The 54,990-nt window shown below is 64.0% G+C and carries 49 protein-coding genes and 2 tRNA genes; 19 read left to right on the top strand and 32 right to left on the bottom strand.

What is annotated here, in order from left to right; translation table 11 throughout:
* Positions 1-539: 539 nt before the first annotated feature.
* On the bottom strand, positions 540-1,382 hold the full coding sequence (locus VK804_RS26590; protein ID WP_325375769.1) for an SAM-dependent methyltransferase: 843 nt from the start codon (positions 1,380-1,382) through the stop codon (positions 540-542).
* A gap of 289 nt (positions 1,383-1,671) precedes the next feature.
* Here VK804_RS26590 and VK804_RS26585 point away from each other — a divergent pair, with 289 nt between their 5' ends.
* Entirely contained in the window at positions 1,672-2,520 is an 849-nt protein-coding gene (locus VK804_RS26585) for an outer membrane protein (protein WP_325375767.1), read from the top strand.
* 75 nt (positions 2,521-2,595) lie between these two features.
* Here the strand turns inward: VK804_RS26585 and VK804_RS26580 are convergent, their stop codons facing one another.
* The 5 genes from VK804_RS26580 to VK804_RS26560 form a co-directional block, all read right to left on the bottom strand.
* Positions 2,596-5,463, bottom strand: coding sequence for a valine--tRNA ligase (locus tag VK804_RS26580; RefSeq protein WP_325375765.1), 2,868 nt, complete (start codon positions 5,461-5,463; stop codon positions 2,596-2,598).
* A 138-nt stretch (positions 5,464-5,601) separates the two neighbouring features.
* Complete coding sequence (locus tag VK804_RS26575) at positions 5,602-6,339, bottom strand: DUF2497 domain-containing protein (RefSeq protein WP_325375763.1); 738 nt, start codon at positions 6,337-6,339, stop codon at positions 5,602-5,604.
* A 283-nt stretch (positions 6,340-6,622) separates the two neighbouring features.
* Complete coding sequence (locus VK804_RS26570) at positions 6,623-8,029, bottom strand: TolC family outer membrane protein (RefSeq protein ID WP_325375762.1); 1,407 nt, start codon at positions 8,027-8,029, stop codon at positions 6,623-6,625.
* Between the two features lie 204 nt (positions 8,030-8,233).
* Complete coding sequence (locus VK804_RS26565) at positions 8,234-8,899, bottom strand: protein-L-isoaspartate O-methyltransferase (protein WP_325375760.1); 666 nt, start codon at positions 8,897-8,899, stop codon at positions 8,234-8,236.
* A gap of 162 nt (positions 8,900-9,061) precedes the next feature.
* On the bottom strand, positions 9,062-9,241 hold the full coding sequence (locus VK804_RS26560; RefSeq protein WP_325375758.1) for a hypothetical protein: 180 nt from the start codon (positions 9,239-9,241) through the stop codon (positions 9,062-9,064).
* A gap of 265 nt (positions 9,242-9,506) precedes the next feature.
* Here VK804_RS26560 and VK804_RS26555 point away from each other — a divergent pair.
* A tRNA-Asn gene (locus tag VK804_RS26555) sits at positions 9,507-9,581 on the top strand.
* A gap of 115 nt (positions 9,582-9,696) precedes the next feature.
* On the opposite strand, the gene VK804_RS26550 is transcribed toward VK804_RS26555, so the two are convergent.
* Entirely contained in the window at positions 9,697-11,289 is a 1,593-nt protein-coding gene (locus tag VK804_RS26550) for a gamma-glutamyltransferase family protein (RefSeq protein WP_325375757.1), read from the bottom strand.
* Positions 11,290-11,623: 334 nt separating this feature from the next.
* On the opposite strand from VK804_RS26550, the gene VK804_RS26545 reads away from it, so the two are divergent.
* The gene (locus tag VK804_RS26545; RefSeq protein ID WP_325375755.1) at positions 11,624-12,961 is read left to right on the top strand and encodes an MFS transporter; all 1,338 of its coding nucleotides are present in this window, start codon (positions 11,624-11,626) and stop codon (positions 12,959-12,961) included.
* A gap of 88 nt (positions 12,962-13,049) precedes the next feature.
* On the opposite strand, the gene VK804_RS26540 is transcribed toward VK804_RS26545, so the two are convergent.
* Genes VK804_RS26540 through VK804_RS26500 form a run of 9 tightly spaced genes read right to left on the bottom strand, consistent with a single transcriptional unit; the run spans position 13,050 to position 21,659 of the window.
* Positions 13,050-13,883 (bottom strand): N-acyl homoserine lactonase family protein, encoded by an 834-nt coding sequence (locus tag VK804_RS26540; protein ID WP_325375753.1) that lies wholly within the window; start codon positions 13,881-13,883, stop codon positions 13,050-13,052.
* A 34-nt stretch (positions 13,884-13,917) separates the two neighbouring features.
* Entirely contained in the window at positions 13,918-14,637 is a 720-nt protein-coding gene (locus VK804_RS26535; RefSeq protein ID WP_325375751.1) for an ABC transporter ATP-binding protein, read from the bottom strand.
* A complete protein-coding gene (locus VK804_RS26530) occupies positions 14,621-15,409 on the bottom strand; it encodes an ABC transporter ATP-binding protein (RefSeq protein WP_325375749.1) in 789 nt (262 codons plus the stop codon). The genes VK804_RS26535 and VK804_RS26530 overlap by 17 nt, the downstream gene beginning before the upstream one ends.
* On the bottom strand, positions 15,406-16,311 hold the full coding sequence (locus VK804_RS26525) for a branched-chain amino acid ABC transporter permease (protein ID WP_325375747.1): 906 nt from the start codon (positions 16,309-16,311) through the stop codon (positions 15,406-15,408). Before VK804_RS26525 ends, VK804_RS26530 begins: the two co-directional genes overlap by 4 nt.
* A complete protein-coding gene (locus tag VK804_RS26520) occupies positions 16,304-17,164 on the bottom strand; it encodes a branched-chain amino acid ABC transporter permease (protein ID WP_325375745.1) in 861 nt (286 codons plus the stop codon). Before VK804_RS26520 ends, VK804_RS26525 begins: the two co-directional genes overlap by 8 nt.
* Before the next feature lies 1 nt (position 17,165).
* Positions 17,166-18,323, bottom strand: coding sequence for an ABC transporter substrate-binding protein (locus VK804_RS26515; RefSeq protein ID WP_325375743.1), 1,158 nt, complete (start codon positions 18,321-18,323; stop codon positions 17,166-17,168).
* A 26-nt stretch (positions 18,324-18,349) separates the two neighbouring features.
* Positions 18,350-20,377, bottom strand: coding sequence for an FAD-dependent oxidoreductase (locus tag VK804_RS26510; RefSeq protein ID WP_325375741.1), 2,028 nt, complete (start codon positions 20,375-20,377; stop codon positions 18,350-18,352).
* The gene (locus tag VK804_RS26505) at positions 20,377-21,324 is read right to left on the bottom strand and encodes an NAD(P)-dependent oxidoreductase (protein WP_325375739.1); all 948 of its coding nucleotides are present in this window, start codon (positions 21,322-21,324) and stop codon (positions 20,377-20,379) included. Before VK804_RS26505 ends, VK804_RS26510 begins: the two co-directional genes overlap by 1 nt.
* A gap of 2 nt (positions 21,325-21,326) precedes the next feature.
* Entirely contained in the window at positions 21,327-21,659 is a 333-nt protein-coding gene (locus tag VK804_RS26500; protein WP_325375737.1) for a carboxymuconolactone decarboxylase family protein, read from the bottom strand.
* Between the two features lie 226 nt (positions 21,660-21,885).
* On the opposite strand from VK804_RS26500, the gene VK804_RS26495 reads away from it, so the two are divergent.
* Positions 21,886-22,122: a hypothetical protein gene (locus tag VK804_RS26495; protein WP_325375735.1), complete on the top strand. Its 237-nt coding sequence runs from the start codon at positions 21,886-21,888 to the stop codon at positions 22,120-22,122.
* A gap of 81 nt (positions 22,123-22,203) precedes the next feature.
* Here VK804_RS26495 and VK804_RS26490 read toward each other — a convergent pair whose 3' ends face one another.
* Positions 22,204-22,431 (bottom strand): hypothetical protein, encoded by a 228-nt coding sequence (locus VK804_RS26490; protein WP_325375732.1) that lies wholly within the window; start codon positions 22,429-22,431, stop codon positions 22,204-22,206.
* A 256-nt stretch (positions 22,432-22,687) separates the two neighbouring features.
* Between VK804_RS26490 and VK804_RS26485 the strand changes: the two genes are divergently transcribed.
* A complete protein-coding gene (locus VK804_RS26485; protein ID WP_325375730.1) occupies positions 22,688-22,870 on the top strand; it encodes a hypothetical protein in 183 nt (60 codons plus the stop codon).
* A 61-nt stretch (positions 22,871-22,931) separates the two neighbouring features.
* Here VK804_RS26485 and VK804_RS26480 read toward each other — a convergent pair.
* The 6 genes from VK804_RS26480 to VK804_RS26455 form a co-directional block, all read right to left on the bottom strand.
* Positions 22,932-23,005: transfer RNA gene (locus tag VK804_RS26480), tRNA-Cys, on the bottom strand.
* A gap of 54 nt (positions 23,006-23,059) precedes the next feature.
* On the bottom strand, positions 23,060-23,794 hold the full coding sequence (locus VK804_RS26475) for a tRNA-uridine aminocarboxypropyltransferase (RefSeq protein WP_325375728.1): 735 nt from the start codon (positions 23,792-23,794) through the stop codon (positions 23,060-23,062).
* Between the two features lie 37 nt (positions 23,795-23,831).
* A complete protein-coding gene (locus tag VK804_RS26470) occupies positions 23,832-26,921 on the bottom strand; it encodes an efflux RND transporter permease subunit (protein ID WP_325375726.1) in 3,090 nt (1,029 codons plus the stop codon).
* Positions 26,921-30,049 (bottom strand): efflux RND transporter permease subunit, encoded by a 3,129-nt coding sequence (locus VK804_RS26465; RefSeq protein WP_325375724.1) that lies wholly within the window; start codon positions 30,047-30,049, stop codon positions 26,921-26,923. Before VK804_RS26465 ends, VK804_RS26470 begins: the two co-directional genes overlap by 1 nt.
* A 52-nt stretch (positions 30,050-30,101) precedes the next feature.
* Positions 30,102-31,496 (bottom strand): efflux RND transporter periplasmic adaptor subunit, encoded by a 1,395-nt coding sequence (locus VK804_RS26460; RefSeq protein WP_325375722.1) that lies wholly within the window; start codon positions 31,494-31,496, stop codon positions 30,102-30,104.
* The gene (locus VK804_RS26455; protein WP_414642850.1) at positions 31,486-32,985 is read right to left on the bottom strand and encodes an efflux transporter outer membrane subunit; all 1,500 of its coding nucleotides are present in this window, start codon (positions 32,983-32,985) and stop codon (positions 31,486-31,488) included. Before VK804_RS26455 ends, VK804_RS26460 begins: the two co-directional genes overlap by 11 nt.
* Before the next feature lie 410 nt (positions 32,986-33,395).
* Between VK804_RS26455 and VK804_RS26450 the strand changes: the two genes are divergently transcribed.
* The 4 genes from VK804_RS26450 (at position 33,396) to VK804_RS26435 (ending at position 37,989) form a co-directional block, all read left to right on the top strand.
* Entirely contained in the window at positions 33,396-34,709 is a 1,314-nt protein-coding gene (locus tag VK804_RS26450; protein WP_325375720.1) for an NAD(P)/FAD-dependent oxidoreductase, read from the top strand.
* A gap of 2 nt (positions 34,710-34,711) precedes the next feature.
* Entirely contained in the window at positions 34,712-35,560 is an 849-nt protein-coding gene (locus VK804_RS26445) for a DUF1365 domain-containing protein (RefSeq protein ID WP_325375718.1), read from the top strand.
* A 59-nt stretch (positions 35,561-35,619) separates the two neighbouring features.
* Positions 35,620-36,849, top strand: coding sequence for a cyclopropane-fatty-acyl-phospholipid synthase family protein (locus VK804_RS26440; protein WP_325375717.1), 1,230 nt, complete (start codon positions 35,620-35,622; stop codon positions 36,847-36,849).
* Positions 36,850-36,948: 99 nt separating this feature from the next.
* On the top strand, positions 36,949-37,989 hold the full coding sequence (locus VK804_RS26435) for a cysteine synthase A (RefSeq protein ID WP_325375715.1): 1,041 nt from the start codon (positions 36,949-36,951) through the stop codon (positions 37,987-37,989).
* 21 nt (positions 37,990-38,010) lie between these two features.
* Here VK804_RS26435 and VK804_RS26430 read toward each other — a convergent pair whose 3' ends face one another.
* The 5 genes from VK804_RS26430 to VK804_RS26410 form a co-directional block, all read right to left on the bottom strand.
* Positions 38,011-38,556: a DUF805 domain-containing protein gene (locus VK804_RS26430; protein WP_325375713.1), complete on the bottom strand. Its 546-nt coding sequence runs from the start codon at positions 38,554-38,556 to the stop codon at positions 38,011-38,013.
* A 121-nt stretch (positions 38,557-38,677) separates the two neighbouring features.
* Complete coding sequence (locus tag VK804_RS26425; protein ID WP_325375711.1) at positions 38,678-39,418, bottom strand: amino acid ABC transporter ATP-binding protein; 741 nt, start codon at positions 39,416-39,418, stop codon at positions 38,678-38,680.
* 10 nt (positions 39,419-39,428) lie between these two features.
* The gene (locus VK804_RS26420; protein WP_325375709.1) at positions 39,429-40,958 is read right to left on the bottom strand and encodes an amino acid ABC transporter permease; all 1,530 of its coding nucleotides are present in this window, start codon (positions 40,956-40,958) and stop codon (positions 39,429-39,431) included.
* Positions 40,955-42,160 (bottom strand): amino acid ABC transporter permease, encoded by a 1,206-nt coding sequence (locus VK804_RS26415; RefSeq protein ID WP_325375707.1) that lies wholly within the window; start codon positions 42,158-42,160, stop codon positions 40,955-40,957. Before VK804_RS26415 ends, VK804_RS26420 begins: the two co-directional genes overlap by 4 nt.
* Positions 42,161-42,184: 24 nt before the next feature.
* A complete protein-coding gene (locus VK804_RS26410) occupies positions 42,185-43,201 on the bottom strand; it encodes an amino acid ABC transporter substrate-binding protein (protein ID WP_325375705.1) in 1,017 nt (338 codons plus the stop codon).
* A 323-nt stretch (positions 43,202-43,524) separates the two neighbouring features.
* On the opposite strand from VK804_RS26410, the gene metC reads away from it, so the two are divergent.
* From metC to VK804_RS26360, 10 genes are all read left to right on the top strand, one after another.
* A complete protein-coding gene (gene metC, locus VK804_RS26405) occupies positions 43,525-44,718 on the top strand; it encodes a cystathionine beta-lyase (RefSeq protein ID WP_325375703.1) in 1,194 nt (397 codons plus the stop codon).
* Positions 44,719-44,765: 47 nt separating this feature from the next.
* Positions 44,766-45,257, top strand: a complete 492-nt coding sequence (locus VK804_RS26400; protein ID WP_325375701.1) for a DUF6644 family protein — start codon at positions 44,766-44,768, stop codon at positions 45,255-45,257.
* A gap of 52 nt (positions 45,258-45,309) precedes the next feature.
* Positions 45,310-45,804, top strand: a complete 495-nt coding sequence (locus tag VK804_RS26395; RefSeq protein ID WP_325375699.1) for a DUF6644 family protein — start codon at positions 45,310-45,312, stop codon at positions 45,802-45,804.
* Between the two features lie 57 nt (positions 45,805-45,861).
* Positions 45,862-46,707, top strand: coding sequence for a hypothetical protein (locus tag VK804_RS26390; protein WP_325375697.1), 846 nt, complete (start codon positions 45,862-45,864; stop codon positions 46,705-46,707).
* A 30-nt stretch (positions 46,708-46,737) separates the two neighbouring features.
* On the top strand, positions 46,738-47,163 hold the full coding sequence (locus VK804_RS26385) for a DUF6152 family protein (RefSeq protein ID WP_325375695.1): 426 nt from the start codon (positions 46,738-46,740) through the stop codon (positions 47,161-47,163).
* A gap of 18 nt (positions 47,164-47,181) precedes the next feature.
* Positions 47,182-47,682, top strand: a complete 501-nt coding sequence (locus VK804_RS26380) for a cytochrome c (RefSeq protein ID WP_325375693.1) — start codon at positions 47,182-47,184, stop codon at positions 47,680-47,682.
* 476 nt (positions 47,683-48,158) lie between these two features.
* Entirely contained in the window at positions 48,159-48,956 is a 798-nt protein-coding gene (gene cpaB, locus VK804_RS26375; protein WP_325375691.1) for a Flp pilus assembly protein CpaB, read from the top strand.
* A gap of 17 nt (positions 48,957-48,973) precedes the next feature.
* A complete protein-coding gene (locus VK804_RS26370) occupies positions 48,974-50,524 on the top strand; it encodes a type II and III secretion system protein family protein (protein ID WP_325375689.1) in 1,551 nt (516 codons plus the stop codon).
* Positions 50,525-50,563: 39 nt separating this feature from the next.
* Positions 50,564-51,304, top strand: coding sequence for a CpaD family pilus assembly protein (locus VK804_RS26365; RefSeq protein ID WP_325375687.1), 741 nt, complete (start codon positions 50,564-50,566; stop codon positions 51,302-51,304).
* Entirely contained in the window at positions 51,301-52,566 is a 1,266-nt protein-coding gene (locus VK804_RS26360; RefSeq protein WP_325375685.1) for an AAA family ATPase, read from the top strand. Before VK804_RS26365 ends, VK804_RS26360 begins: the two co-directional genes overlap by 4 nt.
* A gap of 240 nt (positions 52,567-52,806) precedes the next feature.
* Here the strand turns inward: VK804_RS26360 and VK804_RS26355 are convergent, their stop codons facing one another.
* The 4 genes from VK804_RS26355 to VK804_RS26340 form a co-directional block, all read right to left on the bottom strand.
* The gene (locus VK804_RS26355) at positions 52,807-53,052 is read right to left on the bottom strand and encodes a PilZ domain-containing protein (protein WP_325375773.1); all 246 of its coding nucleotides are present in this window, start codon (positions 53,050-53,052) and stop codon (positions 52,807-52,809) included.
* A gap of 190 nt (positions 53,053-53,242) precedes the next feature.
* Entirely contained in the window at positions 53,243-53,581 is a 339-nt protein-coding gene (locus VK804_RS26350) for a lipid-A-disaccharide synthase N-terminal domain-containing protein (RefSeq protein WP_325375771.1), read from the bottom strand.
* Positions 53,581-54,336: a glycosyltransferase family 2 protein gene (locus tag VK804_RS26345; RefSeq protein ID WP_325375683.1), complete on the bottom strand. Its 756-nt coding sequence runs from the start codon at positions 54,334-54,336 to the stop codon at positions 53,581-53,583. The genes VK804_RS26350 and VK804_RS26345 overlap by 1 nt, the downstream gene beginning before the upstream one ends.
* Positions 54,337-54,394: 58 nt before the next feature.
* Positions 54,395-54,990: phosphatase PAP2 family protein (locus tag VK804_RS26340; protein ID WP_325375681.1), on the bottom strand; the 596-nt coding region annotated here is incomplete at its 5' end.

The following is a 54,990-nucleotide window of genomic DNA, read 5'->3' as shown; positions in this document are numbered from 1 at the left end:
AGTCACCACAGGTCACACCGGTATCACCCGGCATTCCCCACGCAATGGTTTTAACGGCTGCTACGTGCTCGCCCCGGTGCTTCGGGCTTGTTGGCCACCGTCGCCCGCGTGCCTTAACGCGAACTTGACACCAGCGTCGAGGTGCCAGGCCCACACGTCTTTGCCGTCCGCCTCAAGTGCCCCCGTCAGGAGCATCGTCGGCGTCCACCGCATCCCGCCCCGCGTTGTTGACGTTGCGCAACGCCCCTTTGGTGGGGCGGGACAGCGCGGAATATAGAAGTGATTTGGGTGGGGTGCAAGCTCTATTTCTGTCTTTCATAATCTTTTTTGAGATATTTCGAACTTGGTCAGGCATCCTGCCCCTTGCGTCATTCCGGGGCGATGCCAGCGGGTCCGGCCTCCGCCGATGACGTCGAACTGCGATGTGCAATCGCAGATCGGAGAATCTCGAGCTTCCGGGTTCGGTCATTTCATTCACGTCCCGGAATGACGACAACGCCGCCGCCCGATCACGCCGGTCGCGCCCGCGAGGAAAATCCTCATGCGGCCCGCCTGCTCGCCCTGATCACGTGGCCGCCGGGCCCGAGGTTGAGGCCCTTCTTCAAATCCCCGTAGAAGCGGTTCGCCAGGTCAGCCACGCCAAGATCCTCGACCGTCTCAAAGCCCTTTTCGCGCAGCAGTTCGGAAATTTCACCGGGATCGAACATGCTGAGCCACGGCTCGCCTCTTGACGCTGCCGACGCCGCCATGGCCATGATCTTTTCGCGGCGGCCTTCAGAATAGTTTGCAAACGGTTCGGCATAGTCGAACACGACTTCCGAGTCCGGCACGGCGGCAATGTAATCGAGCGTCGTCGCGATCGCCTCACGGGTCAAATACGGCACGACACCGAGCCATTGGAAGAACGCGGGCAAATCGGCCCGAAAGCCGGGGGCATCAAGCCCATCGGTCAGGCTCTGACGCTCGAAATCGACGGGCGCAAATGTGAGGGAGCCTGGAACCGCCAACCCTGCCTGCGTCAGGCGTTCGCGTTTCCAGGCTTGAGTGGCCGGATAATCGACCTCGAAGACGCGGACACCGGCATGGGGATTGCGCAGCGAAAACGTATCCAGCCCAGCGCCCAGCACCACGACCTGACGAATGCCGCGCGCCACGCTAGCCGCCAGCGCCTCCTCGGAGAAGCGGCTGCGCGCGGCGATGAACAGGCGCATCGGCCGGCGCGCCGGATCGGCCGCGCTCTCCTCGAGGCCGGCGCGGGTCTCATCATCGAGAATTCTGATGGCGAAGGGATCGCTGAAGATGGAGCCGGCCTCCAGCGTCTGATGGATAGCGCGATAGGCGGCCGCGCCGCGCGCGGTTTTACTGGGCTCGCCTGGCTGCATCTGACTTCCCCGCAGCGGATCATGGCGACTACCCCGATCCGGCCGCCATCACCCCTAAAGCAATCGCGTCATGCTGGCGATATCGGTCGAAAGCCTCGACATTACCGGCCGGCCGGTGGCGCGATACCGCGGTGATTGTGTCAAAATATTTCAACTGTTGCGCGTGCACGACAGCCTTCGAGCACGGCCGCCCATAGACTAGCGGCGATTCTGGCGCCGGGGGGTGCGCCGACACAGCCGGGGGGCCAATATGCGCATGCTGGCAATTGCTGCAGTAACGGGAAGCGTCATGTTGGGCGGCATCGTGGCGGCGACTGCCGCCGACATGCCGATAAAGGCGCCACCGCCGATAGTGGCGGCTCCAGCTTCCGACTGGACCGGCTTTTATGTGGGCCTCAACGCCGGCGGCGGCTGGAGCCCGAGCAGTTCAGACCCCTACAACGGACTACTGTGGCCGGGCTTTATCGTCTTTCCGCCGCAGGCCCCCATCATCACGGTTATCCCGGCGCAGATCGGCACGCTTGCCTCGGCGGGCGGCAACCGCAGCGGGTTCGTCGGCGGCGGCCAGATCGGATACAATTGGCAGGTCAGGCAATTTCTCTTCGGTCTCGAGGCGGACGCGACCGGCACCAGTCTGAACGGCTCGAGCGCCAGCGCCACGCGCACCTTCGGCCCTCCAGTCCTCAACGTTCCCGTCAGCCAGACCGTGACGGCCAATTTCGGCCGTGTGGACTGGATGGCCTCGATCCGGGGGCGCATCGGCTTTACCGCGGATCGAGCGCTGTTCTACGTCACCGGCGGCGGCGCCGCCGCCGGCGTCGGCGGGACCTCGGTCACGGTCATCAACGGACCCGGCATTGGCCTTCCCGCAGGAACGTTCTCCTCGCCCGGCAGCGGCTCGACCACGCGCTGGGGCTGGACGCTGGGCGGCGGTATCGAGTGGGCGTTCAACAGGAACTGGAGCGTAGCCGGCGAGTATCGCCACTCGGACTTCGGCTCGCAGGGCGTCACGCTTGTCATCCCCGATGGGCTCGGCGGCATATTGGCGACGGGCGCGACCAATGCGCGGCTGACGGTCGACCAGGTGACCGCGCGCCTCAACTACCGCTTCGGCGGACCGGTGGTCGCGCGCTATTGATCAGACTGCTTGATGGCAGACGCGGTCGGGACAAGCCGGCCGCGACCGCTCGCGGTCGAGCATCGATCCGTCCCGCTATACGGCTTTCTTGAGCCGCTCCAGCGCTTCCAGGATTTTTTCTTTCCGTGCCACCGCCGCCTCGCGCTTTTCCTTTTCCTCCTCGACGATTTCCTCCGGCGCATTGGCGACGAATTTCTCGTTGCCGAGCTTGGCATCGACGCGCTTGATGTCGGCTTCGGCCTTCGTCAGCTCCTTGTCGAGCCGGGTTTTTTCCGCCGAAAGATCGATCACGCCCTTCAGCGGCAACGCCGCGACCTCGCCGCGCACCAATAGCTGCACCGCGCCCTCCGGCGCACGATCGGCGAAGGAAATGTCCGATAGTCGCGCCATGCGCTTGACGACGTCGCTCCAGCGCGGCGCGCGTTCCCTGGTCTCGGCGGAGCCGCCCGCCAGCACCAGCGGCGTCAAGGTCGAAGGCGGAATGTTCATTTCCGCGCGCACCGAGCGGATCGCCGTGACGAGATCGACCACCCAGCCGATCTCGGCTTCGGCAGCGGGGTCGCTGAAGTCGGCGGCGTCGAATGCCAGCAGAACAGGCGGGATCAGCGGATCGGTCGGGCTCGCGGTCGCCAGCAGCGCCAGTTCTTCCGCCGTCACTGCGCTCTCTTTCAGCGACCACGGCGCCAGCGCCAGCAGGCCGTCGCGTTTCGCCGTCACCTCCCACAGCTCTTCGGTAATGAAGGGCATGAACGGGTGCAGCAGTTTCAGGATTTCGTCGCGCGCCCAGGCCACCATGGCCCGCGTCTCGGCCTTGGCGTCGCTCTCCTCGCCGAGCAGCACGGGCTTTGCGAGTTCGAGATACCAGTCGCAATAGACGTTCCAGACGAAGCGATAGATCGCATTCGCGGCGTCGTTGAAACGGTAGGCTTCGATCGCCTCGGTGACTTCGCGCGTGGCGTGCGCGGTCTCGTGCGCGATCCAGCGGTTCAGCGTCTGCTTCGCCCTGGTCGGATCGAAACCGTCCGGCAGCGCGCAGGCATTCATCTCGGCAAAACGGCAGGCATTCCACAGTTTGGTTGCAAAATTCCTGTTGGTTTCAACCAGTTGCGGCGAGAGTTTGATGTCGTGGCTGTGCGCGGCCCCGCGCGCCAGTGCAAAGCGCAGTGCGTCGGCGCCATAGTCGTCGATGACGCCGAGGGGGTCGATGACGTTGCCTTTCGACTTCGACATCTTCGCGCCCTTCTCGTCGCGAACCAGGCGGTGGATGTAGACGGTCGAAAACGGCGCGTCCTTCATGAAGTGCAGGCCCATCATCATCATCCGCGCGACCCAGAAGAAGATGATGTCCCAGCCCGTCACCAGCACGTCGGTCGGATAATAGCGCTTCACCTCAGGCGTATCGCCGGGCCAGCCGAGCGTCGAGAACGGCCACAGTGCGGAAGAGAACCAGGTGTCGAGCACGTCCTCGTCGCGCATGATGAAGTCCGCGCGCTTGTTGCGGTCGAGCGCCATCTCGCGCCCCTGCTCTTGCGTGATGACTTCCTGCTCGACGTAATAGCCGAGCGCATTGCCGACCGCTTCCTCCTCGGTTTCCGCGACGAACACTTTGCCGTCCGGCCCGTACCAGGCGGGAATCTGGTGGCCCCACCAGAGCTGGCGCGAGATGCACCAGGGCTGGATGTTTTCCATCCACTCGAAATAGGTCTTTTCCCAGTTCTTCGGCACGAAACTGGTGGCGCCCGAGCGCACCGCAGATATTGCCGGCTGCGCCAGCGTTTTGGCGTCGACGTACCACTGGTCGGTCAGATAGGGCTCGATGACGACGCCGGAGCGATCGCCGTGCGGCACCATGTGCGTGTTCGGCTCGACCCGCTCCAGGAAACCGAAATCCTCCAGCCGCGCCAGGATCTGCTTGCGCGCAGCAAAACGGTCGAGGCCGTGCAATTCCTCGGCAAGCTGGGAGGCGCCTTCCGGCAAGCCGCGCAGATAATCCTCGTTGCCGACGAGGTTGAGGGCTGCTTCCTGATCGAACACGTTGATCTGCGGCAGATTGTGCCGGCGGCCGATCTCGAAATCGTTGAAATCGTGCGCCGGCGTCACCTTGACCGCGCCCGAGCCTTTTTCGGGATCGGAATAATCGTCGGCGACGATTAGAATCCGTCTGCCGACCAGCGGCAGGATGACGTGTGTGCCGACCAAATGCGCATAGCGCTCGTCGTCGGGATGCACCGCGACCGCGGTATCGCCGAGCATGGTTTCGGGGCGCGTGGTGGCGACCACGATGAAGCTCCTGGGATCGTCGGGATTGAAGCTCTTGCCTTCCAGCGGATAGCGCAGATACCACAAGCTGCCCTTGACCTCGACCTGCTGCACCTCGAGATCGGAAATCGCGGTCAGCAGTTTCGGATCCCAATTGACCAGGCGCTTGTCCTTGTAGATCAGCCCCTCGCGGTGCAGTTCGACGAACACTTTTATCACCGCGCGCGACAGCCCCTCGTCCATGGTGAAACGTTCGCGCGACCAGTCGCAGGAGGCGCCAAGGCGCTTGAGCTGGTTGATGATGACGTCGCCGCTCTCGGCCTTCCATTGCCAGACGCGTTCGAGGAATTTGGCGCGCCCCATCTCGCGACGGCCCGGCTGCTGCCGCTCCATCAATTGCCGCTCGACCACCATCTGGGTGGCGATCCCTGCGTGATCGGTGCCGGGCTGCCACAGCACGTCGCGGCCGCGCATGCGCTGGAAGCGGCAGAGGATGTCCTGAATGGTGTTGTTGAGCGCGTGCCCCATATGCAGCGAGCCCGTCACGTTCGGCGGCGGGATCACCATCGTGAACGGCCTGGCATCGCGCCGATCGGGGCGGCCGGCGCGGAACGCGCGGCTGTCCTCCCAGATCACGGACATGCGGGCTTCGATATCGGCAGGCTGGTAGTTCTTCTCGATCATGGCGGTGCAATCATGGGGAATGGAGGCGCTAGAAAGCCGCAGCCGCGCGCCAAGTCAACACGACGGGAAGGCTGAAAGCTCCGATAAAGGGCGATGTAGTGGCTGAACAACGGCCGTTAAAGCCTTGTAGCGGCCGGCCTATTGGCGTCCGCGCGAAACCCGCTCGATTTCGGCCTTGACGATCCGCTCCACCAGCCCCGGCAGATTGTCGTCGAGCCACGACTTCAGCATCGGCCGCAGCATTTCCTTGACCAGGTCTTCCAGGGTCCGCGCATTGTTGCTGAGCACGGTATGGGCCAGCGTATTGAAGGCGGATTCGACCGCCGACACCGTCGAGCGCGACAGGATCGGCGGCGGTGGCGAGCTGCTTTCGAGCGGCGGCGGTTCGAACACCGGCGGCCGGTGCAGCGCCCTCGCCGCAGTGGCTTCGGCAAATTCGATGTCGTCGTGGGGCTCGACCTTGTGAAACGCCGGCTGCGGCGGTTCCGGCGGCGCCACCGCCATGTCGTCGGTGAGTTCGAACACCTCGCCGTCGGGCAGAGGGGGTCGGATCTCCTCGGGCGTGGTGGCTTCATCGAGGCCGTTGAGAAGTGCGTCGATGTCGTCCTGGCTGTTCGACACGGCGGCCGCGGGCGCAGCCGGAGCTGGTTTCGCGGGCGGCGGCGCCGGCTTCGCGGCCGGGGCTATCGCCGACGGCGGAATGTCTTTCATTGCCGGCTTGGCGGCCGGCGCGGCAGGTTTCGCAGGCTGTTCGGCGGCGGTCGCCGGCGGTTTCTCGCCGGCCGGCGGCTTGGCCTCGTCGTCGGCGATGATACGCCGGATCGACGCCAGAATCTCCTCCATCGAGGGCTCTTGGACCTTTGCAGGCTGCGTCATCTCCGACTCCAAATCATCCGCACGTTTTACACCAAGCCAAGGGTGATTTGCCGGTTCCGGATATGCGGTGCGGGAATTTCATCGCACAAGCCTGACTTGTCCCCAGATCAAGCGCCGCGCGACCGATCAGGCGCAGCCCGCCCCTGCACGGGGCACCGTGGCGCGCGGCCTGTCCCACAGAGCATGCGGCGCGAATCGCTCTGCTGCCTATATCAAAGGTATGTCACGGCAATATTTGATTGCAAGCAACGCGCCGGCAAACGCCGGCGGTGTCCTACGGCGATCAGCGTCCGTCGGGCGTGCGAACGCCGAACCAGCTGTCGCGGACCTGATGATAATGCACGCTCGGGTCATAGACGTCGGTCGGCAGGTTCATCACCTGCGGCGACAGCCGCCCGATCGCGTTCAGCACCGCATAGGACGCCACCACGCGATCATGCTGCGCGGTGACCAGCGCGACGCGCGCATTGACCAGCGCCTGCTGGGCATTCAACACGTCCAGCGTGGTGCGCTGACCGGCCTTGGCCTCCTCGCGCACGCCGTTGAGCGCGATCTCGGACGCCGTCACCTGGGATTGCGCGGAAGCCACCTGCGCCTTGCCCGCCACCAGCTGCCCCCAGGCGGTCACGGTGTTGGCGCGGGTCTGGTCGCGGGTCTGCTCCAGGACGAGGCGCTGCTGCGCCAGGTTTTCCTTGGACTGGCGGATCAGCGCATATTCGGCGCCGCCCTGATAGATCGGCGCCGAAATCTGCGCCACCGCGGAGGCGCCGAAGGAGCGGAAGATGGTCATGGATTGTTCGTAGGATTGCGAGACCGCAGCCTGCAGACTGATCGTGGGCAACAGCGCGCCTTCGTTGACCTTGACCGTGAGGTAGTTGACGTCGATGCCGAACATCGCCGCCGTCACGTTCGGATTCTCGATCAGGCTGAGATCGACCGCGCCAGGCAGCGTGGCGGGCAGGTAGCGATCGACCGGCGAGCCCGGCGCCAAGGCCTCCGGTTCGTTGCCGATGATGCGGCGGAAATTCGCCTTGGTCGTGACCAGGGTTGCTTCGGCGGCGAGCAGCTGGGTCTTGCCGGCGGCGAGCTGTGCTTCCGATTGCGCGACGTCGGTGCGCGTCACCTCGCCGACATTGAAGCGATCGCGGGTCTGCTTCAGCGTCTGATCGAGCACACGCACGTTGCTCTTCTGGACCTCGACGATCGCGGCGTCGCGCAGATAGTCCATGTAGATGGTGGCGGCCGACAGCAGCACCGTCTGTTCGAGCACCCGGAGCGCCTCGCGCGAGCCGGAAACCTGGCTCTCCGCCACGCGGGTCTTGTTGGCGGTTTGCTGGCCGTTGAAGAGCGTCTGGGTGACGGTCAGGCCGGCGCTGCGCGGCGCGTCGACGCCGTGAAACTCGGACCGCACGATGCCGTTCGGCGAGCCGCCCGAGGTGGTGTTGGTGTCGGTATATTGCTCGCCGGCGCTGGCCGTGAGCGCGACTTTCGGGCGATATCCGGAAAGCGCCTGCGGCACGTTCTCGTCGGTGGATCGGACCTGGGCGCGTTGCGAATTGAGCTGCGGATTGTTCTGGTAGGCACGCACCAGCGCGGCCTCGATGGTGTCGGCCAGGGCGGGCATCGGGCCCATACACGCCATCAGGAGGACCGCAGCCGCAGCTCCGGTCACCAACTTTACCCCACGCATCCCTGGTAATCCATTCTTGTCGCTGGCCGATTCGCGCGCGCTTGAACCGGGTTACGCTTCATTCCGAGTCAGTATCCCGCCCTACCTTATGCCCCGCACAGGCGCGGCGGAACCCCGCGCCGGGGTACGCCGGTGGAAACTCTCCACCTGCAGCTTCCGGGCCACACTTCTGATTCAGAACGGGATTTTAACAGCGCCAGGCGGCTAGAAAACGAACGCCGGGCGGCGCTCCAGGCCGGGCAATACCGGCGCCACCGCGTCGAAAAGAGCCCGATGGCCGAAATCGCCGTGGGAATGGGTCACGATCATGGCCCGGGGCGGCTTGGAGATCCCGAAAACCCCGACCAGCCGGCCACCTTCCCTGAGCTGTTGATAAAGCCCTTCGGGTGTGATCTCGGTCGAGCCATCCAGCACGATCACGTCATAGGGCGCATCCGCCGGATCCCCGGCAGCGGCCTCGGCAGGGCGAAAGGTCACGTTGCCGAGCCCGAGCCCGGCCAGGATTTCCCCGGCCTTGGCGGCATGGCCCGGGTCGGTTTCGGTTGCGATCACCTGCCCGGCGAGCATAGCGACCAGCGCCGCCGCATATCCGGTCGCGCAACCTGCGACCAGTACCTTGTCGGCGGACCCGATCTCGGCGGCCTGCAGCATCTTCGCAATGACCGCCGGCTTGATCAGGAACCGCTTCACCGGGCCCCCATCGCTGACATCGAGATCGAGGTCGAGATAGGCGAGCGCCCGCAGGTTCTCCGGAACGAACGCCTCGCGCGGCACCGTCAGCATGGCATCGATGATCCGGAGGTCGGTGACGTCGCTGGGACGCACCTGGCCGTCGACCATTTTCTGGCGCGCGGTGGCAAATCCGGACATGGGCGGACCCTCAGGGATAACGCGGGCAAAGCCCCTCGCTTGCGGGAGCTGGAAGCGGCCACATCTCTGGTACAAACTTCACTAAAACGCAACGCCGATCGCGAGGCGAAGCCCGCGATCCGCTCTTGTCGGTTGGGCCGCTTTTGATCCGCGGCAATCGCCCTATTCGATCGTCACCGCGAGCCGCGCGATCAGGCGCGCCACCTCGTCCAGATCTGCCGCATCGTGCTCCCTGACGGCCTGCGCGAGCCGGACCAGGCATTCATCGTCACTCATCGCGGGGACGTCGCACGGAACGATCGAGGGCATCGGTCGTTCGAGAGCGCTCTGGATGTCTGACATCGAATCACCTTCCGTGACGAAAACCCCGGCACCATCGAGGCTCGTCACGGAATAAGTCGATTTGGCGGCATTTCGCAGCACGGAAACGTGAGCGGTCAGGCGCCTCGAAGCCATTTGCGGAGGCGCGACCGGACCGACAAATCCTTGTGGTCCAGATAGTTCCGGCCCGATATTGACACCGCGCCCGAGCCTGCGATTTCGTCCTTTGCAAGCCGTAACGGCTTTGTTATACGCTGCCCGCGTGCGAACGCCTGTTTCGCCCTATTCCTCGGTAGCTCAGCGGTAGAGCATTCGACTGTTAATCGAATGGTCGCTGGTTCGAATCCAGCCCGGGGAGCCAGTTGGCCGTTTGGCCCCGTTCAGGACCGTTGGCGAACCTCCCATAAGCGCAAAGTTAGCCCTGTAAAATAACGGCTTCCCCGTAACCGTCCCGGTTGGGGCCGTACGCTTCCTAGCTAAACCTCGGCCACCGCGTCACCCCACGGCTGGAACGCCTCGGTGGCGCCGCTGTTGGTCCCGCCTTTGCGCAGAACGATGCTTGGGCAAGCGAACTTCATCGGCAGGGTCTGGATGCGCGCCTCTTCGTAGTCGAACCGCGCCCGCAACGCTTCTCGCGTTTGTGCCGGCAGACGCACGTCGCCGATCACCACCGCGCCTTCGCTGGCATCGATACGAGGCTGATGGATCGCAGCGTCGAGATCCATCCCATAGTCCATGACGAAGGACAGCATCTGTGTCACCGCCGGCAGGATGCGACGCCCGCCCGAGGCGCCGAGGGCGAGCCGCCGGCCATCGGCGGTCCGAGCCAGCACCGGCGTGTAATTGGTGAGGCAACGCTTGCCGGGCTCCAACGAATTGGTTCCGCCCGGCTTGGGATCAAACCACATGATGCCGTTGTTCATCGTCACGCCGGTTTGCGGCAGCACGAATTTGGAGCCGAAGGTCGACAGCAGGGTTTGCGTCACCGCCGCCATGTTGCCTTCGCGATCGACCACCGAGAAATGCGTGGTGCAGGCAGGCGCCAGATGCTCGGCGCCAAGTGCGCGGCGGCCGTCGGCGTCGCCCATATCCTGTAACCGTTCCCGGTAGGCTGATTGCAGCGCCAGGGCATAGGCCGTGTAGGCCGACGCATCTGGCGCGCCGCCTTCGGGTTTCAGGCTCTGTCCCAGCAGGCGCAGGGCATGGGCCAAGGTCGGGCCGCAGGTGAGTTCCGGCGTCGCGTAAACCTTGCCGCCCCGATAAGGAATTGTCAGCGGCTCCCGAAAATAGGCGCGGAAGGAAGCGAGGTCTTCGACCGACAGGGCACCCCCGCCTGCTCGCACGTCGGACGCAAGGCTGCGCGCCAAATCGCCTTGGTAGAAATCGCGCGGTCCCTGCGCAGCCAGATGGGCCAAGGTGGCCCTGAGCCCTTCCTGCGGCAGGCGGACGCTGGACTTGATGCCCCACTGCGCATTCGGCGGCAGGCCGTCCTGGAGATAGGCAGTCGCGCTCGCCGGGTAACGTCGCAGATCTGCTGCCGAACTGGCGATCATCAGCGTGGTCCACCAATCCACCAGTAGACCTTCGCCGGCGAGATCGACGCTGGGTCCCAGCAACTCTTGCCAGGGCAGTTTCGCGTGGCGGCGGTGAGCTTCTTCCATGCCCGCCACCACGCCGGGCACGGCGATCGAACCGGGACCGTGAAGATTGCGATCGTCCTTGACCCGCGCCCAGGGAAAAATATCGGAAGCGGCATCATCGCCCGCCAGCGGATAGTCGTCGAGACTGAGGCTGCCCGGCGCTCGCATACCGTAATCGATCACTTCATAGCGGTTCTCACGCGCGCGGTAGAGCACCATCGCCCCACCACCGCCGACGCCACTCATCCAAGGCTCCAGCACGCCGAGCGCGAAGGTGGTCGCAATCACCGCGTCCACGCAGTCGCCGCCGGCCGCCAGCACCTCGACGCCGACCTCGGCCGCTCTACGTGATTGTGCGGCGACGATGCCGCCGCCGGAGATAACTGCCGATTTGCGGGTTCGCTGAGTATTGCTGAACTGGTCGCTCATGTTGTCGCATCGCGAGATCGTCGGGAACGTGGATGGTCACCCATGCTGGTGTTCTACGAGGCCGCGCGCTGACAGTCAAAATCCGCAGCAAGACGCGGCCGTCTTGCCTGCACTGGTCCGCCGCAGCGCGAAAGGCCGACATTGACGCCTCCGATAAGCGTGTCGGCTAACGGGCGGACCGACGACGGAATTTGCCAACCAGAGGTCTAGCCCAACGCGCCGAGTTGGTTCATGATCCCGTCGCGTTCCCGCTGACGGGAATGCCAACACAAATCAACAAACATCACTGAAAGCACAGGGAAACGCCATCGAACAATAACGAGGAGGAAGCACCATGACTGCGACGACCATTGCCCCCGGTTCAATGTCGGAAGTCGAACATCAGTCGGCCCTGCGCCGTGCCGTGATCGCGAGCACCGTCGGGACTACCATCGAATGGTACGACTTCCTCATCTACAGCACGGTGACTGGCCTCGTCTTCAACAAGGTCTACTTCCCCGGCTCCGACCCCTGGATCGGCACGCTGCAGGCGTTCGGCGTCTACTTCATCGGCTTCGTCGCCCGGCCGATCGGGGCCGTGATCTTCGGCCATTATGGCGACCGCATCGGCCGCAAGGCGACCCTGATCGTGACCCTGCTGATGACGGGCATTGCGACCGCCGCGGTCGGCCTGGTGCCGGGCTACGACAAGATCGGCATCTGGGGGGCGGTCATCCTCACCTTCCTGCGCCTGATCCAGGGCATCGGCGTCGGCGGCGAATGGGGCGGCTCGGTGTTGCTGGCGATGGAGTGGGCCCAGACCAACAAGAACCGCGGCTTCCTCACCTCATGGCCGCAATTCGGCGCGCCGGCGGGACTGTTCCTCGCCAACGTCGCGGTGCTGTTCTTCAGCTGGTACTCGGGCGACCAATTCCTGGCCTGGGGCTGGCGCATCCCGTTCCTGATGAGCATCATCATGGTAGCGATCGGACTCTGGATCCGTCTCGGCATCCTCGAGACCCCGGTGTTCCAACGCCTCGTCGCCGAGAAGAAGATCGAGCGCGCGCCGATCATCGAAGTGCTGAAGCGTCAGCCGCGCGAGGTGATCCTGTCCGCGCTGCTGCGGATGGCCGAGCAGACCCCCGGATACATCTTCAACGCCTTCGTGCTCACCTACGGCACGCTGGTGGTGGGGGCCTCCCGCAATCTGCTGCTCTCGGGACTCGTCGCCATGACATTCCTCGGCTTCATCACGGCGCCGATCGCCGGCTGGTTCTCGGATCGCGTCGGCCGCCGGGCAGTCTTCATTGGCGGCTGCGTGTTCGTTGCCGCGTTCACCTTCGTCTATTTCGCGATGCTCGACACCAAGGATCCGACGCTCATCTTCATTGCCGTGGCACTCTCGTTCATTCCCGTCATGGTCATGTACGGCCCGGAAGCAGCCCTGATCGCGGAGGCGTTCACGCCGCGGCTGCGCTATAGCGGCGCCTCGATCGGCTATCAGCTCGCCTCGATCATCGCAGGCGGCCCGGCGCCGTTCGTCTCGACCTGGCTGTTCTCGACCTATCATTCCGCGTTTCCGATCGGTCTCTACGTCTGCGTCTGCGCAGCGATCAGCATCTGCGCGGCATTGCTGCTCCCCGACCAGACCAACAAGGAAATTGCCCACGAGGTGAACTACGGCAACGCCTGAAGCGTCCCCGCGCGCCCGGCCGCATCAGGCCGGGCGCCACGCGGCACGCGCGGGATGCCCTGTGATCGAGAGCAACCTCAAACCGTCTTCAGTGACCGCCCGAATAGTCCGCGCGGCTCGGCGCTTTGCCTGAGGGCGGCACGTCGAGGCGCACCGCGATGCCTTCGAGTTCAGCGCTCGGGGCGGGATAGAGTTTCATGACCAGCGGATCGTGCCCGGGGACGATATGGCTCTCGTCGGGGGCGAGTGCGAGCAGGCGATCGAATCCCTCCAGCATTTCGCCGATATGGAAGGCGGTCGTGAAGGGACGGGAGCTGGCCATGTTCTCATAGAAATGAGTCACGTCGGAGGCGAGCACGACAAAGCCGCGGGCCGTCTTGACGCGGACGAATTGCAGCCCCGCCGAATGACCGCCGACCGCATGCACGCTCAGGCCGGGCGCGAGTTCGGCGTCGCCATTGTAGAACAGCACGCGACGGGCGTAGTTCAGCCGCACGATACCGCAGATATCCTCGACCTCGAAGGAATGCGACAGCCTGGGATAATGCATGTAGCGCCCGGTAGCATAGGCCAGTTCGCGCTCCTGCAGATGAAACCGCGCTTTCGGAAAGCGGTCGAAATTGCCGACATGGTCGTAATGCAGATGGGTGAGGATGACATCTTCGACCGCATTTGCATCGATGCCGAGGGCGGCGAGCCCCTCCACGGGATCGCGCAGGAAAGTGCGTTGGCGCCGTGCGGATACTTCGGCGTTGAAGCCGGTGTCGATCACAAAGGTCCGGCCGCCGCCCCTCGCGACCCACACGAAGTAATCCATCGGCATCGGCCCGTCATGCGGATCGCCGCCGATGAAATGCGCGCTGCGTTGCGCGTCGCGGGTGGCATAGCGGATGGCAAATAGCTCGTAATCGATTTCGGTCATGATGTTTTCCGCTCCGTTTCGCGTTCAAACCGTTTCAATGCCCGGACGCCATGCCGAGATAAGCATCCTTCAACTCAGGCGAGGCCGCCAGCGTCTTCGGGTCGCCCTCGAGCACGACCGAACCGCGCATCAGCACATAGGCGTGGGACGCCACCGAGAGCGCGACGGCAACGTTCTGCTCGACCAGGATGCCGCCGATGCCCATCTCGCGCCTGATACGGTCGATCGCCTGATGCACGCTCTCGACCACCAGCGGCGCTAGTCCAAGCGACGGCTCGTCCATCAGGATGAAATTCGGGCGCGACATCAGGGCGCGGCCGATCGCCAGCATCTGTTGTTCGCCACCCGACAGCGTGCCGCCGAACTGGCGGCGGCGCTCGCCCAGCCTCGGAAACAGCGCGTAGACGTCGGCGAGCTGCTCGCGCACCTCGGCGCGGCTCCGCACCACGCCGCCGACCTGCAGGTTCTCTTCCACCGTCATCTTCCTGAAAATCCTGCGGCCCTCCGGGACCAGCGCGATGCCGGCGCGGGCGGCGAGATGCGCAGGCCAGCCCGACAGATCGCGCCCGTCGAGCAGAATGCGGCCCGCCGACGGTCTTACGAGCCCCATGATCGCCTTGATGGTGGTGCTCTTGCCGGCGCCGTTGGCGCCTAGCAGCGCGATGATCTGGCCCTTCTCGACCACAAGATTGACGCCATGCAGCACCTCGATCTCGCCATAGGCGGCGTGCAGGTTCTCAGCGGCGAGCGTCATCGCTGCCTCCGCCGATCAGCTGGTTCATGCCGAGATAGGCGCGGATCACTTCGGGCTCGCTTTGCGCCATAGCCGGCGTGCCGGTGAAGATGTGATGGCCCTGGTTGATGACGGTGACCCGATGGCAGAGCCGTCCGACCAGTTCGAGATCGTGCTCGATCAGCAGCTGCGCGCAGCCTGCCGCGGCGATGCCCTGCACCAGCGCTGCGAGCCGCTCGCGTTCGTCCTCGGTGAGACCGGTCGCGGGCTCATCCAGCAGCAGGAGTTTTGGCTCTGACACGATGGCGCGGGCGATCTCCACAAAATGCCGGCGGCCGAACGGCAGTGACTTCACGACCGCGCCGGAGACGTCAGTGAGCCCGACCCGCTCCAGCGTGCGGTTCACGGATTGCGCGATGCCTCCGGCCGACAGCGGCTGGAACACGGAGGCCCATCCACTTGCCCGCGCGAACCAATGGCTCGCAAGCCCGGCTGCGACGTTTTCGTAGACCGTCAGTTGGTCCGCGAGCCGGACTTTCTGGAACGTGCGCGCGATGCCGCCGCGCGCCCGCCGGTGCTGCGGCATCCGCTGGATATCTCGATCGCCAAAGCGGATCGCGCCGCCATCGATCCGCAACACGCCAGTGATACAGGACACCAGCGTCGATTTTCCCGCGCCGTTGGGGCCGATCAGGCCAAGCACTTCGCCCGGCGAAACCGACAGACTGATGTCGCTCAGCGCCTGCAGGCCGCCGAAACGTTTGGACACAGCTGTGAGTTCGAGCACGCTCATTTGCGCAGCCGTTCGACCAGGCCGCCGATCCCTGTCGGCAGGAACCAGAGCACGAAAAGCACCATCGTTCCGTAGACCAGGAGACGAAGATTGTCCTCGCCCAGCGCCCGCAAGCCTTCGGGGATCATGGTCAGCATCACGCTGGCGACGACACCGCCGAGCGGACTACCGATGCCGCCGACCACCGCCATCATCATGTAGCGGAAGGATTCCTGCTCGTTGAACAGATCGGGCGTGAGGAACCGGACATAGGCCGCGAACAAGGCGCCGGACAATCCGGCGATCCCGGCCGAAACCGTGAACGCGATCAGCTTCACGGCGAAGGTGTTGATGCCGCTCGCCTGCGCCGCAATCTCGTCGTGCCGCACCATCTTCAGGACGACGCCGAGCGCGCTGTAGCGGTCGATGTAGGCGAGCGCGGCCAGCATCGCCACGCACACCGCAAGCATGATGAGGTACCAGGTCTGCTTGTCGATGCCGCCGGTGGGAATGCCGATCAGGCCCATCGGCCCGCGGGTGATGTCGACCGAATTGGTCAGCAGCTGGTAGACCAGGATGCCGAAACCGAGCGTGCCGATCGCGAGATAATGACCCTTCAGCCGCGCGGCCGGCAGCCCCAGCAGGAAGCCGCAGAGCATGGCGAGCAGCACGCCATAAAACCCCGCGAGCATTGGCGGATAGCCCTGCTTGGCGAGCACACCGAGCGTATAGGCCCCGATGCCGACGAAACCGGCCTGCCCGAACGACAACAGGCCGGTCAGGCCGGTCAAAAGGTTGATGCTGAAGACCGCGAGGCTGAAGATCAACGCAGTAATCACCATGTTGATCCAGAACGCGCCGAAGGTGAGCGGCAGGCCTGCTAGAACCACAACAGCCGCGATCGGCAACACCCGCCTAGACATTCTCGTCGACCCTTTCGGGCACCAGACCGCGCGGGAAAAAGATCAGCGTCAACACCAGCAGGCCAAACGCGATCGAGGTCGAATAGGCGTTGGAAATGTAGACCGCCGCAAAGCTCTGGATCATCCCGATCAGCAGCGCGCCGAGAATGGTGCCGTTGACATTGCCAAAACCGCCGAGGATGATCGCCGCGAATGCATTGAGCATTTCGGTGCGGCCCATGTCGGGCGCGATCATGTTCACGGGGCCGGCGAGCGCGCCGGCGGCGGCCGCCATCATCGAGCCGATCACCAGCGCCAGCCGCGATACCTGATTGACGTCGATGCCCATGGCAGACGCCGTTTCGTGATCCTCGGACACCGCGCGAAACTTGCGGCCGAGGCTGGTATATTGCACGAGCCACCACAGCCCCAGCAGGAGGGCGGCGCTCGCGGCCACGCAGAGCAGGCGCTGCACGCTGATGCCCACGGTGCCTAAGGTGATCGATGTTTCGTTATAGATAGTCTCGAACGGCCGCGGCGTCGTGCCCCAGACCAGTTCGGCCAGGTTCACCAGGATGATCGACATGCCCATCGAGGCGATCAGGCCGTTGAGCTCGACGCCGCGAAACGGACGAAACGCGGTGCGCTCCAGGATCACGCCGAGTCCGGCATTCACCGCCATGGCGGCGGCGATCGCGCCGACATAGCCGACATAGGGTACGGCGGTGTAGGCGACGAAGGCGCCGATCATCACCGACTGGCCCTCGGCGAAGTTGACCATGCGCATCACGCCGAATGTCAGGGTGAGACCGACGGCAACCAGCGCGTAGCCGCCGGACAGCACCAGGCCGTTGACGACAATCTGCTCGAACATCTTATTGAACGACTTCGATGCTGCCGTCCGGTTTGGTGCGGATGAAGACGAAGTTCAGCCCGTCAGGCCTGGCCCCGCGCTGCTCGTCGAACTCGTAATGTCCGAGCACCAGATCGGCTTTCGTCGCCGCCATCGCCTTCAGGTAGCCGTCCGCCTGCGGGCCGCCGCGCTTGATCGCGTCCGCCACCAGGCGCACCGCGTCGTAGCTCGCGACGTCCCAGTAGGTCACGTCATGGGCCTCGTTCAGCTCCTTTTGCGCCCTCGCCTCGAGCTTGGCGACGAATTCCTTTTGCGCCGGTGTGTTGGTTTCGCTCGTCACGAAGAAGGACGCGCGCACCAGTCCGATCTTGCCTGCCTGCAGGCCGACCTGGCGCTCGAAGATGCGCGGCGGCGGCGGGTAGTCCGAGAACAGTGGCGTGGTGATGCCGGCTTCGGCGTATTGCTTGACGAAATTCGCCGCCTGCACCGCCGAGATCGACACGATGACGAGATCGGGCTTCGAAGCCGGAATCCGCGTGATGGTCGCATACCAGTTGGTGTCGTTGCGATCTTGCGTAACGTCGAGCACGACCTTCTTGCCGGCCTTCTGCATCAGCGCGACCATGTTCTTGCGGAAGGTGAGTCCGAAATCATTGTTCTCGACAATGATCGCGACCGATTCGAACTTGAAGTCCTTCGCCAGCAGCGCCGCCTCGCGCTGTTGCGAATAGCGGTTCTGCATCGAGCTCTGGAACACGTACGGGCCGGCGTCGCCCGCGATCTGGTCGGCGGTCGAGATATTGACCAATAGCGGCACCTTCTCGTCGCTCGCGACCTGCGCGGCGGCGACCGAGGCGCTGGAACACCACTCGCCGATCAGCAATTGCACTTTCTCCTGGCTGATCAGCCGCTCGGCCTGATCGTGCGCGGCCCGCGGCTCGCACTGGCTGTCGCCGATCGCGAGTTCGATCTTGTAACCGCCGGCGAGGTCTTGCGCATTCACCTCCTCGGCCGCGATCGTGGCTGCGATGCGGTTGGTCTTGCCGGCCCACGCGGTGTTGCCGGTGAGCGGCAGCAAGATGCCGACCTTGACGGTACCCTTGCTGCCGGCCTGCGCTGACGCGGCCGACGGCGCGGCAAGCAGCAGCGCGGCGGCGAGCGCAGCGAAATGGCTTTTCATGGTAATCCTCCCTGTCGCGTCCGTTCTCAGCTCATCTCGATCGCGCGCTTGTTGCCCAGCGCCTTCGGGAACTTCTCTTCCGCCGCCCATGCGATCATCGAGGCATCGCGGATCGCGGTCAGGAAATCGCCGGGTACATTGTTGCAATCACCCGCCATCACCCAGGGCACGCCCGCTTCATCGGCCAGTCGCTGAACGTCGCGCAGCGGACGCGCGCCGATGGCCAGCACGATGATGTCGCCTGCGGGGTGGCGCACGATGTCCTGCCCGCTGCGGCACAGGATCGCATCGCCTTCGATCGAGACGACCGGCGCATCCGTGACAATCTGCGCCTTGGCATCCCGCAGGCGCAGCAGCACATCCCAGCGATTGTTGCGCGCCATCTCCTTGGCCACGACGCTTTGGCCTTCGAGGATGACGACGCGCTTTGCGCGTTTGGCGATGCACTCGGCGGTTTCGATGCCGACCATGCCGCCGCCGACCACGGTCACATCAGAACCCTCGGGGATCAGCTCGGGCCGGCGCAACACATCCCATGCCTGCAACATCGGAACATCGGTGTTGGCGGGGAACGGGGCATCGCGCGGCACGGCGCCGGTCGCGATCACGATCAGGTCCGGCCGGTAGGCGCGGATGCGCTCGAGGGTCGGCTCGATGCCGGTCCGGATCGGCACCTCGAGCTGCTCCAGCGCCGCAACCCGGTAGGTCCACACCCCCGAGACGTCTTCCTTGTCGGGAGCGGCCAGCGCGAGGTCCATCTGACCGCCGGCCTGAGGCTTGTGCTCCCACACCTCGACTTGCCGGCCGTTCGCCGCGAAGACGCGTGCGGCTTCGAGACCCGCGACCCCGCCGCCGATGACGAGCACGCGGCCATCCTGCTGCTTGATGCCGTCGAGTCCCGGCTCGAGTTTTGCCAACGTTTCGAATTCGGTGCCGACGAGCGGGTTCTGGACGCAGGCGACGTCGAGCTCGAGCGTCAGCCGTTCGAAGCAGACATTGCAGGAGATGCAAGGGCGGATCGGCCGCTTTACTTCGCCAAAAGCCTTCAGACACCAGTGCGGATCGGCCACCAGCGCCCGGCACAGCGCGATATAGTCGGCACTGCCGGCCTGCAGTACGCCTTCCGCATCCTCAGGCGTCAACATGCGTCCGGCCATGATGACGGGTACGGTCACCGCATCCTTGATCGGGCGGGCATACGGCTCGAGGAAGCGGCGCGGAAACGACGGCGGCTGGATGCAATAGCGCGACAGTTCCGGCGTCTCGTTGGTACCTCCGGACAGATCGATCGCAATCACGCCAGCGGCTTCCAACGCCTTCGACAGCGTTACGATGTCATCGACGGAGTAGCCGCCATCGGCATATTCGGTCGCCGACAGCCGCACCATCAAGGGAAAGTCGGGCAGTTCGGAACGGATCAGCCGCACCGTTTCCATCAACAGCCGCATGCGGTTTTCGATCGGGCCGCCATAGTCATCCTCGCGGTGGTTGTGGCGCGGGGTGAGGAATTGCTGAAACAGATAGCCGTTGGCGGCGTGCAGCTCGATCGCGTCATAGCCTGACCGGTAGAGCCTGACCGCGCTGGCCAAAAACTGCTGCTGGATCTCGGCGATGTCGTGCTTCGTTAGCGGGCGGACTTCATCGCCGGTCGCCGGATTTTTCCCGGGCGAAGGGCCGACCGGCTCCATGCCGAGAACCGAGCGGCGCAGCAGCATGCCGCGATGATTGAGCTGGCCGCAGACCAGCGCGCCGCCCTGATGGATCGCCTTGGTCAGGTCGGCCAAGCCCGGGATGAAGCGATCGTCGAAGATGCAGAGCGAGGCCCGATGATTGCGCGCATTGCCGGAGACCACCATCGCCTCGGTGATGATCATCGCGGCGCCGCCCCGCGCCCGCTCGGCATAGTAGATCTTGTCGCGCTCGGTGGAGAAGCCGTCGGTGGTGCCGAAGTTGGTCCCCATCGGGCCCATCACCACGCGGTTCCTGAGTCGCAGCGGGCCCATCCGGCCCGGCTGTTGCAACAACATCGCCGGCTTGCGGTCGGGTGCCAGCATCAGCCGGACTTTGCGCGTTCCGCCGCCTGCTTCACGCGCTCCGGGTCGGCCGCGATCTTGACCCCTGCCCGCTCCTGCTCGAGCAGCATCACCGCGCGGGAGTCGCGCCCTTCCCAGCCGCGGTTGCAGGCTTCCCGCATCTCGGCATAGGCGAGATTGCAGATGCGCATGGGCACGCCGAGCTCGCGTCCGAGTTCGGTCGCGAGCTTGACGTCCTTGGTGGCGAGTTTCAGCGCAAAATTCGCCGGATCGTAGATGCCGGGCAGGAACTGATCGAGCAGGCCGTCGAAGGTGAGCCGGCGGCCGCCGACGCCCTGGCGCACCGCTTCCCATAGCGCCACCGGGTCCATGCCGGCCTTCACGCCCATGGTGAAGGTTTCCGCGAGCGCGCAGGTGATCGCATAGCCCGACATGTTGTGCACGAGCTTGGCGACGGTTGCGGTGCCGATCGGTCCGATATAGGCCGGGCGATCGGCCATCGCGTCGAGTACGGATTTGTGCCGGTCATAGGCGGCCTTGTCGCCGCCGACCCAGATCGCCATCTTGCGCGACGCCGCACCCGACGGCCCGCCGCTGACAGGCGCATCGAGCATCACCGCGCCCTTTTCGGCAAAAGCCTCATGAATCTTCTTCACGACGCTTTGCGCGTTGGTCGACAGGTCGAAATAAACCGCGCCCTTCTTGACCCCTTCGATCAGGCCATCGGCGCCCAGCGCAACGCGTTCGACATCGGCGGGCTCGGGCAGCGAGGAGAAGATCACGTCGGATTTTTCGGCCAGCGCCCGCGGCGTATCCGCCCACTCCGCGCCGGCCTGCAAATGATGCCCCGCCGATTGCCGGTGCAGGTCGTGCACTACGACCTTGTATCCGGCCTTGAGAAGGTTGGTGGCCATCCTGCCACCCATGGTGCCGAGCCCGACAAATCCGACGACGACGTCACTGGCCATGGTCACTTCTCCTTGTCTTCAACCAGCACCGTATAGGCGACCTGGGCCGCCGACATCGCGGCGGGCCAGCCGGCATAGAACGCCATGTGGGTGATGACTTCGGTGATCTCTTCCTGGGTGACGCCGTTGTCGATCGCGCGCGTCAGATGCGACACCAGCTGCTCCGGCCGGTAGGTCGCGACCAGCGCCGCCACCGTGATCAGGCTGCGGTCGCGCTTCGAAAGCGCCTTGCGCTCCCACAGGTCGCCGTAAATGACGTCGTTGGTGTAATCGACCAGTGCCGGCGTGAACGCCTTGATACGGTCGCGTTTGGCGGAAGGCGGTGCCTTGGCCATGCGTCTCTCCCCTGTTTGTCTTGATGCCGCGCGTTTCGCGGTCGTTGAAGCGAAGACCGACGTTTCCCTAGCATCGCCGAATGGAGGTGTCGACCAGCGCAAATCGCCGGGCTGGCACGCGGATGAGGTTCGCGCGCGGTCGTTCGCGTCCGCATGCGACCTTCGGTCGCTTGGAGTCTGACCGCCTATGGCTCTAACTTCGCGTTGCTACCTCCAGGAGAGTAAAATGACATTTCAGGTTGTTAGTTTGAGCTACGATTTTCATACTGGCATGGCGACGGCCATTCTGACCCAACCGGCAGCGGGGACCGTCACGGTTCCCAGCACCGTCCAAATCACCTACTCCCTCTCTACGCAGGTTCCCGGGATTCCGCCGACCACCCCTTCAGCCTCATTTCCGCAGGACATCAAAAACGGCGCGCGGGAAGTGCTGGTCCAGCAGATCATGCCAGCGCTTCAGTAGCGGCTCTCATCGACGCCCAATGAATGCTCCACAGCGCCGTGCCTGTCGGTCACATCGGCCGACATGCGCGCGCTCGATCCCCTATTGCTCGAAGACGGCCCGGCAGGCATCGCTCAGGTTCGACTTCTGCCGCCTGAGGCAGGCGGTGATCGCCCGGACGTTGGGGATTTCGCCGGCGCAGAGGCGATAGACGTCGGGCGTGCAGGCCCGTTTCTGTTCGGGCGTCGCGAGGTCGGCTGACGCGGAGCCGGCCGCGAACAGCGAGAGCAAGACACTGAGCGCCGAAAACCGTGCAATCCTGGCCTTCATGACTGCATTCCCTTGAGCTGTGCGGACGCCACAACGGCGTCATGGTCAAGTCTTGGCAAATACCGAAAATAATCCAGCCAGAATGTGATTTTTCTCACACTTGGCGGTCGCCGGGCCGGACTAGGTTCCACGCCGGGGATCAATACATCCGTAACCACGTCAGCCGGGATCGTCGGATCGATAAAATTTGAGCGATCTGTTCAAGCCGGAAACAAAGGAGTTTTGAGACCTTGCGCTCTCCAAACCGGAGGGCGCGATGAGCGAAGTTGAATACGACCGATTGCTGGAGGCCGTCAGAATGGCGATCGAGCCCGCACCGCAGGACCATATGGTCCAGCCCCGGACTTTCTGTCCGCCAACCCCGCCCAAGGCCGTCAACGACAATACGTCGGTCTGGCCAATCATTCCGTTCCCGGAAGGCTGGTTCGCCGCCTGCTGAGCAAGCTCGGCAACCTCGCGCGGCCTCATCAATAATCACTGCAAGTCATTGATTAAATTGATGGAGGCCACGACCAGAATTGAACTGGTGTACACGGTTTTGCAGACCGTTGCGTAACCACTCCGCCACGTGGCCCCATGGGGGCGAACTCATATACGGACCCACCGGGATAGGCAACCAAAGCGGAATTCAGGCCCGCTTGCGGCGCCGATAATCCCGTTTCGGTTTTGGCCTCGGCGCAAGCGCCGGCATCGTAAGCTGCGCATCGCGGTATTTCGCCAGCATCCGCTCGAAGCTTGCATGCAGCGTCGCGGCGATATCGGGCCGCTTCTCGATGGCAGAAAGCAGCATCGCCGCCGCCTCGATCGTCGACAGGCCGTCGCCGCGCGGCTCGCGGCGCAGTTTTCCGTAACGCGACGGCTGCTTCGGGCCGAGGATGACGCGCTGGCATTTCAGCATCCAGGCATTGCGCCACCACAGTGCCTTGGCCTGGCTCCAGGTGCCGTCGAGCAGCACGATGCCCTCGATGTCCTTCAGGATGGCGCGCTGGTTGTCCTCGATCTCGCCCTTGCGGTTGATGGCGACGATGTCTCGATCGGTGGCGAACTCCGAAACCTTCGCGGAGCCGAGATAGAGCACCGCCCAGCGCGAGGGGTCGGCGACCGGCCGGCCCAGCGCCTTGGCAAGGCTCGGCCACGACAGCCCGATCTTCACGACCGCATTCCTGAAATGCAGCGCCGTCAGCCGCGCGGTGCCGAGCGCCCTGTCCTGCTCCTGCGGATGCTGCAGAATCAACAGCGAGATGCGGCTCTCGATCGGAGTGATGCTGTCGCAGACGCAGAGCGGTTGCGGTTTAAGGCAGCTTGGGCAGTCGGGGATCGCCTCAACCGCGGCGGCCGTGTCAGCTTCGGATTGTTTCGACATGCGCCCGCTATACGCCGCGTCGTGGCCGGGTTCAAAGCTATTCTGCCGGGGCGGCGATTGCGCGCGGCTCGGATCGCCGCCGCAGCCGGTCGATCAGCAGATAGATCACCGGCGTCGTGTACAGCGTCAGGATCTGCGAGACGAACAGCCCACCGATGATGGTGATGCCGAGCGGCCGGCGCAATTCGGTACCGGGACCGGTGGCGATCACGAGCGGAATGCCGGCGAACAGCGCCGCCATGGTGGTCATCAGAATGGGCCGGAATCTCGCGCTGCAAGCCTCAAAAATGGCGTCCGCCGACGACAGGCCGCGGTGGCGCTCGGCGTCCAGGGCAAAATCCACCATCATGATGCCGTTCTTCTTGACGATGCCGATCAGCAGGATGATGCCGATGAAGGCGATCACCGTCAGCGGCGTGTTGGTCACCTGCAGCGCCAACAACGCACCGAGCCCCGCCGACGGCAGCGTCGAGATGATGGTCAGGGGATGCACGAGGCTTTCGTAGAGCACGCCGAGCACGATATACATCGCCACCAGCGCGCCGAGGATCAACAGCGGCTGCCGGCTGTTGGTCTTGCCGAAATCGCCGGCATTGCCGTCGAAACTGCCGCGGATGCCCTCGGGCATGTGCAGTTCGTCCACCGCGCGCTGGATATTCGTGGTGGCAACCTCCAGCGGCACGTCGGGAAGCAGGTTGAACGACACCGTGGTCGATGGAACGGACTGCGAGTGAAACACCGCGAGCGGCGACAATCCGCGCTGGTAATGGACCACTGACGACAGCGGCACCTGCGTATCGTTGGCGCCGGCCACGAAGACATGCTCGAGGTTGGAGGGATCGCTCTGGAACTTCGGATCGATCTCCAGCACCACCCTGTACTGGTTGCGCTGGGTATAGACGATCGATATCTGCCGCTGCGAGAACGCGTTGTTGAGCGCGTTGTCGATATCCTGAACCTGGACGCCGAGGCTTGCGGCCGCCCTGCGGTCGATCGACAGCGACAATTGCAGGCCGCCGGGATCGCGGTCGCTGGAAATGTCGGTAATGCCTTCGACGGTCTCCATCCGCTTGGCAATCAGCGGCGCCCATTTCTGCAGTAAATCCAGATCGGTGCTCGACAGCGTGTATTGGTAGTTGGAGTCGCTCTGCCGGCCGCCGGCGCGAATATCCTGCACCGCGAACATGAACAGCCTTATCCCTGCGACCATTCCGAGGTCCTTGCGCAGGCGATCGATCACCAGCGCCGTCGTCAATCCGTCCCGCTCGGCGGGGGGTTTGAGGGTGATATACATGGTGCCGCGATTGGAAACACCGCCGAGGATCGATCCGATCCCCGCCACCGCCGGATCGGCCATCACGATATCGGCGAGTTGCTGCTGCAATCCGAGCATCGCCTGGAACGAGATGTCGGGCGAGGCCCGCGTCGCCCCGATCACGAAGCCGGAATCGTCGACGGGGAAATAGCTCTTCGGGGTCTTGATATAGAGCGTCACCGTCAACGCGATGGTGGCGAAGAACACCATCAGCGTCAGCAACGGGAAGCCCAGCACGGTCCGCAGCGTGCGGGCGTAGAACGCCACCATGCGCGACAACGCGCCCTCGACGACACGGTCGAACCGGGTCGCGCTGCCGGAGGTCACCTCCCTGATGTGATGGGCGCAAATCATCGGCGTGATCGTCAGCGACACCACGGTGGAAACCACGACGGCAAAGGTCAGCGTCAACGAGAATTCCCGCAATAGCCGGCCGACCGCCCCGTCCATGAAGATCAGCGGCGTGAAGGCTGCGACCAGGGAAAGGCTGATCGACAATACCGTGAAGCCGATCTGCCTGGCGCCTTCGAGCGCCGCCTGGTGCGGCCGCATGCCATGTTCGAGGTTGCGGTACATGTTCTCGATCATGACGATGGCATCGTCGACCACAAAGCCCACCGAGATCGCCAGCGCCATCAGCGACAGATTGTCGATCGAAAAACCGGCAAGCCACATGCCGGCGCAGGTGCCGGCCAGCGCTAAGGGCACGGAGATGCCCGCGGCGATCGTCGGCGCCATCCGGCGCAGGAACGCGAACACCACGACCATCACGAGGATCACTGTCGCCAGCAGCGTCAACTGCATGTCGGCAACGCTGGCCCGGATGGTACCGGTGCGATCGACCAGCGTCGAAATCTCGACGCCCGCGGGAATCCATTGCTGCAATTCCGGGATCAGCTCGCGGACGCGATCGACGGTATCGATGACGTTGGCGTCGCCCTGCTTCGAGATTTGAATGATGACCGCCGGTTGCTTGTTGAACCAGGCAATCGACCGGCTGTTGCGGACCGAGTCTTCCACTTCGGCGACATCGGCGAGCCGGACGAAATTGCCGTTCGAACTCTTGATCACGATGTCGCGGAATTCGGCGGCGGTCCGCATCTGGGGGTTGATCGACAAGGTTTCGCTCTGGCGGCCGCCATTGAAGATGCCGACCGGACCGAGCGGGTTGGCGTTGACGATCGCGTTCCTGACATCGTCGGTCGCAATCCCCGCGTTCGACAGCGCCACCGGATTGAGCGCGATGCGGACCGCGGGCTGGTCGGCGCCGGTGACGTTGACCTCGCCGACGCCGTCGACCTGGGAGATGCGCTGCGCAATCACCGTATCGGCGATGTCGTAAAGCGCGCTGGTTGGTATCGTCTTCGAGGTCAGCGCCAGCACGAAGACCGGCGCCGCGGCACTGTTGGCCTTGCGGAAGCGCGGCAATGACGGTAGGTCGGTCGGTAGATCCGCGAGCGCGGCGTTGATCGCCGCCTGCACGTCGCGCGCCGCGCGATCGACGTCGCGGCCGACGGCAAATGTCAGCTGGATATTGGTCGATCCCAGCGAACTCGTCGACGTGATCTGGTCGATGCCCGCGATCTCGCCGAGCCGCCGCTCCAGCGGCGCCGCCACGGTGGCCGCCATCACCGAGGGGTCGGCACCGGGCCGGTTGGCGAACACCCGGATCGAGGGAAAGTCGACATTGGGAACCGAGGCGACAGGGAGGAATTCATACGCCACCACGCCAACCAGAAATAGCCCGATCGCCAGGAGTGTCGTTCCGACCGGTCGGCGGATGAACGGCTCCGAGATCGAGACCGATGCCATTACTGCATCCCCTCGGTGGCTCCCGGGACCGGCGGCAATTCGGCTCCGGCTGGCGGCAACGCGCTTTCGATCCTGCGGTTGATCCGGTCGAGCGCCAGATAGATCACGGGCGTCGTATAGAGCGTCAGCAACTGGCTCAACAGCAGCCCGCCGATGATCGAGATGCCCAGCGGAAACCGCAGTTCGGCGCCGGTGCCGCTTTCGACCGCAAGCGGCAGCGCGCCGAACAAGGCGGCGAGCGTCGTCATCATGATCGGGCGGAAACGCAACAGGCAGGCCTGCACGATGGCGTCATAGGCCGACATTCCCTGACGCCGCTCCGCCTCCAGCGCGAAGTCGATCATCATGATCGCGTTCTTCTTGACGATGCCCATCAGCAGGATGATGCCGATCAGGCCGATCACCGACAGATCCTGTCCGAACAGCATCAGCGCCAGGATCGCGCCGACGCCGGCCGACGGCAGGGTCGAGAGAATCGTGATCGGGTGAATGTAGCTCTCATAGAGCACGCCGAGCACGATGTAGATGGTGACCAGCGCGGCCAGGATCAGCCAGGGCTGCCCGGCCAGTGATTTCGCGAATTCGGCGGCGTCGCCGGCGAACAGTCCGACGATATTGCCGGGCATGCCGATCCGGGTTTCCACGGTCCTGACCTCGTCGACTGCGTCGCCAAGCGCGGCGCCAGGGGCGAGGTTGAAGCTGAGCGTGACGGCCGGAAATTGCGACTGATGCGAAATCGCCAGCGGCGCGGTGGTGCGCGTCAGCGTCGCGACCGCCGAGAGCGGCACCTGGGCATCGAGCGCGCCCGGCAGATACAGCTTTGACAGGATCGACGGATCGCGCTGATACATCGGGAGAGCCTCCAGTACCACGCGATACTGGTTGGCCTGTCCGTAGATGGTCGAAATCTGGCGCTGGGCAAAGGCGTCGTTCAGGGTGTCGGTGACCGCCTGCAGGCTGACGCCGAGCTGGCCGGCGCGCTGGCGATTGATGTCGAGCGAGGCGCGCAGGCCTCCCTCCTGGGCTTCCGAAGAGACATCGCGAAACAGCGCGTCGCGGCGCAACTCGGCGACCAGCCTGTTGGCCCAGAGCGCGATCTGCGCGTAATCGGTGCCGGTCAGCGTGTACTGATATTGCGAGCGGCTGGTTTGCGTGCCGATCTGGACGTCCTGCACCGGCTGGAAATAGACCGTCAGGCCCGGGATCGACGCCACGCGCTCCTTCAGGCGCGTCACCACGACCGAGACGTCGTCGCGCCGCTCGCCGCGCGGCTTCAGCGTCATCACCAGGCGGCCGACATTGGTCGTCGGGTTGACCGAACCCGCGCCGATCACGGAAACCACGCCGACGACGTCGGGATCGGCCTTGATGGTGTCTGCGGCCGCGGTCTGGCGGCTTTGCATCTCCGCAAAGGAGACATCGGGTCCGGCCTCGGTGACGGCGGTGATGGAGGCGGTATCCTGCAGCGGCAGAAAGCCTTTCGGCGCCACGACATACATGGCCAGGGTCGCGGCGATCGTCGCCAGCGTGAGCATCATGGTGGCGCGCTGGCGCTGCAGCACCCACAGCAGCGTGCGATGATAGAATCCGACCATGCGGTCGATGCCGCCGCTGATCGCGGCAAGCCCGGGGACCGTCAATTCCTCGTCGGCATGTCTCAGCAGCCGCGAGCACATCATCGGCGTCAGCGTCAGTGAGACGATCGCAGAGGTCACGACCGCGATCGTGAGCGTCAGCGCGAATTCGCGGAACATGCGCCCGACCAGCCCCGACATGAACAACAGCGGGATGAACACTGCGATCAGCGACAGCGTCAGCGAAATCACGGTAAAGCCGATTTCGCTCGCGCCGCGCAGCGAGGCGGCCATCGCGCTCTCGCCGTTCTCCATGTGGCGGACGATGTTCTCGATCATCACGATGGCGTCGTCGACCACGAAGCCGGTGCCGATGGTCAGTGCCATCAGCGACAGGTTGTCCAGGCTGAAGCCCGAAAAATACATGATGCCGAAAGAAGTGATCAGCGACAGCGGCAGCGCCACGCCGGCGATCAGGGTCGCCCGCAGCGAACGCAGGAACAGCAGCACCACGAGCGTGACCAACACCACGCTCAGCACCAGGGTGAACTGCACGTCATGCACGGAGGCCCGAATCGTGACGGTGCGGTCGGAGACCACGCTCAGCTTGACGCCGGCCGGGATGGCGCGCTGCAATCTGGGAATCTCCGCGCCGATCTGGCGGACCACGTCGATGACGTTGGCGCCCGGCTGCCGCTGAATGTCGACGATGACCGCCGGCGTGCCCTGATACCAGCCGGCGGTGCGGTCGTTCTCCAGCCCGTCGACGATGATGGCGACGTCGCCGATGGTGACCGGCGAGCCGTTGCGGTAGGCGATGATGATGGGCTTGTAGGCTTCGGCGGCGGCGATCTGGTCGTTGGCGGCGATGATGTAGGACTGCTGCGCGCCGTCGAGCGACCCCTTCGGTCCGGAGACGTTGGCGCCCGCGATGGCGTTGCGCAGATCCTCCATCGCGATGCCATAGGCGGCGAGCCGCGCCAGATCGGCCTGGACCCGCACCGCCGGCTTGAGGCCGCCGAGCACCGCGACCCGCCCGACGCCGGAAATCTGGCTGAGGCGTTGTCCGAGGATGGTGTCGGCGATATCGCTCATGGCACGTAGCGAGATCGTCTCCGAGGTCAGCGCCAGCGTCAGAACCGGCGCATCCGCGGGGTTCACCTTGGCGTAGGTCGGCGGATACGGCAGGGTTCGCGGCAGGATTCCGGCGGCGGCGTTGATCGCCGCCTGCACGTCTTGCGTGGCGCCGTCGATATCGCGGTTGAGATCGAACTGCAGCGAGATCTGGCTGACGCCGAACGAACTGGTCGAGGTCATCAGCGACAGCGAAGGGATCTGGCCGAGCTGACGCTCGAGCGGCGCGGTGATCAGCGAGGCGATCACGTCGGGGCTGGCGCCGGGCAATTGGGTCGTCACCTCGACCGTCGGAAAATCGACCTGCGGCAGCGCCGACACCGGCAGTGCCCAATAGCCAAGCGCGCCACCGATGAACAGCGCGATCCCGAGCAGCGAGGTCGCGATCGGCCGGCGGATGAATGGTTCGGAGACGCTCATGGCTGCCTGCTCACGCCCGCAAAATCAGACATTCAGGCGACGGGTTCCACTGTCATGGCTGCGACTTCGCTCCGCTCGCTGACGGCTCGCTCGCTTGCGAAGGCACGGCTCGCTTTTGATCGCCCTCACCTTGACCGCGCTCGCCCTTCTTGCCGCGGCGCTCGCCGTCCTTGCCTGGCCATTCCTTCTTGCCCTGAACGTCCCTGCTGCTGCGCCGTTTATGCGGCGCGAGATCGGCCGTCGGTGTCTGTCCTTCACTGCCGACGACGACCTTTGCGCCATCGGCCAGGTTGGCAAAGCCTGTCGTTACCACCGAATCCGAAGGCGACAGCCCGCTCGCGATCACAGCGTCGGTTTCATTCTGCTGGGTCACCGTGACCGGTTTTGCCGTGACGATGTCTTCATCGCCAATGACATAGCTGAAGGTCCCGGCCGGGCCGCGCTGAACCGCCGACGAGGGTATCACCAGCGCCTGCGCGAGCGTTTCGACCTTGAGCCGCACATTGACGAACTGTCCCGGCCATAGCTGAAATCTGGCATTTGGAAATTCGGCCTTGAGCTTCAGGGTGCCGGTGGTCGGATCGACCTGGTTGTCGATTCCGGTCAGCACGCCGGTATCGACGACCGTGACCCCGTCATTGCCGAACACATCGACCGCCAGCGCGCCCTTGGCGGAAGCGGCGTTGACGCGCACGATCTGCTGCTGCGGCAGGCTGAACATCACCGCGATCGGCTGCAGCTGGGTGATGATGGCCACGCCGGTTGCGTCGGCGGCGTGGACGATGTTGCCCTGATCGACTTGCCGCAGGCCGGTCCGGCCCGACAGCGGCGCGATGATCTTGGTATAGCCGAGAGTTGCCTGCGCATTCTCGATCGCCGCCTGGTCGAAATTCACCAGCGCCTCCTGCTGGGCGACCACGGCCTTTTGCGTATCGTATTGCTGCTTGGAGCCGGCGTTGGAAGCGGCCAGTTGCTGATAGCGGATCAGGTCGAGGCGCTGATTGGCGAGCAGCGCCTCGTCCTGGGCCTTCTTGGCGACGGCCTGGTCATACTGCGCCTTGTAGATCACCGGATCGATCTCGCCGAGCACGTCGCCCTTCTTGACGTCCTGTCCTTCGGTGAAATTGACGGCGGTCAACTTGCCGTCGACCTGGGCGCGAACCACCACAGTGTTCAACGCGCGAACCGCGCCGACGCCTTCGAGATAGACCGGCACATCCTGGACGCGCGGTGTCGCCGCCAGCACCGGCACGGGAAGATCGGGACGCGCGCCGCGGTTGGCGCCCTGCCTCTGCTGATACGCGATCCAGGCGACATAGCCAAGCCCGCCGACGATCAGCAGTATGATCGCCGTCGAAACCATCCGCCGCCCCGCGCGCGAGGCAAGGCTCGGCGCCCGGATCTCGCCTGCCTCCGTGCCGTCCCTTGTTTCCGGCTTAAAGAGCATTGACCGGCTTCTCCACTCGGGGCTCCCAGCCCCCGCCCAAGGCCTGGTAAAGGCTGACAAACGCCAGCAATCGCGCAAGTTGCGCCTGCCACAGCGAATCTTCCGCCTGAAATAGCGTCAATTGGGTATTTAGCACAGTTACAATGTCCGCGGTGCCGGCCTTGAGCTGCTGCTCGGCAAGCTGAAAGGCGCGCCGCGAGGCGGACACAACCTGTCGCTGCAGTCGTAATTTATCGGTGGTGTCGCGGATCGCGACCAGCGCGTTGTCGACGTCGGTGAATGCGGAGACGACCGTCTTGCGGTAGGTCTGCAGCAATTCGTCCTGCTTGGCCTTGGCATATTCGAAATTGCCAAGGATGGTGCCGCCGTCGAAGATCGGCGCGTTCACGGCGCCGACCAGATTGAAGAACGCCGCGTGAGGCTGCAGCAGTGACACCAGCGACGAACTCTGATAGCCGCCTCCCCCGGTCAATTGAATGCTTGGAAAGAACTGCGCGCGGGCGCTCCCGACATTGGCGGTGGCCGACGCCAGCTGGGCCTCCTGGCGCCGGATATCCGGACGCTGGGTCAGCAATTCCGATGGCAGACCCGGCATCACCCGCGGGACCGCGATCTGGTTCATCGAGCCACCGGTCACCCTCAGGCTTTCCGGCGGTCGCGAGACCAAAAGCGCCAACGCATTGACGTTCTGGTCGAGCGCCTGCCGCAACGGCGGGACCGCGGCGCGCTGGTTCGCCAGCACGCTTTCCTGCTGGGCGACGTCGAGGTCGGTTCCGGTGCCGGCCTTGAACCGCTGCCGGATCGCCTCGAGGATCCGGGTCGCGCTGGCGATGTTGCGCTCGGCGGTGCGAATCCGGTCCTGCGATGCCAGCACCTGAAAATAAGCTGTCGCGACCGCGGTCAGCGTCGTCAGCGCGGTCACGTCGCGATCGAAGCGGTTGGCAACCGAGGTCTCCTCGGCGGCCTGCGCGGCGTCGCGATATTGGCCCCAGAAATCGAGCATGTAGCTGGCGCTCAATCCGGTATTGAAGTTGACTACCTCGCGGCCACCGGTGGACAAACCATTTTCGCTGGAGCCTGAGATTCTGGAATAGGATTCCTGCAGAATGTTGCCCGGACCGCTTAAGCTCAGTTGCGGCAGCAGCGCGGCGCCGGCGACCCGCGCCTGCGCGTCGGCCTGAATGAAGCGCGCGACGGCCGCCGCGATATCGAGGTTGACCTTCTGGGCCTCCTCCATCAGTTCGGTCAATTCGGGCGACCCGAACCCGCGCCACCAGTCCAGCGCCGGCGGTGCATCCGGTCCGGTGGACCGCGCCAGCTTGTAGCCGCCGGGAATGTCGAGGGCCGGATCGGGGATGTCCTGGGTCAGCACGCACCCGACGCTGCTCACGACAATGCAGATTGCCGCAAGCCATCGCGCCGCCCGATCCAGGCCGGCGGTGGCAGCAGGCAGCCGGCTGACGGCCGCGGCAGGGTATCTCCGGTTCACATCAGCCCTCCGCCGGGCAGAACGCCTGGCAGCCGACGCGGAACGGCCCGCCCGAACCCACGGACGAGGCTTGTGAGGACTGGCTGCGACACGTTGTGATGCTTTCCCTGAACCGGCTTCCATACTAGCGGTGGGAATACGGCGCGGACAGTCCCGTTCTGGCCGTCGCCCCCTCGCGGCGCCGCCAAGGCGCAACGCCGATCGGCGTCAGGAACCTCAAACTAGTCCATATTCCATACGGGTTTTCACGGATCGGCGCGATCCCGGGCCGCCGCCAATCTTACCAACCTTTCATGTCGTTTCCGCCTCTGACGGGGATTTGCGGCCACACCTCCGACCGCCGCGCCCACTGCCTTTGAAACTTCCTTCGCAGCGCACCGTAGCTTGCCCATCGACGGATGGGGGCTTTGATGCGGATTGCGGTGATCGGAACGGGAATTGCCGGCAATGCCGCGGCCTGGACACTGTCGAAGCGCTACCCGATCACGGTCTATGATCGGGAGCTAAGACCCGGCGGACACAGCCATACCGTCACCATCGACTATGACGGCACACCGGTCGCGGTCGACATCGGCTTCATCGTCTACAACGAATTGAATTATCCCGACCTGACCGCGCTGTTCGCCCATCTCGGCGTCGAGACGGTGGCAAGCTCCATGAGTTTTGCTGTCAGTGCCGACGCCGGCCGGTTCGAATGGAAAGGCGGCGGAGAAAACTGGCGTGAAACCGCGCTTGGCCTGTTCGCGCAAGCCGGCAACCTGCTGTCGCCGTCATATCTGCGGATGCTCCGCGACATCCTCGCCTTCAACGCCCGAAGCGTCGAGGACCACGCATCGGGCAGGCTGGCCGGCCTCACGCTCGGCGAATATTTTGCCTTTCGCAAATTTGCCCCGAGGCTGTTGACCGATTACCTCGCGCCGATGGGGGCGGCAATCTGGTCCGCGCCGGCCAGCGAGATGCTGGACTTTCCCGCCGAGAATTTCATCGCCTTCTTCAGCAACCATCGCCTGCTGCAATATGATCGCCCGGTCTGGCGCACCGTGAAGGGCGGCAGCGCCCGCTATGTCGAGAAACTGACTGCCGGCTTCCGTGACCAGATCCGGCTGGGCTGCGCCGTGACGTCGATCCGGCGCTTCGCGCATGGCGTCGTCGTCGTCGACAGTCAGGGTGGCAGCGAGAGTTACGACCATGTGGTGATTGCCTCGCACAGCGATCAGGCGCTGGCGATGCTATCGGACGCCGATGAGCGCGAACGCGCCGTGCTCGGCGCCATCGGCTATTCGCCGAACACGATCTATCTGCATCGCGACACCAGATTGATGCCGAGGCGCCGTCGCGCCTGGGCGTCGTGGAATTTTCTGCGCTGGCAACGGCACGGCACGACGTCGAACGACGTCGCCGTGACCTACTGGATGAACCAGCTGCAGGACATCGACGCCGACAAGCCGCTGTTCGTCAGCCTCAACCCTCCGTTCGAGCCTGCTCCCGAATTGACGTTCGGAAAATATGCCTGCGAACATCCGCAATATAACGCCGCGGCGTTTGCCGCCCAGAAGCACCTCGGCGATATTCAGGGGCACGGCCATACCTGGTTTTGCGGCGCCTGGACTGGATATGGCTTCCACGAGGACGGACTGCGGTCCGGGCTTGCGGTCGCCGAAGCGCTGGGCGCCGCGGTGCCATGGCGCGAGCCGTCGCCCGAACTGGCGCAAGCCGCGGAGTAACCATGCCGCAACCTATCGCCAAGCCAGACGATCGCGCCGCGTCGCTTTATCTTGGCGAGGTGATGCATGCGCGCCTGAAACCGATGGGCCATCGCTTCAGCTATCGCGTCATGAGCCTGTTGATCGATCTCGACCGTCTCGACGCGGCTGACCGCCAGTCGCGCCTGTTTGCCGTGAACCGGGCGGCGCTCTACAGCTTCCATGAAGCCGATCATGGCGAGCGCGACGGCTCACACTTGCGCCTCTACGCCCAACGCCGCGCCGCGGAGCACGGCGTCGACCTGACCGGCGGGCGCGTGCAGCTGTTATGCTATCCACGCCTGCTCGGTTTCACCTTCAATCCGCTGTCGGTCTATTTCTGCCATCGCGCCGGCGGCGAACTCGCCCTGATCATCTATGAGGTCCGCAACACCTTTGGCCAACTCCACGCCTATGTTCTTCCCGTTGAACCCGGCGACGTCAGCGAAGCGGGTATCCGGCAGCAACACGACAAGCTGTTCTACGTCTCGCCCTTCATCGAGATGGCGATGCACTATTGTTTCCGTGTCTCGCCGCCGGGAGAAAACGTCAAATTGCGCATCCTGGAGACGGACCGCGAAGGTCCCCTGCTCGCCGCGAGCTTCAGCGGCCGGCGCCAAAGGCTGACCACACGCTCGCTGTTGCGCGCTTTCTTCGCGCTGCCGCTCGTGACCTTCAAGATCGTGGCGGCGATCCACTGGGAAGCACTGCGGCTATGGCTGAAGGGCGCAAGGCTGGTGCCGCGTCAGAACGCCGCTTGCGACACCGGCTTGGCGAGCCGCAATGGCAACGATTATAGTTCCGCGGCGTTCTCCGCGCGTGCAAAACAATGACGGTACAGTTCAGACCGATCGCTTGCGGCTCGGGCACGGAGCTGGTCGATGGAATAGCCATGCCGGAACGGATTTCGGTCACGCTTGACACCGTGGACAAGGTATTGCCCGACCTGCCCCGAATGGCCCGATTGGCCCTTGGCTATGGTTCGAAGCTGCAGTGCGGCACGCTCGACGTCACGCTGCCCGACGGCCGGACCGTCCGGCTGGGTGGCAATGCCCCCGGACCGGCCGCGGCCATGAAAGTCTACGACTATGGTTTCGCGTCGCGGCTGCTCCAGGGTGGCGACATCGGGATTGCCGAGGCTTATCTGCACGGCGAATGGGACACGCCCGACCTGACGCAATTTCTCTTTCTGTTTTGCGTCAATCAGGACTGGATGCAGACGATGCGGATCGGCAACCCCCTGCTGCGTTTCGTTGAGGTTGCCCGCCACTGGTTCAACCGCAACACCAGGCGCCAGGCGCGCCGCAATATCTACGCCCACTACGATATCGGCAACGCCTTCTATTCGGCTTGGCTCGATCCGGGCATGACCTATTCCTCCGCCTTGTTCGAGGATCACACACCCGATCTGGCCGCCGCGCAAAACAACAAATACCGCAGGCTGGCCGAAGCCATCGATCTCAAGCCGGGCCAGAAATTGCTGGAGATCGGCTGCGGCTGGGGTGGCTTTGCCGAATATGCCGCCAAGGTCTGCGGCGCAAAGGTGGTCGGGCTCACCATCAGCCACGAGCAGCGCGACTTTGCGCAGGCGCGCATCCAGAAAGCTGGTTTGGCCGACAAGGTCGAAATCCGCCTGCAGGATTACCGCGACGAGCGCGACCGCTACGACCGGATCGCATCGATCGAAATGATCGAGGCGGTCGGCGAGGAGTTCTGGCCCAGATATTTCTCGCAGCTGCGCGACCGGCTGCTGCCGGGCGGGCTTGCGGGCATTCAGGCCATCACCATCCAGGATCGTTTGTTCCAGGCCTATCGGCGCGAAGTCGATTTCATCCAGCGCTACGTTTTTCCCGGCGGCATGCTGCCCTCGCCGCAGGTCTTGAAATCGCTTGGCGAACGCTTCGGCGTTCCCGTCATTCGCGAACGAATTTTCGGGCAAGATTATGCCAAGACGCTCGCGATCTGGCGAAGCAATTTTCGCGCGGCCTGGCCGCACCTGATGCCATCGGGCTTCGATGACCGGTTTCGTCGGCTGTGGGAATACTACCTCGCTTATTGCGAGGCCGGCTTCCTGTCGGGAAATATCGACGTGCGACAGGTGGTGTTCGCGAAGTCGACTTAGCTGCACTGCGGCGAACCGTCAAAACCAGCTTCCACTTTGGCTGATCGCGCTCTAGGGTCGTTGCAGGAATTGGCAACGCACCGGCAAGATTTCGCGCACATGAAAATCAATCACGACGTCGTCGAAGCGATCGGCAATACGCCTCTCATCAAGCTCAAGCGTGCTTCGGAAGCGACCGGCTGCACCATTCTGGGCAAGGCCGAATTCATGAATCCCGGCCAATCGGTCAAGGACCGCGCCGGCAAATGGATGATCCTCGAGGCCGAAAAACGCGGCGAGCTCGAGCCCGGCGGCCTCGTGGTCGAATCGACCGCCGGTAACACCGGCATCGGCCTTGCCGTCGTGGCGAGTGCGCGCGGCTACCGGACATTGATCCTGATTCCGGAAACGCAGAGCCAGGAAAAGAAGGACATGCTGCGGCTGTGCGGCGCCGAACTGATCGAGGTGCCGGCGCTGCCCTTTTCCAATCCGAACAACTATCAGCATGTCGGAAGGCGGCTAGCCGACCGGCTGCGCACGACCGAGCCGAATGGCGTGCTGTTCGCCGACCAGTGGAACAATCTCGACAATGCCAAGGCGCATTACGATTCGACCGGTCCTGAAATCTGGCAGCAGACCGGCGGCAAGCTCGACGGCTTCATCTGCTCGGTCGGCACCGGCGGCACACTCGCCGGCACCAGCCGGGCTCTGAAGGAAAAGAACAAGGACATCGTCACAGCCTGCGCCGATCCGCATGGTTTTGCGATGTATGAACTGTTCAAGCACGGCAAGGCGAAATCGACGCCGGGCGATTCGATCACCGAAGGCATCGGGCTCGGCCGCGTCACGCCCGTGATCGAAACCGCTGTGGTCGACGACGCCTTCCTGATCTCGGACGAGGAAGCCGTGACCGTGATCTACGAATTGCTGGAGCACGAGGGCCTGTGCCTCGGCGGTTCCACCGGCATCAACGTCGCTGGCGCGATCCGGCTCGCCAAACAGCTGGGTCCGGGCAAGACCATCGTCACCATCCTCTGCGATTCCGGCAACCGCTATCAGTCAAAACTGTTCAATCCGGCCTTCATGCGCTCGAAGAACCTGCCGGTGCCGGAATGGATGGAGAAGCGCAGCAAGATCGAGTTGCCGTTCGAGAAGGTGTGATCGCCCGCTTCGTCGTCCACGTCAAAACGCCCGGCGGCCCGAATCCGAGCCGGATACGCGCGCCAGACGCTCCGCGGCGACGGAGGCCGCACGCGCGGTGGGCGCCGGCTTGTCCGGCCTTCCGGCCGCTCCGCCCAACGCAGCGCCGTCGTGATCGCCGCTTGGCCAAAACATCAGCGCCAGCAGAAGCACCAGATTGACGGCAGCGCCGACGATCGTCTCATTGTGGTCCTGCCCGAGCGCCAAGGCCGGAAACTTGCCCGCGACCAGTTTGTCGAGGATCAGGATCGCGACCCATGCCGGGATCACGCAGACCGGATCCCAGCCGATATCGCGGACCCGCATCGACTGCAGGGTGAAGGTCATATACGCAAATCCGAGGCCGGCGACGATGACCGGCCATCCGATCAGTGCCGCGGACGGCAGCGCGGCCCTCGGGTTGTAGGGATAGAAATAACTGGCGATCGCAAAGCAGATGCCCGTCATCACGATGGCGAGGACAATGGTGGCGAGGAAAAATTGCATTCGCCCGAGGCGGACGTTGAAACCGAACAGGAAACCCAGCATGGCGCACCCCTTGGGACCAATTGCGCACACATTGCTTTCGGCGGGATGAACGGCGTCGATACCCGAAGGCTTATGGTTTCCAAACGCTTGCGGGAACTTTTAAAGCCGCAAGTCGAAACCTTCAGCGCAAAATCTGGCTGAGGAACAATTTGGTCCGCGCGTGTTGCGGATTGGCGAAGAAACTCGCCGGCGTGTTCTGTTCGATGATTTGCCCCGCATCCATGAACACGATCCGGTTCGCCACTTCGCGGGCAAATCCCATTTCATGGGTCACCACCAGCATGGTCATGCCTTCCCTGGCGAGGTCGACCATGGTGTCGAGCACCTCCTTGACCATTTCCGGATCGAGCGCCGAAGTCGGCTCGTCGAACAGCATCACCTTGGGGTTCATGGTCAGCGCGCGCGCGATCGCCACCCGCTGTTGCTGGCCGCCGGACATCTGGCCCGGATATTTGTTGGCCTGGTGCGGGATCTTCACCCGCTCCAGGTATTTCATGGCGGCGGCCTCGGCGTCCTTCTTCGGGACATTGCGCACCCAGATCGGCGCCAGCGTGCAGTTTTCCAGCACCGTCAAATGGGGAAACAGGTTGAAACTCTGGAACACCATACCGACTTCGCGGCGGACTTCGTCGACGCGGCGCAAATTCGGACCCAATTCGATGCCGTCGACGACGATCTCGCCTTCCTGAAACTCCTCCAGCGCGTTGATACAGCGGATCAGCGTCGACTTGCCCGAGCCCGATGGACCGCAGATCACGATGCGCTCGCCTTTTCCGACATCGAGATTGATGTCCCGCAGCACGTGAAAATCGCCGTACCATTTGTTGAGGCCAACGATGTTGACGATCGAATTCTCGGTCATGATGATTTACTCAACTGCGCCGGTGGGGGTTCAGCCGGTGCTCGACGAACAGTGAATAGCGCGACATTCCAAAACAGAACGCGAAGTAGATCATGCCGGTGAAAGCAAAGCCGGTGAACAGGGTCGAAGGCGTCGCCCAGACCGGATCGGCGAACGAGGCGTGCAGCGAACCCAACAGATCGAACAGCGCCACGATCGACACCAGCGAGGTGTCCTTGAACAGCGCGATGAAGCTGTTGACGATCCCGGGAATGACGTGGCGCAACGCCTGCGGCATCACGATCAGCGCCGTCGTCTTCCACCAGGACAGGCCGAGCGCGCTGGCGGCTTCGCTTTGCCCGCGCGGGATCGCCTGCAGGCCGCCCCGGATCACCTCGGCCTGGTAGGCGCCGGCGAACAGCGCAATACCGATCAGCGCGCGCACCAGGCCATCGATGGAGAAATTTCCGGGCAGGAACAGCGGCAGCATGTAGGTGGCGAAGAACAGCACGGTGATCAGCGGCACGCCGCGCCAGAACTCGATGAATGTAATCGAAAACACCCGGATCAGCGGAATGGTCGAGCGCCGCCCCAACGCCAGCGCGATACCGACCGGCATCGACGTGACGATGCCGGTGACCGACACCACCAACGTCACCAGAAGCCCGCCCCACAGCCTGGTATCGACGAGCGGCAATCCGCCGTGCTGGAGCCCCATGACGCCGATCACGACGCCGATGCCGGCAAAGGTCGCGAGGCAGACGACGAGCGGGCGCCAGCCGGTGCGAATCCCGCCGCTCCAGAAGAACACCAGGAGCGAGACGATGGCGGCCGTGAGCGCGAAGTCGGTCCATACCGGCTGGCCGGACGCCTGGATCTGCTCGGCAAGCCAGGTCAGCGGCCAGACCAGCCAGGTCACGGCGGTGCCGAGCAGCGCGATGAGTTTCCCGAGCAACAGAAGAAGCGGCCCGATGACCGCGGTGTTCTCGCCTGCGCTCGTCAGCGCATGGCCGGCGTCCGCAATACTGTCGGCCAATCCAGCCAACAGGCCGGCCGCCCAGCTCACGCCAAAACCTTTGATGCCGCCGCCATGCAGCAGGAAGAACGCCACGATCGGAAACGCCGCGAAGAACAGCCCGGCATTGAGCCCTTTCGCTGGCAATCGTGGAATCAGAAGCGGCAGCAGCAACAACGCGGCGAGGAAGAAAGTCAGGTTGACCCGCCAGCGCTCGGCCTCCGGGTAAAATCCGTAAATGAACTGGGTGAACTTCGCCGCGATGTAGGGCCAGCACGCGCCGACCGGGTGTCCCGCATTCTCGGCCAGGCAGGCGTTGCGGTCGGTACCGCGCCAGACCGCATCGACCAGCAGGAATTTCAGCGCCGGAATCACGGTAAACCAGAGCAGCAGCAGGCTCAGGATGGTGAGCAGGATATTGGTCGGCGAATTGAACAGGCGGGTACGCAGGAAGCCGACAAAGCCGGTCGTCTTGACCGGTGCGGCACGTTCGGGAACGAGTTCCTGACGGACGAACGATGAGGATGAGGCGGCGATATCGCTCATGGGCCGAGGCTCCGGCCGAGCCGCCATCCGTAGAAGCTCATGATCGCACTCGTCACCAGCGAGATCAGGAGATAGACGCCCATCGTGATACCGATGATTTCGATCGCCTGCCCGGTCTGGCTCAGCGTCGTTCCCGCAAACACCGAGACCAGGTCGGGATAGCCGATCGCCACCGCCAGCGACGAATTCTTGGTGAGGTTGAGATACTGGTTGGTCAGCGGCGGCAGGATCACGCGCAGCGCCTGCGGCACCACGATCAGCCGCAGCACCGAACCCCGCTGCAGCCCGAGCGAAGAGCCTGCTTCCATCTGTCCCTTGTGCACAGACTGGATGCCCGCGCGCACGATCTCGGCGATGAAGGCCGCCGTATACATCGACAGCGCCAAGGTCAGCGCCACGAATTCCGGAATCAGCCGCGAGCCGCCCGAGAAATTGAATCCCTTGAGGACGGGAATTTCAAACGTGACGGGAGCGCCGAACAGCAGCGCTGACAACAGCGGCAGCCCGATCAAGAGACCCAGCACATAAGGCCAGATCCGGATCAGCCTGCCGCTCTGGAACAGCTCGCGCCGCGCATAACGGTGCAACACCAGGCAGACGAGGATTGCGATCAGGACCGCGAGCGCGAACGGCTCGAAGCCGGGATTGCCGATCGGTTTGGGGACCACGAGACCGCGGTTGGAGAGAAAGACGAGGTCGAACAGCGAGACGCTCTGCCGCGGATTGGGCAGCGCGCCGAGCACGGCGAGATACCAGAACAGAATCTGGAACAGCAACGGCAGATTGCGGATGCCCTCCACATAGGCGCCGGAGATACGCGACAACAGCCAGTTAGGTGACAGCCGGCCGAGCGCCACCATGAACCCGATCACGGTGGCGAAGAAGATGCCGATCACCGCGACCAGCAGCGTGTTGAGCAGACCGACGAAAAACACGCGGGTATAGGTGTCGGACCCTGAATACGGAATCAGGTTCTGGCTGACGTCAAAACCCGCCGTGCGGTCCAGGAAGCTGAAACCCGATGTGATCCGCTGCGTGGCCAGATTGGCCCGCGCATTCTCGACAATCTCATATCCGATCCAGACCAGTACCGCGACGAACAGGATCTGGTAGGCAAATCCGGCCCAGCCGGCCCGGCCACCGAGAGCGCGTTTCAGCCGGAACGCAAACTGCGACGGTGGTGGTCGGGCCTCGATGGTCATCGCCGCGAGCCGCTCGGCGTGCGATCAGCGGATCGGCGGCGCGTACTGGATGCCGCCCTTGTTCCAGAGCTGGTTGAGGCCGCGGGCGATCCCGAGCTTCGAGCCGGCGCCGACGTTGCGGTCGAAGGATTCGCCGTAATTGCCGACCGCCTTGATGATGCGGGACACCCAATCCTTGGTGACGCCGAGCGATTCACCGAAATTGCCGTCGGTGCCGAATATCCGCTTCAGCTCCGGCTTGTCCGATTTCGCCATGTCGTCGGCATTCTTCTGGGTGATGCCGAGTTCCTCGGCGTCAACCATTGCAAACAGCGTCCACTTCACCAGATCGAACCATTGATCATCGCCATGGCGCACCATCGGGCCGAGCGGCTCCTTCGAGATCACCTCGGGAAGCACGACATGGTCGGCCGGATTGGCAAGCTTCAGTCGTTCGGCATAGAGCTGCGAGACGTCCGAGGTGAACACGTCGCAGCGTCCAGACTCGTAGGCCTTGACGGTTTCGTCGGCGCCGCCGAACGCGATCACCTCGTACTTCATGTTGTTGCTCTTGAAGTAGTCGGCGAGATTCTGTTCGGTGGTCGTGCCGGTCTGCACGCAGACCGATGCGCTGTTCAGTTCCAGTGCCGAATTCACCTTGAGCGATTTCTTCACCAGAAAACCCTGGCCGTCATAATAGGTGACGCCGGTGAAATTGGCGCCGAGCGAGGTGTCGCGGGAAAGCGTCCAGGTCGTGTTGCGCGAAAGCACGTCGATTTCGCCGGATTGCAGCGCGGTGAAGCGATCCTTGGCCGACAGCGGCACGAATTTGACCTTGGTCGGGTCGTTGAAGATGGCAGCAGCGAGCGCGCGACAGATGTCCACGTCGATGCCGGTCCAGTTACCCTTGTCGTCGGGCGCCGAAAAACCCGGCAGGCCCTGGCTGACACCACAGGACAGCATGCCGCGGTCCTGGACCGTTTTGAGCGTTTGAGCCAAGGCGGACTCACCGGAGAGCGCGGCGGCAACGGCGAAGGTGAAAACCAGAGTTAGACGTTTCATGGCAAAGCCTTTCAAGGGTCGTCCGGGAACATTTGCGCACATCGATGGGCCAACCCCGTGATCCACTGCTGCACCGAGCTGTAGCAAACGTCGTGCCGACAGGCAGTTCCGCGTGCGGTCCGCTCAGGCAATGGATCGAAGGTCGCGGCAAGCCCCTCAACGTGCGGCGACTGAATAGCTGGCGCGCATCACAGAACGGTTGGCGGGCCGGGTCAAGGGGTTGACGGCCCTCTTCAGTACCCTGTTAGTAGCAAACCCGGCCCGATCCGCCCCAGGCGGGGCGTCGCAGTTGCGACAAAGGGTCTTTTGGCAGCGGCGAGCGCATGAATTCTTCAGCAGATGACAAGGTGTCCAAGCCGCGTCAGGTCGAAACCGAACTGGTGACGGCGGGACGCGACACCAGGGCGCAAAAGGGATTCGTCAATCCCCCTGTGGTCCACGGCTCCACCGTGCTCTATCCGACCGCCGACGATCTGCACGCCCATCGCGGCGAATTCCAGTACGGCCGCAGGGGAACCCCGACCACCCGGGCGTTGCAGCAGGTATTGATGGCGCTGGAAGGTCCGCAATGCGCCGGCGTCGGCCTGGCGCCATCGGGCCTGTCGGCGATCTCGACCACGCTTCTGGCGGTCCTGAAAGCCGGCGATCATTTGCTGGTCTGCGACAATGCCTACCGCCCGACGCGCAATTTCTGCAACGGGATGCTGGCCCGCTATGGCGTCGAAACCAGCTATTTCGATCCCCTGATCGGCGCCGGCATCGCCGAGCTGTTCAAACCCAATACCAGGGCGGTGGTGGTCGAAGCACCGGGCTCGCAGTCCTTCGAAATGCCGGACATCCGCGCGATCGCGTCGGCCGCGCATGCGCGCGGAGCACTTGTGATCGACGACAACACCTGGGCGACGCCCTTGTACCATCGTTCGTTGGAGCAAGGCGTCGACATCAGCATGCAGGCCGCGACCAAATATATCGGCGGCCATTCCGACATCATGTTCGGCACGATCTCGGCCAACGCCAAGGCCTGGCCGCTGGTCGCCGAGACGATCCAGCTGCTCGGCGTCTGCGCCGGCCCGGATGACGTGTTCCTCGCGATCCGCGGCTTGCGCACGCTCGCGGTGCGGCTGGCGCAGCATCATCACTCCGGACTCGAGATGGCGCGCTGGCTCGCGGCGCGGCCCGAGGTCATCGCGGTGTTGCACCCGGCGCTGGAAAACCACCCCGGCCACGCGATCTGGAAACGGGATTTTACCGGAGCCTCCGGGCTGTTCAGCATCGTCCTGAAGCCGGCCCCGCGAAAGGCCGTCGATGCGTTGCTCGACACCGTCGAATTGTTCGGCATGGGCTACTCATGGGGCGGCTTCGAGAGCCTCATCATTCCCTTCGACTGCGCCGACTATCGCACCGCCACCAAATGGGCGCCGGGCGGACCGAGCTTGCGGCTGCATATCGGACTGGAGAACGTCGAGGATCTCAAGGCCGACCTCGCGCGCGGATTCGACGCCTTCAACGCAGCGTAGCCGGATCACCCAGGATCGGATCGATGTCAGGATTCGGCGCTGCCACGTTGACCAGATCAATCAACGAGATCTGTGTCTGGATCGATCAGACCGCGCTGAGCCAGGCCATCCAGGTTACCAACTGGGTGGTGCCGACGGTGCAGACCATCCACATCCTGGCCATCGCCGTCGTGGCAAGCTCGGTCCTGATGATCGACCTCCGCCTGATCGGCGCGTTCTGGGCGGACCGGCCGGTCCGCGAGGTGGCGGCGCGGTTCCTGCCGCTGGTCTGGTGGCCGCTGATCATCCTGTTTGTAACCGGCGCCGTCATGATCGTCGCCGAGCCGTCGCGCTCGCTGAAGAATCCGGCCTTCCAGCTCAAGATGGCGTTGCTGGTCGCTGCCCTTACCGTCACCGCGACGTTTCAGTTTCTGCAACGACGCAATGCGGCGTTCGGCGATCGTCGCTCGCGCGCCGCGGCGACGATGATCGCGATCATCTCGATGCTGCTGTGGTCCTCGATCGTGTTCGCCGGCCGCTGGATCGCCTATTACGCCTAACCGATGGAATCGATCAGCAGCGTGTCGCTAGATCATCAAAAGGATTGTTCCGGTGGAGCTTGACCGCGTGCTGGGGTGGCTGCAGGCGACGTCCGTCGCTACCACGATCAGCGAAAACGAGATCATCTTTCCCTGGATCGAGTCCGTCCACGTTCTGGCGATCGTGCTGGTGGTCGGTACGATCTCGATCGTCGATCTGCGCCTGCTGGGAGTTGCCTCGCTCGATCGCACGGTCAACCGCCTGATGTCCGATGTGCTGCCCTATACCTGGGGTGCATTCGGCATCGCCGCGATGACAGGCTCATTGATGTTCTCATCGGACGCCGTGCATTATGCCCACAACTCCTTCTTCCGGGGCAAGCTGGTGCTGCTCGCGCTGGCCGGCCTCAACATGGCGCTATTTCATCTCGTCGGCATCGGCGACGTCGAGCGCTGGGGAACGAGCAGGCAAACGCCGGTTGCGGCCAAGGCGGCTGCGGCTATCTCTCTGCTGATTTGGATGGCAGTCGTTGCATGCGGCCGTGGAGTCGGCTTCACAATGCACTGACTTGACGCTACCTTGGCCCACGCGGCCGAACCGCATTCCCCGCAGGGAGAACTGACCGTGAGAGTTGGCCCGCTTGGTAGTCTCGTTGCTGTTCCGCTGGCGATGATTGTGGCGACCTCGATGGCATGGGCCCAGGCGCCGAAGAAAGCGCCAACGGTCATCAATCCGGCGCCAACCGCCCAGGATTGGGCTGATCTCGGGAAGCTTCCGGATTGGAGCGGGGTGTGGAATCCGAAAATCACCGACCAGGACGCCCAGGTCAAAACCAATCCGCCGCCCTGGAATGAGGCCGCTGCCAAGAAGATCGAGTTCATGTTCGCCGAGGAAAAGGCCGGCCGGCCTCGGCTGATCTTTTCCTACTGCCTGCCCGAGGCACATCCTTCTTGGATGCTGATCAGCCACAACGCCATGGAAATCCTGTTCACGCCGGGCCGGGTGACGCTGCTCGGCGAGTCCGACGGCAACCGGATACGTCGCATCTATACCGATGGCCGGGGACATCCGGAAATTTCGGACCCGACCTTTCACGGTCACTCGATCGGGCATTGGGAAGGCGACACGCTCGTCGTCGATACCGTCGATATCGTTCCGCAGGCGCCGCTTGCCGTCAGCGAGGCCGCGGGCCTGCCCAACAACGGCGACATGCACGTGATCGAACGGATCCACCTTGCCGACAAGGATATCCTGCACGACGATCTGGAAATCATCGCGCCGAAGATTCTCACCAAACCATGGAAGACGACGCGAATCTTCTTCCGGCAGCGCGCGCGCAAATTCGACATTGTCGAGGGCGTCTGCGAGACCGGCGACCTGGCGGAACGGGTCAACGCGGAAGGCGACAGCGTTTTCGTCCCGGTGGAGAAGTCGGTCTGGGGTCATACCATTGCCGTTCCGGCGAAATAATTGGCACACAAGAAACACCAGGAGAGACCCATGCGGCAAGTCATCAGGTCGGTCGGCGCACTCGCTGTGCTTTGCATGCTGGCTGCGGGAATTTCTTCGGTGTCGGCACATCACTCCTCGACCATGTTCGATCATTCCAAGACGCTGACCATCAAGGGCACCGTGGTGGAATTGCGCTGGGTCAACCCGCACGTCACGCTCACCGTCAACGGCTCGATCAACCCGGATGAGGCGCCGGCCGACTGGCTGATGGAAATGACCAGCCCCGGCAATCTGGTGCGCGCCGGCGGCTGGCGCCGCGACGCGGTGAAGCCGGGCGACATGGTCGAGATCGATTTCAGCCCGCTGCGCGACGCCGACAGGAAAGGCGGCGCCTTGAAAAAGCTCACCGTGCTTGCGACCGGCGAAGTCTTCACCGCCAACATCCGCGAGCAGGAAAAGCCCGGACTCGAATAGCGGCAGCGGATTCACGCGATGTCCAAGCATCCCGGATTTGCACGGACCACCGCTGCGGCGATCGCGGCGTTGACGCTGACGTTAGCGACGGGCCCGGCGCCGGCGCAAGAGCTGCCGAGCGCCAAAGACACGATCTTCGCCCGCAAGATATTGATGGGCGCCATCGACACCAACATGGATGAGGTCGAGACCATGCTGGCGCCGGAGGGCAAGCTCAACCTGGCGGACGCCCAGGAGCATGCGGAAACGATCTCGACCATGCTGATGGCGTTTCCCCACCTGTTCCCGCCCGCGACCAATCAATGGAAGGCCGGTGCCGAGCGCGATCCCGCAACCGACACCTTTGCCTCGCCCGAGCTGTGGACGAATTTCGCGGATTTCTACCAGCGCGCGACCGACGCTTCGAAGATCGCCTGGAGCGCCAGCCGCGCCAAGCGGGCCGCCGACTTCAGGGCGCTGATGGCGCAACTGCGCGAACGCTGCAACGCCTGTCACGCGTTGAACCTGAAGATCGACTGACTTTGCGGGTGAGGCGTCGATCGACGGTCCGGTCGGCCTGCTCCTTCTCCGGGCGTTCGTAGCCGACCCGGCAATTCCACAGGGGTGCCCCTTTCGAGCGAGCGGGCTGCCGCGTCCGCAAACACGGATCGCGCCGCAGCATGGGGGAAAACCCCTGCTGCATCGCGCGCAAGATCGGGCAAATTTTCGCCCACGGCTCAATGATCCCTGGCACGCCCGGATGTTTGCCAAAACCCCAGCATTGCTCGCGACTTAGGGCGTTGCCGGCCGGCTGGCCCCGCGCCCGCCGATCTGCGGACCCGCGCTTCGAACGATAACCCTCCGTTCACCATGCGGACAAATCCCTCGCCTCCTTGCCGCCGACTCCTGCAACAGGCAAGTCCGCTTACACCTTTACTGCTTAGTCATCCCTGACGAGGGGTTCCCGTCACATGGCCGTCTGCGCCGTGCGGCGTCATCGTAGATAGTGAAAGCGTATGCATACCGCACGTATCATCGTCCTGGTTATCGCGCTCAGTGCCGGTGGCATCGCCGCCTACCTCGTGAGTGGCTCCGACAACAAGCCGGCGCCGGCCGAACCGGTCGCACAAATGCAGACGGTGGACGTTCTCGTCGCCAAATCCGACATCGGCCTTGGCCAGACGGTGACGCCCGAGGACATGCTGTGGCAGACCTGGCCGGCGGCGACCGCAAGCAACACCTTCATCCGCCGCAGTGAACGACCCGACGCCAACACCCAGATTGCCGGCTCGATCGCACGCGCGCCGTTCATCGCCGGCGAGCCGATCCGCGAGCAGAAGCTGGTCAAGGCCAACGGCTCGGGCTTCATGGCGGCGATCCTGCCGACCGGCATGCGCGCGATCTCGACGGAAATATCGCCGGAGACCGGCGCCGGCGGTTTCATCCTGCCCAACGATCGGGTCGACGTCATTCTTACCAAGCGCGAGAAGAACGCCGACCGTCCGGGCGCGCCCGACGTCGTCAACTCCGAAGTCGTCCTGCCCAATGTCCGCGTGCTCGCGATCGACCAGGCGCCGAAGGAAAAGGACGGCCAGAACACCGTGATCGGCAAAACGGTGACGCTCGAGCTGCGGCCCGAGCAGGCCGAGACGCTCGCCCGCGCACGCCAGGTCGGCACGCTGTCGCTGGCACTGCGCAGCATCGCCGACATCAACATGGTCGAGAACAAGCCCGACGCCGACGCTCCGAAGCGGGGCGAAAGCGTCAACGTGGTGCGCTACGGCATCGCAAGCTCGACGACGACACAGAAGTGACCGGAAGGACGCTCGACATGACATGCAGGGTAACTCAGCTGGCGACGCGAGCTTTGGTGGTCGGCGCCCTTTCGGCGGTCGCCGCGCTGGCGCTCTCACCGGCGCTGACGCCGGTGGTGGCGGCTGAGACGGCGCCGGTCACAACGCCGCCCGCCACAACGACCCCCGCAGTAACGGCTGCCACAGTGGCGGCGCCCGCCGCGACCGAGCCGGCCGCGGCACCACAGACCACTGCCAGCATACCGGTCAAGGTTCACTTCCTGGCGCTCGGCATCGGCAAGTCCATGATCATCGATCTGCCGCGCGACGCCAAGGATGTGCTGGTCGCCGATCCCAAGATCGCCAACGCCGTGATCCGCTCACCGCAGCGCGCCTATATCATCGGCGCCGCGGTCGGCCAGACCAACGTCGTGTTCTTCGACGCCGACGGCCAGCAGATCGCGGCCTACGACATCGCGATCAAACGCGATCTCAACGGCGTGCGCGCCGCCCTGAAGCAAGTCATGCCGGGGATTCAGATCGAGGGCGTCGGCGAAGGCGTCATGTTGACCGGCTCGGTATCGAGCCCGGTCGAGGCGCAGCAGGCCGGCGACCTCGCGGCGCGGTTGGTGGGAGGCCCCGACAAGGTCGTCAACTCGATCGTGGTCCGGGGCCGCGACCAGGTGATGCTGAAGGTCACGGTGGCGGAAGTGCGGCGCGACATCGTCAAGCAGATGGGCGTCGATCTCTCGGCCAGCATGAACTACGGCACCGCGGTCGTGAACTTCAACAACAGCAATCCGTTCACGGCGAACGGCGCCCCGCTCGTCGCCGGCAACGGCCTCGGCATTGCCGGCATCACCAATGGTCTGCCGTCGGTCAGCGCGACCATGCGCGCGATGGAAAGCGCGGGCGTGGTGCGCACGCTGGCCGAGCCCAATCTTACGGCGATCTCGGGCGAATCCGCGACCTTCATTGCCGGCGGCGAGTTTCCGATTCCCGCCGGCTATTCCTGCGACCCCACCACCCATGTCTGCACCACCCAGATCAGCTACAAGAAGTTCGGCATTTCGCTCAACTTCACGCCAGTCGTGCTGTCGGAGGGGCGGATCTCCCTGCGGGTGATGACCGAAGTGTCGGAATTGTCGAGCGACAACGCGATCACGGTGTCGCAGGCGCTGACCTCCACCACGACCAATTCCATTACCATTCCTTCGATCAAGACCCGTCGCGCGGAAACCACGCTGGAAATTCCCTCCGGCGGCTCGATGGCGATGGCCGGACTGATCCAGGAACAGACCAAGCGGGCCGTCAACGGACTGCCCGGCCTCGACAGCCTGCCCGTGCTTGGCGCACTTTTCCGAAGCCAGGACTTCGTCAACAACGAAACCGAGCTGATGGTTCTGGTGACGCCCTATGTGGTGCGGGCGGTCGCCCAGAAGGAGCTGTCGCGTCCCGATGACGGGTTTGCGACTTCCTCTGATTCCCAATCGACGCTGCTGGCCCAGATCAACCGGATTTACGGCATCTCCGCCCACGCCGAGCCGGTTGGAAACTATCAGACCAATTTTGGTTTCATCATCGACTGAGACGGCACTGGCCGATCAATGGGGACGAGGACGACAGCGATGACAAACAGAATAGCGGTCGATCGCCAACGAAACCTGCGCCTGTTGGGCGCACTTTTCGGCCTGTCAGCGGCGCTGGGCGGCTGCAACTATACCAGCGGCGAAGTCGCCACCGCGAGCATTCCCGACGATTACCGCTTGCGTCATCCGATCGCGATCGAGGAAGCCGACCGTTCGGTCGTGATCTTCGTCGGTGAAGGCCGCGGCGGATTGTCGGCTGCGCAGCGCAATGACGTCATCGGCCTGGCCCACACATGGGTCAGCGAAGGCACCGGCGCGGTCGTGATCGATGTGCCCATCGACACGCCGAACGCGCGGGCCGCGGCGGCAACCTCCCGGGAAGCGCAAGGCGTGCTCGAGGCAGGCGGCGTGCCCGCGCGCGCCATCAGCGTGCATCGTTATCATCCGAACAATCCCCGAACCTTCGCAACGATCCGGCTGACTTATCCAAGAATTGCGGCGGTCGCCGGCCCCTGCGGCGTGTGGCCGGAAGATCTCGGGCCCTCGATCATGAACGAGCGCTATTTCGAGAACAAGGAATACTACAATTTCGGCTGCGCCTATCAGCGCGACATGGCGGCGATGGTCGCCAATCCGGCCGACCTGGTGCAACCGCGAAGTGAAACGCCGCCCTACACCGCGCGGCGTTCGGAAGCCTTCGAGAAGTATCGCAAGGGCGAGCCGACCTCGACCGTCTATCCCGAAGGCGAAAAGGCCAAACTCAGCGAGGCCGGTAAATGATCCGCGGCGCCCGTCACGATTCCGAAGAACTGCCTGATATCGCGCCGCCGCCTGCGGACGAATACATCGCTCCGGCACCGCGGGTGTCGGTGCAGGCCTTTTGCGAGAGCGTCGAGACCGCCGACGCCGTGCGCTCGGCGGGCGAAGACCGCCGCCTCGGCAAGGCCCATCTGACCGTCAAGATGGGCGGCGTCGCGGCCGCCATCGAAGCCTATGGGACGGTACCGACCCCGAACGTCATCATTCTGGAGACCGAAGGCGGCAGCGATATCCTCGCCGGCCTCGATGAACTCGCAGGCGTCTGCGATCCCGGAACCCGCGTCGTCGTGATCGGCACGCCCCACGATACCGCGCCCTATCGTGAACTGGTGCGACGCGGCGTCAGCGACTACGTCATCGGACCGGTCAAGGCGCTGGACGTGGTGCGCTCGATCTGCAGCCTGTTCTCGAGTTCGGAAGCGATCCCGGCCGGCCGCATCATCGCCGTCGTCGGCGCCAAGGGCGGCGTCGGTTCCTCCACCATCGCGCACAATGTGGCATGGGCGATCTCGCGCGATCTCGCGCTTGATTCCGTCGTCACCGACCTCGACCTCGCCTTCGGCACCGCCAGCCTCGACTACAATCAGGACCCGCTGCAGAACATCGCCAACGCGATGTTCTCCGGTGATCGGCCCGACACCGCGCTGATGGAACGGCTGCTGGCCAAATGCAGCGATCGCCTCAGCCTGCTGGCCGCGCCGGCGAGCCTCGAGCGGGTCTACGATTTCGGCGAGCAGGCCTTCGACGCGATCTTCGATACCTTGCGCATGACCACGCCCTGCATCGTGCTGGACATCCCGCACCAATGGTCGGCCTGGACCAAGCGGGCCCTGGTCGGCGCCGATGACATTCTGATCGTCGCCGAGCCGGACCTCGCCAATCTGCGCAATGCCAAGAACATGCTGAACATCCTGAAGGCGGCGCGGCCCAACGACCGTCCGCCGCTGTATTGTCTCAATCAGGTCGGTCTGCCGAAGCGCCCGGAAATCAACGCGCGCGAGTTCGCCAAGGCGATCGAGAGCCCGCCGATCGCGGTCATTCCCTTCGATTCGCGGATGTTCGGCGCGGCCGCCAACAACGGCCAGATGATCGCGGAAATCTCCGCACGCCACCGCACCACCGAAAAATTCCTGCAAATCGCGCAGCGGCTGACGGGCCATGCCGAAACCAAGCCGCGCGGCTCGTTCCTGTCGCCGATCATCCGGAAGTTGCGGGCCAAATAGACCGCGCGGTCAGTCGGGGCGCCGGGCGGCGCAGCCGGCGGCTTGCCCGCCTCGGCCCGTGCATTGTCCTTGGCCGCGAGCGACCCGCCGAATGCTCACAGGTTAAGGCCAAGTTCCCCTTAACCAGCCCGCATACTCCGCTGGGATGAGGCGATCGAACGCGGCAAATTCGTCGCGCCCGATCGCGCAACGCACGACAAGACGCGGCATTATTTCAATGAGTTGCGGCCGCGCTTTGACCTAGTCGACGAATTGAGCGCCGAGTTCGCAACCGATCCGCCACGCCAGCCGACATTGGCGCGGCCGGCCTTCCGACAGGATGATGGTGAACTCAGGCGGAACGTCGAGATACTCGGCGATCACCTTCACTCCGCCATCAGACACGTCCGTGATCATGCAGTCGCGCGGCAACGAGCCGGTTCCGAACTGGATCTTCGCGACCCTTCTGCACATACGACGTTCGCTTTTGCGTCGATTCACCAGCATGACGATCCCCAGGTTGTTCGATAATGCTTCATCCGGCATTCCAGCCGCTTTTAAAGAAGAATTATTTGAATCTTCCTAGCGATGCCGGTCGCAATGTAATTTTGTTTTCCGATTTCTGTTAGTGAGTCGTTCAGACCTGTGTCGGAAGCGCGCCGACCGCCATTTGCCGGCTTCCTCCGTCCGACAGCGGCTAGCGATCCAGCGTCTGCGATTCGCGCGCGCGATGTTTCAGGATCAACATGATGTTGCGGACATAGATGATGGTCGCCAACGCCTGCCCAACGATGATCACGGGCTCGCGCTTGACGAGGCCATAGACCAGCGTCATCAATCCGCCGCCCATCGAGAAGAACCAGAACGCCATCGGCACCACGCTTTTTCCGGCACGCTCGCTCGAGATCCATTGCACCAGGAAGCGCGCGGTGAAGAACAATTGCGCGACCAGGCCGAAGGCGAGCCAGAAATCGAACTTGGCGACGAAAACGTCGTAGAGATAATTGCCGAGCGCTGCGCCATATTGAATCAACATCATTGCACCTCGGTCGCGACCGGCGTCGGTTTCTTGCGGCGGATCAGCCACCAGACGCCGGCGAGATCCATGATCCCGATTCCCAGCCGGTCGAAAAAGCCGTAATTCGACACGCCGGAACGGCGCGGCCGGTCTATCACGTCGACATAGGCGATCGCAAAACCCTCGCGGCGCACCAGCGCCGGCAGGAAGCGATGCAGCCCGTCGAAATAAGGCATCATCAAAAACACCTCGCGGCGGAACGCCTTCAGGCCGCAGCCGGTATCGCGGGTACCGTCGCGCAGGATGGCGTTGCGCACGCCGTTGGCGATGCGCGACTGCAGTTTCTTGAAGCCGCTGTCCTTGCGTCCGACCCGTTGGCCGGCGGCGAGACCGACCCGCGCGCCGCCATTTTCGATTGCCGCGATCAGGTCCGGCAGGAAAGCCGGATTGTTCTGGCCGTCGCCGTCGAGTGTCGCGACGATGGCGCCGCGCGCGGCGCGCACCCCGCTGCGCACCGCCGCCGACTGACCTGACGAGGTCGCGTGGCGTATCTGGCGCAGATTTCCGCGCTGCTTCATGATCGCCGCGAGCCGATCAGCCGTCGCATCGGTCGAGCCGTCATTGACGTAGATGATTTCATAATCCCATCGGCCGTCGAGGGCGGCCGCGATCTCGGCGATCAACGGCGCCACGTTCTCGGCCTCGTTGCGTACGGGAACCACGATGGAAACGGCCGCCGCGGCTGTGGCAGAAGAAGGCAAATCAACACTCACCGTTAGGGTTTTCCCGCAGCTCGTCCCGCTTGTGTCCGAAGGTGACGGCGCCCGCTTCTTATGGGGCAGAAGCCTCGTGGGCAACCCTTTTGAGCCGGCCCAGAGCGAGCGGCGCCATCGCGCCGCCACGGTGGATGGCAAACCCAAGACGGCGAATCGCAAACCAATACCGCACGCCCATCGCACCGACCACGCCGATCAACGCCCCCGCTACCACGTCGCTGGGATGATGGGCCAAAAGCACCAGCCGGCTGCCGGCGATCAGAACGGCATAGACCATCATCGGCACCCGCGCCCGCGGCCAAACCGCACCGACCGCGAACGCCAGCGCGAAAGCCGTGACGGCATGAGCCGAGGGAAAGCTGGCATAGGCTTCGGTTCCGGCGAAGTGCACGAAATTGAAGGCATTGGCTTTGCCGCCGACAAACGGCCGGCCGCGCCCGACGATCCATTTGACGACCTCGCCGAACAGAATTGGAACCAGCACGGCAAAAAACACGAACTGCAGGCGCAGCCCAAAACCAAGCAACTGAGCTCGTGAAACGCCGCGCCGCCGCAAGGAAAGAATGGCAACGGCGAACAGCATCCCCGCCAGCAGCCACAGCACTCCGGCCGCTTTGCCGAAATCGGTCAGGATCCCGACCGGCCAAAGGC

Source organism: Bradyrhizobium sp. (assembly GCF_035484855.1).
Lineage (GTDB): Bacteria > Pseudomonadota > Alphaproteobacteria > Rhizobiales > Xanthobacteraceae > Bradyrhizobium.
This window is presented reverse-complemented; position numbering and strand designations above follow the sequence as displayed.

Bases quoted from the DNA above. Each gene is read 5' to 3' on its own strand.
- VK804_RS26445 (WP_325375718.1), top strand. From the start codon at position 34,712: ATGCCGCAACCTATCGCCAAGCCAGACGATCGCGCCGCGTCGCTTTAT.
- cpaB (WP_325375691.1), top strand. From the start codon at position 48,159: ATGCATACCGCACGTATCATCGTCCTGGTTATCGCGCTCAGTGCCGGT.
- VK804_RS26500 (WP_325375737.1), bottom strand. From the start codon at position 21,659: ATGGCCAAGGCACCGCCTTCCGCCAAACGCGACCGTATCAAGGCGTTC.
- VK804_RS26365 (WP_325375687.1), top strand. From the start codon at position 50,564: ATGACAAACAGAATAGCGGTCGATCGCCAACGAAACCTGCGCCTGTTG.
- VK804_RS26550 (WP_325375757.1), bottom strand. From the start codon at position 11,289: ATGAGCGACCAGTTCAGCAATACTCAGCGAACCCGCAAATCGGCAGTT.
- VK804_RS26470 (WP_325375726.1), bottom strand. From the start codon at position 26,921: ATGGCATCGGTCTCGATCTCGGAGCCGTTCATCCGCCGACCGGTCGGA.
- VK804_RS26385 (WP_325375695.1), top strand. From the start codon at position 46,738: ATGCGGCAAGTCATCAGGTCGGTCGGCGCACTCGCTGTGCTTTGCATG.
- VK804_RS26575 (WP_325375763.1), bottom strand. From the start codon at position 6,339: ATGACGCAGCCTGCAAAGGTCCAAGAGCCCTCGATGGAGGAGATTCTG.
- VK804_RS26420 (WP_325375709.1), bottom strand. From the start codon at position 40,958: ATGAGCGATATCGCCGCCTCATCCTCATCGTTCGTCCGTCAGGAACTC.
- VK804_RS26460 (WP_325375722.1), bottom strand. From the start codon at position 31,496: ATGCTCTTTAAGCCGGAAACAAGGGACGGCACGGAGGCAGGCGAGATC.
- VK804_RS26530 (WP_325375749.1), bottom strand. From the start codon at position 15,409: ATGAGCGTGCTCGAACTCACAGCTGTGTCCAAACGTTTCGGCGGCCTG.
- VK804_RS26475 (WP_325375728.1), bottom strand. From the start codon at position 23,794: ATGTCGAAACAATCCGAAGCTGACACGGCCGCCGCGGTTGAGGCGATC.
- VK804_RS26580 (WP_325375765.1), bottom strand. From the start codon at position 5,463: ATGATCGAGAAGAACTACCAGCCTGCCGATATCGAAGCCCGCATGTCC.
- VK804_RS26545 (WP_325375755.1), top strand. From the start codon at position 11,624: ATGACTGCGACGACCATTGCCCCCGGTTCAATGTCGGAAGTCGAACAT.
- VK804_RS26590 (WP_325375769.1), bottom strand. From the start codon at position 1,382: ATGCAGCCAGGCGAGCCCAGTAAAACCGCGCGCGGCGCGGCCGCCTAT.
- VK804_RS26525 (WP_325375747.1), bottom strand. From the start codon at position 16,311: ATGTCTAGGCGGGTGTTGCCGATCGCGGCTGTTGTGGTTCTAGCAGGC.
- VK804_RS26370 (WP_325375689.1), top strand. From the start codon at position 48,974: ATGACATGCAGGGTAACTCAGCTGGCGACGCGAGCTTTGGTGGTCGGC.
- VK804_RS26570 (WP_325375762.1), bottom strand. From the start codon at position 8,029: ATGCGTGGGGTAAAGTTGGTGACCGGAGCTGCGGCTGCGGTCCTCCTG.
- VK804_RS26360 (WP_325375685.1), top strand. From the start codon at position 51,301: ATGATCCGCGGCGCCCGTCACGATTCCGAAGAACTGCCTGATATCGCG.
- VK804_RS26435 (WP_325375715.1), top strand. From the start codon at position 36,949: ATGAAAATCAATCACGACGTCGTCGAAGCGATCGGCAATACGCCTCTC.
- VK804_RS26355 (WP_325375773.1), bottom strand. From the start codon at position 53,052: ATGCTGGTGAATCGACGCAAAAGCGAACGTCGTATGTGCAGAAGGGTC.
- VK804_RS26560 (WP_325375758.1), bottom strand. From the start codon at position 9,241: ATGTCAGACATCCAGAGCGCTCTCGAACGACCGATGCCCTCGATCGTT.
- VK804_RS26495 (WP_325375735.1), top strand. From the start codon at position 21,886: ATGACATTTCAGGTTGTTAGTTTGAGCTACGATTTTCATACTGGCATG.
- VK804_RS26410 (WP_325375705.1), bottom strand. From the start codon at position 43,201: ATGAAACGTCTAACTCTGGTTTTCACCTTCGCCGTTGCCGCCGCGCTC.
- metC (WP_325375703.1), top strand. From the start codon at position 43,525: ATGAATTCTTCAGCAGATGACAAGGTGTCCAAGCCGCGTCAGGTCGAA.
- VK804_RS26510 (WP_325375741.1), bottom strand. From the start codon at position 20,377: ATGCTGGCACCCGACCGCAAGCCGGCGATGTTGTTGCAACAGCCGGGC.
- VK804_RS26415 (WP_325375707.1), bottom strand. From the start codon at position 42,160: ATGACCATCGAGGCCCGACCACCACCGTCGCAGTTTGCGTTCCGGCTG.
- VK804_RS26350 (WP_325375771.1), bottom strand. From the start codon at position 53,581: ATGTTGATTCAATATGGCGCAGCGCTCGGCAATTATCTCTACGACGTT.
- VK804_RS26515 (WP_325375743.1), bottom strand. From the start codon at position 18,323: ATGAAAAGCCATTTCGCTGCGCTCGCCGCCGCGCTGCTGCTTGCCGCG.
- VK804_RS26380 (WP_325375693.1), top strand. From the start codon at position 47,182: ATGTCCAAGCATCCCGGATTTGCACGGACCACCGCTGCGGCGATCGCG.
- VK804_RS26465 (WP_325375724.1), bottom strand. From the start codon at position 30,049: ATGAGCGTCTCCGAACCATTCATCCGCCGGCCGATCGCGACCTCGCTG.
- VK804_RS26535 (WP_325375751.1), bottom strand. From the start codon at position 14,637: ATGACGCTCGCCGCTGAGAACCTGCACGCCGCCTATGGCGAGATCGAG.
- VK804_RS26450 (WP_325375720.1), top strand. From the start codon at position 33,396: ATGCGGATTGCGGTGATCGGAACGGGAATTGCCGGCAATGCCGCGGCC.
- VK804_RS26565 (WP_325375760.1), bottom strand. From the start codon at position 8,899: ATGTCCGGATTTGCCACCGCGCGCCAGAAAATGGTCGACGGCCAGGTG.
- VK804_RS26425 (WP_325375711.1), bottom strand. From the start codon at position 39,418: ATGACCGAGAATTCGATCGTCAACATCGTTGGCCTCAACAAATGGTAC.
- VK804_RS26440 (WP_325375717.1), top strand. From the start codon at position 35,620: ATGCCGGAACGGATTTCGGTCACGCTTGACACCGTGGACAAGGTATTG.
- VK804_RS26430 (WP_325375713.1), bottom strand. From the start codon at position 38,556: ATGCTGGGTTTCCTGTTCGGTTTCAACGTCCGCCTCGGGCGAATGCAA.
- VK804_RS26505 (WP_325375739.1), bottom strand. From the start codon at position 21,324: ATGGCCAGTGACGTCGTCGTCGGATTTGTCGGGCTCGGCACCATGGGT.
- VK804_RS26585 (WP_325375767.1), top strand. From the start codon at position 1,672: ATGTTGGGCGGCATCGTGGCGGCGACTGCCGCCGACATGCCGATAAAG.
- VK804_RS26485 (WP_325375730.1), top strand. From the start codon at position 22,688: ATGAGCGAAGTTGAATACGACCGATTGCTGGAGGCCGTCAGAATGGCG.
- VK804_RS26540 (WP_325375753.1), bottom strand. From the start codon at position 13,883: ATGACCGAAATCGATTACGAGCTATTTGCCATCCGCTATGCCACCCGC.
- VK804_RS26520 (WP_325375745.1), bottom strand. From the start codon at position 17,164: ATGTTCGAGCAGATTGTCGTCAACGGCCTGGTGCTGTCCGGCGGCTAC.
- VK804_RS26490 (WP_325375732.1), bottom strand. From the start codon at position 22,431: ATGAAGGCCAGGATTGCACGGTTTTCGGCGCTCAGTGTCTTGCTCTCG.